This window comes from Pseudomonas sp. GW821-FHT09D08, assembly GCF_059416305.1.
On sequence record NZ_JBWKOX010000007.1, the window covers coordinates 1 to 57671 of the forward strand.

The 57671-nt window shown below is 59.1% G+C and carries 34 protein-coding genes, 1 tRNA gene and 2 pseudogenes (1 of these 37 running past the window's edge); 9 read left to right on the forward strand and 28 right to left on the reverse strand.

The window, feature by feature from the left end; translation table 11 throughout:
• Positions 1-1130: 1130 nt before the first annotated feature.
• The 12 genes and pseudogenes from imm45 to AC07OP_RS14470 form a co-directional block, all read right to left on the reverse strand.
• On the reverse strand, positions 1131-1466 hold the full coding sequence (gene imm45, locus AC07OP_RS14415; RefSeq protein ID WP_081744377.1) for an Imm45 family immunity protein: 336 nt from the start codon (positions 1464-1466) through the stop codon (positions 1131-1133).
• A gap of 598 nt (positions 1467-2064) precedes the next feature.
• Positions 2065-2592, reverse strand: coding sequence for a hypothetical protein (locus AC07OP_RS14420; protein ID WP_495102784.1), 528 nt, complete (start codon positions 2590-2592; stop codon positions 2065-2067).
• A gap of 456 nt (positions 2593-3048) precedes the next feature.
• Positions 3049-3339: a hypothetical protein gene (locus tag AC07OP_RS14425; RefSeq protein ID WP_495102785.1), complete on the reverse strand. Its 291-nt coding sequence runs from the start codon at positions 3337-3339 to the stop codon at positions 3049-3051.
• Complete coding sequence (locus tag AC07OP_RS14430; protein ID WP_495102786.1) at positions 3314-3697, reverse strand: cysteine peptidase family C39 domain-containing protein; 384 nt, start codon at positions 3695-3697, stop codon at positions 3314-3316. The genes AC07OP_RS14425 and AC07OP_RS14430 overlap by 26 nt, the downstream gene beginning before the upstream one ends.
• Positions 3698-3798: 101 nt before the next feature.
• Positions 3799-4008 (reverse strand): hypothetical protein, encoded by a 210-nt coding sequence (locus tag AC07OP_RS14435; protein ID WP_206691726.1) that lies wholly within the window; start codon positions 4006-4008, stop codon positions 3799-3801.
• A gap of 615 nt (positions 4009-4623) precedes the next feature.
• Positions 4624-4788: pseudogene (locus AC07OP_RS14440) on the reverse strand (IS4 family transposase); the annotation flags it as partial.
• A gap of 429 nt (positions 4789-5217) precedes the next feature.
• The gene (locus AC07OP_RS14445) at positions 5218-5640 is read right to left on the reverse strand and encodes a hypothetical protein (RefSeq protein ID WP_495102787.1); all 423 of its coding nucleotides are present in this window, start codon (positions 5638-5640) and stop codon (positions 5218-5220) included.
• Between the two features lie 6 nt (positions 5641-5646).
• On the reverse strand, positions 5647-21297 hold the full coding sequence (locus AC07OP_RS14450) for a hemagglutinin repeat-containing protein (RefSeq protein WP_495102788.1): 15651 nt from the start codon (positions 21295-21297) through the stop codon (positions 5647-5649).
• A 33-nt stretch (positions 21298-21330) separates the two neighbouring features.
• Positions 21331-23052 (reverse strand): ShlB/FhaC/HecB family hemolysin secretion/activation protein, encoded by a 1722-nt coding sequence (locus AC07OP_RS14455; RefSeq protein ID WP_495102789.1) that lies wholly within the window; start codon positions 23050-23052, stop codon positions 21331-21333.
• Positions 23053-23366: 314 nt separating this feature from the next.
• Positions 23367-23459 (reverse strand): annotated as a pseudogene (locus AC07OP_RS14460) (ParA family protein); the annotation flags it as partial.
• Positions 23460-23581: 122 nt separating this feature from the next.
• A tRNA-Asn gene (locus AC07OP_RS14465) sits at positions 23582-23657 on the reverse strand.
• A 60-nt stretch (positions 23658-23717) separates the two neighbouring features.
• On the reverse strand, positions 23718-24614 hold the full coding sequence (locus AC07OP_RS14470; protein ID WP_141155650.1) for a LysR family transcriptional regulator: 897 nt from the start codon (positions 24612-24614) through the stop codon (positions 23718-23720).
• A 100-nt stretch (positions 24615-24714) separates the two neighbouring features.
• On the opposite strand from AC07OP_RS14470, the gene lldD reads away from it, so the two are divergent.
• Positions 24715-25857, forward strand: a complete 1143-nt coding sequence (gene lldD / locus AC07OP_RS14475; RefSeq protein WP_495102790.1) for an FMN-dependent L-lactate dehydrogenase LldD — start codon at positions 24715-24717, stop codon at positions 25855-25857.
• Between the two features lie 282 nt (positions 25858-26139).
• Positions 26140-27066, forward strand: coding sequence for a GGDEF domain-containing protein (locus tag AC07OP_RS14480; protein WP_115486824.1), 927 nt, complete (start codon positions 26140-26142; stop codon positions 27064-27066).
• A 21-nt stretch (positions 27067-27087) separates the two neighbouring features.
• On the opposite strand, the gene AC07OP_RS14485 is transcribed toward AC07OP_RS14480, so the two are convergent.
• The 7 genes from AC07OP_RS14485 to AC07OP_RS14515 all read right to left on the reverse strand — a co-directional run bounded on the left by AC07OP_RS14485 (position 27088) and on the right by AC07OP_RS14515 (position 34786).
• Positions 27088-27858, reverse strand: a complete 771-nt coding sequence (locus AC07OP_RS14485) for an iron-containing redox enzyme family protein (protein WP_301294687.1) — start codon at positions 27856-27858, stop codon at positions 27088-27090.
• A 78-nt stretch (positions 27859-27936) separates the two neighbouring features.
• The gene (locus AC07OP_RS14490) at positions 27937-30399 is read right to left on the reverse strand and encodes an EAL domain-containing protein (protein ID WP_495102791.1); all 2463 of its coding nucleotides are present in this window, start codon (positions 30397-30399) and stop codon (positions 27937-27939) included.
• A gap of 71 nt (positions 30400-30470) precedes the next feature.
• Positions 30471-32273, reverse strand: coding sequence for an ABC transporter ATP-binding protein (locus AC07OP_RS14495; RefSeq protein ID WP_495102792.1), 1803 nt, complete (start codon positions 32271-32273; stop codon positions 30471-30473).
• Positions 32266-32868 (reverse strand): DsbA family protein, encoded by a 603-nt coding sequence (locus tag AC07OP_RS14500; protein WP_177414166.1) that lies wholly within the window; start codon positions 32866-32868, stop codon positions 32266-32268. The genes AC07OP_RS14495 and AC07OP_RS14500 overlap by 8 nt, the downstream gene beginning before the upstream one ends.
• A 36-nt stretch (positions 32869-32904) precedes the next feature.
• Positions 32905-33846, reverse strand: coding sequence for an oxygen-dependent tRNA uridine(34) hydroxylase TrhO (trhO, locus tag AC07OP_RS14505; RefSeq protein WP_065923916.1), 942 nt, complete (start codon positions 33844-33846; stop codon positions 32905-32907).
• 118 nt (positions 33847-33964) lie between these two features.
• Positions 33965-34261, reverse strand: coding sequence for a BolA family protein (locus AC07OP_RS14510; RefSeq protein WP_065923917.1), 297 nt, complete (start codon positions 34259-34261; stop codon positions 33965-33967).
• A 6-nt stretch (positions 34262-34267) separates the two neighbouring features.
• Positions 34268-34786 carry a DUF2059 domain-containing protein gene (locus AC07OP_RS14515; protein ID WP_003236690.1) on the reverse strand — a complete coding sequence of 173 codons (519 nt, stop codon included), beginning with the start codon at positions 34784-34786 and terminating at the stop codon, positions 34268-34270.
• Between the two features lie 192 nt (positions 34787-34978).
• On the opposite strand from AC07OP_RS14515, the gene AC07OP_RS14520 reads away from it, so the two are divergent.
• Positions 34979-36361, forward strand: coding sequence for a class II fumarate hydratase (locus AC07OP_RS14520; protein ID WP_027603957.1), 1383 nt, complete (start codon positions 34979-34981; stop codon positions 36359-36361).
• On the opposite strand, the gene AC07OP_RS14525 is transcribed toward AC07OP_RS14520, so the two are convergent.
• The 3 genes from AC07OP_RS14525 to pap all read right to left on the reverse strand — a co-directional run bounded on the left by AC07OP_RS14525 (position 36358) and on the right by pap (position 40655).
• Positions 36358-37314, reverse strand: coding sequence for a DMT family transporter (locus tag AC07OP_RS14525; RefSeq protein ID WP_115486819.1), 957 nt, complete (start codon positions 37312-37314; stop codon positions 36358-36360). The genes AC07OP_RS14520 and AC07OP_RS14525 overlap by 4 nt on opposite strands.
• Before the next feature lie 124 nt (positions 37315-37438).
• On the reverse strand, positions 37439-38623 hold the full coding sequence (locus AC07OP_RS14530; RefSeq protein WP_115486818.1) for a thiolase family protein: 1185 nt from the start codon (positions 38621-38623) through the stop codon (positions 37439-37441).
• Positions 38624-39140: 517 nt separating this feature from the next.
• Positions 39141-40655, reverse strand: a complete 1515-nt coding sequence (pap, locus tag AC07OP_RS14535) for a polyphosphate:AMP phosphotransferase (protein ID WP_115486817.1) — start codon at positions 40653-40655, stop codon at positions 39141-39143.
• Between the two features lie 141 nt (positions 40656-40796).
• On the opposite strand from pap, the gene mnmC reads away from it, so the two are divergent.
• On the forward strand, positions 40797-42791 hold the full coding sequence (mnmC, locus tag AC07OP_RS14540; protein ID WP_495102793.1) for a bifunctional tRNA (5-methylaminomethyl-2-thiouridine)(34)-methyltransferase MnmC2/FAD-dependent 5-carboxymethylaminomethyl-2-thiouridine(34) oxidoreductase MnmC1: 1995 nt from the start codon (positions 40797-40799) through the stop codon (positions 42789-42791).
• Between the two features lie 8 nt (positions 42792-42799).
• Here the strand turns inward: mnmC and AC07OP_RS14545 are convergent, their stop codons facing one another.
• Positions 42800-47620, reverse strand: coding sequence for an NEL-type E3 ubiquitin ligase domain-containing protein (locus tag AC07OP_RS14545; RefSeq protein WP_495102794.1), 4821 nt, complete (start codon positions 47618-47620; stop codon positions 42800-42802).
• A gap of 310 nt (positions 47621-47930) precedes the next feature.
• On the opposite strand from AC07OP_RS14545, the gene AC07OP_RS14550 reads away from it, so the two are divergent.
• The 4 genes from AC07OP_RS14550 (at position 47931) to AC07OP_RS14565 (ending at position 53018) form a co-directional block, all read left to right on the forward strand.
• A complete protein-coding gene (locus AC07OP_RS14550; RefSeq protein ID WP_495102795.1) occupies positions 47931-49703 on the forward strand; it encodes an N-acetylglutaminylglutamine amidotransferase in 1773 nt (590 codons plus the stop codon).
• A 3-nt stretch (positions 49704-49706) separates the two neighbouring features.
• Positions 49707-51443: an N-acetylglutaminylglutamine synthetase gene (gene ngg / locus AC07OP_RS14555; RefSeq protein ID WP_330215021.1), complete on the forward strand. Its 1737-nt coding sequence runs from the start codon at positions 49707-49709 to the stop codon at positions 51441-51443.
• Between the two features lie 103 nt (positions 51444-51546).
• Entirely contained in the window at positions 51547-52731 is a 1185-nt protein-coding gene (locus tag AC07OP_RS14560; RefSeq protein WP_065926627.1) for an osmoprotectant NAGGN system M42 family peptidase, read from the forward strand.
• 59 nt (positions 52732-52790) lie between these two features.
• Complete coding sequence (locus AC07OP_RS14565; RefSeq protein WP_003236706.1) at positions 52791-53018, forward strand: YheU family protein; 228 nt, start codon at positions 52791-52793, stop codon at positions 53016-53018.
• Position 53019: 1 nt separating this feature from the next.
• Here the strand turns inward: AC07OP_RS14565 and csrA are convergent, their stop codons facing one another.
• Positions 53020-53217: a carbon storage regulator CsrA gene (gene csrA, locus AC07OP_RS14570; protein ID WP_495102796.1), complete on the reverse strand. Its 198-nt coding sequence runs from the start codon at positions 53215-53217 to the stop codon at positions 53020-53022.
• Positions 53218-53344: 127 nt separating this feature from the next.
• Positions 53345-54160 carry an SDR family oxidoreductase gene (locus AC07OP_RS14575; protein WP_065940493.1) on the reverse strand — a complete coding sequence of 272 codons (816 nt, stop codon included), beginning with the start codon at positions 54158-54160 and terminating at the stop codon, positions 53345-53347.
• A gap of 329 nt (positions 54161-54489) precedes the next feature.
• On the opposite strand from AC07OP_RS14575, the gene AC07OP_RS14580 reads away from it, so the two are divergent.
• Positions 54490-54642, forward strand: coding sequence for a DUF3309 family protein (locus AC07OP_RS14580; RefSeq protein WP_015885095.1), 153 nt, complete (start codon positions 54490-54492; stop codon positions 54640-54642).
• Between the two features lie 69 nt (positions 54643-54711).
• Here the strand turns inward: AC07OP_RS14580 and AC07OP_RS14585 are convergent, their stop codons facing one another.
• The 3 genes from AC07OP_RS14585 to AC07OP_RS14595 form a co-directional block, all read right to left on the reverse strand.
• A complete protein-coding gene (locus AC07OP_RS14585; RefSeq protein ID WP_098478982.1) occupies positions 54712-56799 on the reverse strand; it encodes an LTA synthase family protein in 2088 nt (695 codons plus the stop codon).
• A gap of 303 nt (positions 56800-57102) precedes the next feature.
• Positions 57103-57294: a PLDc N-terminal domain-containing protein gene (locus AC07OP_RS14590; RefSeq protein WP_003172956.1), complete on the reverse strand. Its 192-nt coding sequence runs from the start codon at positions 57292-57294 to the stop codon at positions 57103-57105.
• Between the two features lie 67 nt (positions 57295-57361).
• A protein-coding gene (locus AC07OP_RS14595) for a hypothetical protein (protein ID WP_495102797.1) crosses the window boundary here: on the reverse strand, positions 57362-57671 show its 3' portion. It continues 221 nt past the right edge of the window; 310 of the gene's 531 nt are visible here — the last part of the coding sequence; its start codon lies off the right edge, out of view; it ends in the stop codon at positions 57362-57364.

Sequence of the window (57671 nt, forward strand, 5' to 3'; positions counted from 1 at the left end):
CCGGAAAGGAATCGGGAGCACAGCATCGGGGATCAGATGGTGACTTTGAATGTGGGGTTCATGGAGCGCTTACAGAATATCTACATCATCAGACCCCAACGCATCCGTGCTACACCAAGGTATTGCTACCCCAGTTGATTCTTCCAAAAAAAATATTCCCCTTACCTCTTACGGGCATACGGTCCACTACGAGATCCCCCCACCTCATTTTGATTTCACTAAAACCGGCTATAACTCAAAAATGCATGATCATTTTCTTGAACTTTAATCACAGTAGGCCGCGTACCAGCTGCACACTGAAAATAAATCTGCTTTCCTTAGCAAGTTTTCAAAGCTCGTACTTACATATCAACTTTTGTAGATCACCAGCTCTTTCAGGGTATTCATTCCCTAGAGCAAGCATAGATTCCCTCATGGCCTCCTTAACCACCTGAACACTATAAACACGGGAATTTGAAAAAATACCACTCATATGCTGATCAGCTGAGAAAAAAATAGTGCCCAGAACATGTATCCTGCTCGTATTCAAACTCCCAACCCAAGTCACCAGAAAGTCCTTCGCAACGTATAAACATCCTCTGCAAAAGCCGTTCTAAGTCACCCTCTGAAAACGCATCGATAGCAAACCAAAGAATCCAATATAACAGATTCTCACTATTTCCGGACAACTCACCCCACTTCATTTATCAACTCCAATTGGAAATACAGTTGAAACATATATCCCAACATTTTTTATATTAATCGGGACCTGAAACCTCTACTTACCAACAACAACTTCCTGCAGTCTCTCACCCGTCGCCTGATACTGAATGAGCGCTCTACGCAAGAAAATAGAGGTCAGACCAACATTCTTATTTTTAAAGAGCAATTTTTCTGGCCTTTATAAAAACATGGTCTGACCCCGATTTCTATGGGCTCGCGAGCAGGCAAATCGTTTGGATCCTCTTCAGCAGGAACTGGGCGAGGTCACCGAGCTTGCGGTTGAGCTGGAGAGTTGGTTCAGCGAGTCAAGCTTTGGGCGTAAGGAAAACAATTGGTGGGGATGAAGCACCATTCGAAGACATCTACCCCCAAGCCCTCCACCGTAGCAAAGCGAAACCAAAAGCCGTCCACACATACAAGCACTACTTTCAAGCGGTGCTTACCCAACTAGGAGCAGCCGACCTCTCATATAAGAAAACATCGTTCACATCACACTCCGGGTACACCCATTTACTCCAGTTATCAATCAGCCACCTTGTCGAAATCCCGTGACCAGGAGCACGACTTTCGATAGGGAGCTGAATGAGCATCAACCCTGACTTATTTCCAGACGCAACGACCAAAGAGTGCCCAAATTTCTCATCCGGGAGATCAACAACCATGAAGTCCACAACACTTTCATACGGCCAACTTGCTGGCAGTCTAAATATATAGCCGCGCGAAATCAGCTCACCTGCATACTCAACCAGCTTAACACATGCCATTACTTTACCCTCAGATCATGAGCACCAGAAGAGTCTTTTGAGTTATCTACAGGACTAAGATCGAACTTAACCTCTCCCATATGCGCTCCGCTCCTACCATTTAACTGCTCGAATCTACCATGCTGGGTATCAACCGAGTAGTTCCATCATCAACGGCTGATGATGCCTCATATATTGCTTCGGTCGCTGCCATAAGCGAATCCTCTCCACCAGCTAAGGACAGCGCCGATACAGCGCGAGCTTGGCTAAACAGCTGAAGGTCAGCTACATTTAAGCTTTGCTCTTCGTCCAGGCTGTCTTGCAAGCAAATACTTCTCATCTAACTGTGCAGCTAAAGCATCTAGCCCAAAAACCTGATCAGTCGTGAGTTTATTACCAGATTGTAGCTACCTAAGAGACTCGGCAAAAATAAAAACTTCTACTGGGCAGTCCTGAAAGCAAGTTCGCAAGCCAATTTTACAGCACCTCTTCGTTATTCCTCACTGACTACCTTAAGTTTTTCTACAAAGCTTTTCTCAACTATTTCTAAACGCATAATTATTATTTAGGCTCTGGCAGTGGTTTTAATGACGCGGACACATCCTGTGCGCTCTTTAAACTACGACTGCCAAAATGTTAGACAGACGCCATATTCATCGAGAAGATCATCAGCAATTTCAAACTGAAATACCTTCTCTGGAAAGGCATCGGATAAAGCGCGCTTCCAATATCTAGTGATCTGTTCAGCAAATAAATGACAAAGACGATAATCTTCTTCCGACAGACCCACTTTAAATACGGGTCTGCCCGGTGCATCCTCCCACTTTGAAAAGAACTGGTTTATTGAAAAAATATTTCTGTATCGTTCAACGTCTCTACGCGATGTACTTTGTTCCAACACACTAGATGCGGTCTCAACCAGCCCGTTCAAATGAAATTTTTGTGGATCGTATTGCTGAGCGTTAGGCAGCCAGAAAATGTGACCATTGACCTCAATAAAATCAGGAGAGAGCAAACCCAAAACAGAAATTGCCTGTTCTAATGAAACCAAGTGCCCTACATATGAAAAAAACTCTCCGGAGCCAATATCTGAAACAAACAGACTCAACGACTCTTTAGAAATATTACCCTGATAAACCTTCATCATTTCAACCCCAAGCTATCAAGAACCGACTGAGGAACATTTCCCTCAAAAAAATTTTGTGTCACTTCTCTTCTTGGGGAAATATGTTCCATTCGGGGCTTGGTTCCATTCGACCACCTTAATCCGAGAGCTAGACACATCATATAGTGCACGCCCCTCAGGACCGTAGACAACAACATGCCCATTTCCAAGATTCGCATAAGAATCGGAAGTTTGCCCTTGCAACGGATACTGAACACCACCACGCGTTCCCGTGACCGTCACATTCGTTTGCCTGAGCCCCTTGGTATAATCTAAATCAATAGAGGAAAATAGGGGTCAGACCACTATTCTCATTTTTTAAAGAGCAATTTTTCTGGCCTTTATAAAAACGTGGCCTGCCCCCGATTTCTGCAAATAAACAACGGTGGGTTTCCCACCAGAACTAGCTAATTCTCCCATCGCTTTTGCACCAACTAATTACGGCGAAATCAAAACCACTGGAAAATTTAAAATTTTTCCTTCAACATAATCCCAAGATAGGGCATGCAACTTCTTTGATACGCGCGAATCTATTGACATAAGTAACATCAAGAAAGTCTCCAGTTCGTCACTATACTCTATTCCTTTTATACCTAAATTATCGTACAGCCTTCCAGAATACTCACTTTCAACTCCATCATTCGAAAAGACATAAATTATCTCAGAGGTAATATCTGAGTAAACAATTGACTGAACAAAAACCTTACTGTTTATAGACGGAATGACCATTCCACACATCCTTAAACTCTTTAACGCCCATTTTGTACTGCGTACCATTAAAAGGATCTTTAATCAACACCCTGCCAACGTCATCCACTCCATCAACCACGACCCAGTGCCCTACTTTATTTCCAGAATCCCACATCATTGCACTCCAAGAGCCAGTTTTATTGAGTGCATTGAAGCTAGATACATCGACTGCATTCCCAAACCAACCAGAATCAGCTGTATTTGATTTACTCGCCAAGGAGTTCATGGAAGTAAGCTCGGTTCCAAGATCAACCTGAGAAGTAAGAACACCTCGATCCTTCAACAGCATCTCACCACAGGCAGCACCGCAAGCTGTAGGAGTGGATTGCTTTACCACGTTAGGGCTAGCAATCCGTCCAAAACATTCCAAGTCCCACCAGTCCCAGCCTTTATTTCTTTTGTACCGACGGCCAAATAAAAGCCATGCTAATTAACTTACTAAACTATCCACTCCACCTCAAAATCAACTAGCTGAGCCTGAAGCCCTGCCTCATGCTCGAACCAGTAGTCAAACCCTTCAAGATCACTTTTCTTCAAGTAAAGATAATACCCGCCAGTGTCGCCATCACGGTCATCAGCAACAACAATTTCCCAGCCAGAATATTCGCCAGTGATAACAATACCCTTCCGAACGATAGACATATCCATATCCTAGTCCGCATAGGGAACATGATTGTTAGAAATATATTTTCCAGTCACAGGATCTTTAACTCCGAAAGAACATTCAGGTAAACACCACTCGGCCCAGCGTTAATGACGCGACTTGCAGCTTACAACTGAAAATCCCCGAGCGAGCACTTCAAACCCTGTGCCTCCATAGTCTTTCAGACTGTATTTAACGCACTCAAGCTGATCAGCTGAGACATCCTCCATTTCAAGTTCGCTTAAGTAAAAACTTCCACACACATCAGGAACGCTTAAGCGACCACCCCCCGTAAACTCTAAAACAACTTCAAACTCCGACTGCTTAGACGCATAAAGCATCTCGAGACTAACCTTGTAAGTTTCAACCGCCCCCGCGTATTTTCACGCTGCAAGGTGAGCCCCTTTATTAAATTTAGATTATAAAAATCAAAATCGGAAATAATGGAAAGCTTTTCAACGCCCTCACAAACCCTTTCAACTGCCCGCATATTTTCTCCTAGTCATCAGGACGCATATCAGGCCTGATCCCTTAGCATTCTAATATCTCTCCAAACCTGAAGAGAAGAGGAAAGATTCACTTGAAAAATTGGGGTCGGCCCCTGAGGAATCCCCACAAACCTACTCCAGTCTCTGAGCTTGCCGGTGCACTTCATCGCGCAGCAATAGCTCCATATCCGCCAATTTCGAGCAGGACAATCCGATGGTGGAGCATCTCAAGTATTCGAGGCCGAGACGCCAGAGTGAGAGCACCGGTTTCTGCCTGATGCTGTTGCTCTGGAAGTGAAGTGAGCATTTTCCAGTAGAACGGCGGACGTTCATGTTGCAGCTGAACGTGACCGAGCACGCGATCCAAACGTTTGATCGAATGCTTGGTGTAAGCTCTGCTGGGCATGAATCTGCCCAGATCAGTCAGCGTTAGACGGGCCGGTACATCAAAGCGCTGACGCATCTCATTAGGGCGTTCAGACGCTTGCGGTGCAGAGTGGGGAGTGCTTGGAAAAATGCCTTGTGTAAGAATCGTACGACCTGCATGAGTCTCGGGTATTGGTTTGCCTAGCGACTACCAAACTGCCCGACTCATGCAGGCCACTCAAGATATCTAACTGACCTGCAAGGAAGTTTTGTGGGGATTCCTCAGGATCTGTCCCACTTCCCGCAAAATCAAATAATCGCCCCCCAATATTCCTTTATCATAGTGCAGCTTTACGTCAACTACTGCCAACTCTTAAAATCAACATAAACTGACTTAATCAACGCATCAACCTCGTAATCACCAATATCTGGAACATAAAAACTCAATCCAAGTTCGCGTATCTTGAAGCCGGATGTACTAACATCAATTCGTACATTTTCTTTAATCAATAACTCACTCAAAAAAGAGTAACGCTCCCCTACAACCTTTATATTATTGAAATAAAACTCACTACCTCTCAAAAACTCGGCACCTTCCAAGCGGTCATCAGCATCATAATAGACATGAACTCGATGCACACTATAGTCTTCCGTTTCATTTTCATCATCCGCTGTTTTTTTGAAAGCAGAAAAATCACCTCCCAACACCTCGCGCACCTTTTCACGGCTCATCCCTGATTGAAGAGGACCAACACAGCCGACTGAAATAAATTTGAAGAGCATAATTTGTTACCTCTTAAAATCGTTGGGATCCAGTTTTGATGCGTATTCAAGCATCTGCTTGATGCCCTCATCATACTTATTATCAAACTGACGTCTAATATCATCAATATCCATTTGCATAGCCTCTTTGAGCTTCCCCTGACTAAGCAGCTCTTCTTGCTTGGCTCGATAAGCTTCAGCTTGCTTTGAGCCACCGTAGCTTGCAGTTTTTTCGTGATCCGCTGGGTCCATTTTTATTGCAGGACCATCTTTTGTGCTGATGGGAGCTCCCTTGTAGCAGCTCTGAGCAGGACAGTGATGAGAGTCCAATTTATCGTTAACCGGCTTGCTCGTGTCTCTGTGAGCCCCACCCAACACCGTTTCGGGGTCTTTTTTATCATTAAAATGACCGCTAGGTCGATCCTTCACGGTGACGACAGTGCCACCCTTATTTTTTGCCCTCCCAGGCATGGCCCCAGTCAAAATACTCGACAGCAGATCACCGCCACCAATCAGGTATTTATCACTTTCAAACTCAGGATTTAAGGTAGTGCCTTCTATGATTTGAGCAACCTTCTGTCCTAGGAAGGTGTTTAATTTGTCCACATTTTTTGATATCGCCTGACCTGCCGCTGTGCCTTCAACGGCCTTCATCACAATAAACTGAGCAACACCTTTCGGCCCTTGCGCCGCAGCCAGTACGTAGGCGATGGCCTCCGCACTCTCAGGGTGTGTGTTTTTATAAGCCTGTATCGCACCAAGTTGACGAATTACACCTTGAAGCTCATCAATCCCTGACGGATTGACTTCCTGATCCTCCAACACTATTGCCTGAGAGTCAGGCGTGTAGCTGCTCGATTCAACTAGCTTTTTCGCATCCGCAAGAACATGAGGTTCGATCCCATTTAACGACGCCACACTTCCGAGAACACTGTCGATAAATTCGGGGTCAGCCATCTTCGTCATGGCCGATTGAGGACTCATGCCAGAAAGAATGAGCGCTTCTAGCGTGCTTTCCGCTAAGTCTTTACCGGCCATGGCTTCTGCGCGAGCATCCATGGGACGGCCAAGCATGATATCCACTCGATTGACTACAGCGTTCAACGCCCCAGCGACCTTATTAAAGTTGTCCAAGGCTTTTTTGTCGTAGTTCAGTAATCCGTCAGACCATTGCTTAAGCGTTTCCCCCGGTTTGAGTACAGCATCAATTGAGGAACTGCTTGCATAAAGGTCCGTGCGCTTTTCCTCGTCCTTAGTAACCTCATAGGCCTTGCTCACATCCCGGTTCAAACCAGACGTGGAGTCAGCACCCGTTTCGGCATCCTTGCGTACGACAATGTCACCTGCGCCTACTGTGGCACGGACAATCTGCTCACGGTCTTTTTCATAGTTCCAGCCTTCAACACTCCATCCCGTCTGACCCTCCTTGCCTTTACCCACCTGGCTACCGTCTTGTGCGGTACTACCTTTACTGTCACTGCCACCCGCTTTGTAGGTTCCTCCCACGTTCAGGTAATAACCGTGCTCTTTGTCCTGCCCTGCAATATCGCTGAAACCCAGAGTACCGGTGTCTAATTTAAGGTTGCCGTTATCGGCGGCGATGACAGCACCGTCGACTTGAGTATGGTTTTCGGTTCGGATATCGACTTTGGTTTTACCGGTGATGCTGGTTTGCTCTTCGACCCAGTCAGTCTTGCCTGTGGTTTGGCCGTAGCCGACCGAGCCACTGACTCCTGCTCCCGGGCCGATGGTAGCCGTAACACTGATGTCGAACTCTTTGCCCTTGACCTTACCGGTATCGGCCACCGACGAAACGTTGAAGTCGCCACCGACACGGCCCACAACTTCATCACCCCGTAGGCTAGCGCCGCCGATATTGGTGTCCTTACCACTGGTAAAGCCCAGTCGGTCGCCTGCGTAGAGGTACGCCTCTTGTTGGCGTTGACCCTCTCTCTCCAAATTCCCCTTGCCCACACTCACACTGACGTAAACGCCAATGCCATCGGAGCCAAAAGTGAGACCGGCCTCTCCACCACCACTGTGGCGATTGTTTTCGCTGTTGCTATCGTTATGCGCCGAACGGATATTCAAATCGTTACCGGCGTTCAAATCGATGTCTCGCTGCGCCTGGACATGTGTACCGATCAGGTTCAGGTCATTGCTCGCCTTTATGTTGATATCGCGACCAGCATCGAGTTGAGTCGCCGTAGAGGAACCTTGAATACTCTCGCCGGTGGCGGTGCCATAGCTGCCGCCAACACCAACTTTGATCCCGCCACTGGTGCCGCCATGAATTCCCCCCCAACTCTGGGTGTTGTTGGTTTCCTCGCTGACACTGCCCCTGGCGACATCGAGGGTGACATCGCGACCTTTGATGTTGATGTCGCGGCCGGCATCCAATTGGCTGCCCTTCACAGCAACGTCGTTACCCGCGTTAAGGTTGAGATCTCTACCGGCATTGAGCGTCGAGGGCCTGTTTGTCTCCTCGATAATTTTTTGACTGTTGCTTTGCTTACTGTTGCCGAACTTCCCGTCTAATGTCGGGCCGCTGACGAACTGGCTTACCGAATCCACCGCCTTAAGTGTGCTCGACCCCTTACTGACATTATCCTCCCCCTTGCCAGCGCCACTCACCGCGTCCTTAGTATTGGCATAGTTGTGATTGATCGAAGCCCCAAGGCCATTGCTCTCTTTCTGCCGCAATTGCTCTTTGAGCTGGCTTTCACGAGCAGCATCGATGTTGATGTTTCTTCCTGCAGTCAGATCGATATCATTGGAGGCGTTGAGATCGGAACCTAGCTGGTTGATATCGCGCTTGGCGTTTATCGCTACGTCCTGGCCCGCACTGATCTGGCTGCCTGCAGCAGTTTCTCGTTCCACCCGGTCTTTTTTCGTAGTGCCCTCAGTGCCCGCAAAGACACTGAAGCCGTTGCCATTACTGGAAATACTTGAACCGGTATGCTTCTTTTTCTCCCAACTGCTCTCGCTGCTGGTGTTCTGGGCCGCGACCACATTGACATCACGCCCTGCATCCAGGCTGGCATTGCGCCCGGCTCTGATGCCACTGCCCACAAGATTGATGTCGCGCTCAGCCTGCAATGTGGCATCACGGTCGGCGTTGACCTGGCTACCCACGCTGGTGCTGCTCTGCGCTTCACGCCCGGCCTTTTTAGCCGACGAGATCGCCACCGAGGTGGGCCTTTCCGTATAGCCAAATTTCTTTTTATATTCCTCGCTACGGCTGTAAGCCGTATCATTCGCGGAAACTAGGTTGATGTCACCCGTACTGTTTACCAACCCGGCACGCAGTTCGGTGTCGTTCTCCGCACTGATTTCACTGGCACGTAAACGCACGTCATTACCGGCTGCCAGTACCACGTCATTCCCAGCCCCTAACTCACTACCGACCTGACTGGCCGTGGTTTTCAGCTGACTCTTGCCACTCTTGGAAAGCCCCAGGAACCCGGACTTGGTCTTCTTGCTGTAGGAGCCGTGCTCTTCAATACCCGACAACACCGCGATGTCGCCCGTAGCGCCGAGCAGCATGTCGCCACCGGCTTTCAACTGGCTGCCGATCACGGTGACGTCACGACCACCTTCGATGTTCATGCCTCCGTCAGCTTTCTTGCTGGCGTTGACTGTCAGGTCTTTACCCGCCTCTACGACGGACGCCACGTTGGTACTGTCGTAGCTTTCACGCTGCTCGCTTTTGCTGCGGCCGAACGAGCCTTTGCTCTTCTTGGAATAGAACGAAGCGTCTTCGTCCAGTGCCGAAAGAATACTCAGGTCACGCTGCGCCTCCAGGGCCACGTTACCGCCGCCGCTTACTCGACTTGCGGTCAGTTCAAGATCCTTTCCAGCATTGAGTGACACGTCACCGCCCGCGGTCAGCACACTGGAAACCTGGTTGATGTGGTCTTCCGAGCGGCTGACTTTTTTGGACTTGCTGGATGAATGCTGCTCATCGGCTGCCGACGAGATACTCAGGTCTCCGGTCGCAGCAATGGCCAAGTCGCGCTTAACATCGATCCGGCTGGCTACAACGCTTACATCGCGCCCGGCGGTCATGCGCAGGTTTTCGCCGACATCAATAGCCGAACCACTTTGAGTAACCGATGAGGAGCGCGCCCCCATCCCACTGTTCCCGGAATCACGCGTTTCAGTGGAAACAATGTTGATATCCCGTCCTGCACTGATAATCGTGTCGGCACCGCTCTTAAGCACACTGCCGCTGTTATTCACATCACGCCCGGCCGTGATGCTCAGTGCATTTACAGCTTCAATACGTGCCGAATCGCCGTAGTAGTTACGATTGCTTGTGCCGAGTCCGGTAAGACTGCGCTCATTTATCACATCGCCCTTTGTCGCAGAAAGCGTCACATCCCGCCCAGCAATCACGCCGCCGGATTGGTTAACGATGCTATTACCTGCAAGCAAATCCAGACGGTTGCCCGCCTCGATCCGGCCGTTGTTGACGAGGTCATTACCCGCCGCTGCCGAAAGATTGTTGCTGGCACGCAAAGTCCCGGCGTTTACCAGGTCCTTGCCGGCGATCAAGTTGACGTCCTTGCCGGCGATCAACGCCCCGTTCGATGCAAGACGTTGATCGGCATTAGCCAAATAAAGCACCGGAACCAAAACCTTCTCACCGGCTACTTCATGCTCTTCCAGCCATACGATGTCGTGGGTCAGTGCCGCAACTTGTTCGCCTGTCAGCGACACGCCAACCGTCAGGTCCAGGCTTTGCTTGCTGTGGATGGCGTTGTCCATCAGATAACGGAACAGGGCGTCGTCCGAGGCCTGGCCGTCAAGGAAGCGTTGACCGGTACGGGCGACTACGGCTTGCTGGATAAGGCGTTGTTCGTAGAGACCGTCACCAAGGCGCTTGGCGCTGTCGTCGGGGTTGTAGCCGAGGCCGGTGAGCAGGTAGTCCGAACTCATGAATTGTTTGAGGTCGGTAAGCACCGGATTCGTTTCAATCAGGTACTTATGCGGTTGTGAAACGACGCTGAGGTTAGCCCCCCCCTTCACGCTATCGACGGGTTGCGCAGCGTCAGTTTGATGACTGCGCTGAGCCAACGGTGTCACGCCCGGAACACTGATCACCGCGCCGGTGCTGGTTGCAACTGGCGTTTCGCGGGTAGCACTGGATAGACCAGGCACACTCAAACCGGGCGGGGTAGAGCTACCGGGCGAAGTGGTCAAGACTAGGCCATCACGTGCGTCAGGGGTTAACCCGGGCAGGTCAAGAACTGGACCTGGAACCTGGGTATTGAGTCCATCTGCGTGGCTCATTTCGACACCTGGGTTACGACCAGACGGCAATACACCACTGTCGGCGTTGCCAACGACGTTCACGGTACGGGCATTGCCATTGATGCCACCGGCGTCGCGAGCTGTCGGGGCCACCTGATGAACACCGACGGCAGTTTGCACCGCCTCAGTTACCTGAATGGTACGGCTCGAGGTGCCAGGCAATGTTTGCTGGCGCTGCGCCAGCGCGACATTGGCACCACTCAATGTCCAGTTCTGCGAACCGGTACTGCCACGGCTCACCTGGCTGTCATTCGCTGCCTGGCCGCTCAGGCGGAACAGTCCGTTCTTCCCGCTAGGCAAGCTGAAACCTGGCAGTGCCACCGGATTGACCTGTTGCAGGGCAAGCCCCGGAGGCAGTTCGCGGTTGATCGTAACCATCACCGCAGTGTTTCCGGCGACCTGGGTTGCACCCACACGCGATCCGTTACCAGCTACAGCGACGTTCTGACGCACGATACTGTTAGTCAATGTTTGTGTTGCATTGATGCTGACTGCCCCACCCGCCTGAACGACGGCATTTGCCGCGCTCGAAGACCCAATGGTGGTGTTATTAAATGGCTGGGTGGTGAGCATCTCCCACGGACCATCTGCCGCACCAACTCCAGAGTCAACGCCTTTGTCAGAGTTCTTGAGAATTAAAGGTCCATAACTCGTTGAACCGCGGTCTTCCCGACCATTGCGCTGGTGGCCCACACGAACAATGGACTCTGTCCCATCGCTGGTCCAAACATGAATGTTCGGAGCGGGCGCGTTGTAGTAAGGGTCGTGACCACGGTTGTAGTTCATGACCGTCACCATGAAGCGCGACAGGTCGTAGGGATGCAAACCACCATAGGTGTATGAACGACGCAGGCTGTAGTCACCAACCGAGGCCCCCTCGTTGGTAAAGTTTTGCAAGGCAAAATTGATGTTGCCGCCCGCGCTGAGGGTTGAGTTCTTATTACTCATATCTCCCCCAGTGACGATAAAATCGCGCCCAGCCGTCATCGCGGCCGATGCCGAATCCTCGACTATTTGCGATTTGAAGTTTTGCACCCAGACCAGATAACTATCAGCTGAACGATTCGGAACGATCGAAGTACAGCTGGTGCACTGAACCCCGATGTAACTGGATACCAGGCCGCCCGTAGTCTTGAAGGCATCCTTGCGGTTCTCGATGTTCACAGCCGCCAGATTCAGGTTGCCGCCACTCTCTACCGTGGCCGAAATATTGCGGATCGACGTGCTCTGACCGTTGTTGTCATCTTTGGCAATGCTGACATTCCCCAGACCGTATACGTCCGCGAAGCGGTTGGTGAACGTATCAGTGCGCAGCGCCATATCGTCGCCGCTGAAGATCAGTCCATTCTGGTTCAACAGTGTGGACGTGGACAGGCGCAGGTTGCCGGTACTGCCCAGGGTGCCGTAGTTGTTGATAACGCCAGCAGTGACGTTCAGGTCCGCAGCCGAAGTGATTCGGCCTTCATTTGCCAGTGCACCGCCAACGGTTATGCGCGTATTGCCACCACCGGAGATCGTGCTGAGTTGCGCCAAGGTCAACTGGGCGGCAGTAAGGTCCAAGGTCCCCACACTACTGACCCGACCGCTGCCCTCATAGCCACCCGTTAAATCCAGCGCCAGGCTGCCATCACTGGCAATCAGACCATTGTTAATCCAGTGCCCGCCCTTGCCCTCAAGGCGTGAGGACGCCAATAACTGCCCGGTTTCAGTCTGAGTAAAGGTGCCGACGTTCACATTCAGGCGTCCGGCCTCAATGACGCTGCTGTTAGTCCAGGTATCGGCGTTCAGGGTCAGGCCGCCACGGGTGACAATGCTGCCGCCGGCGCCGGTGACATTGGGCAGGGAGATATCAAAATCACCCTCCCCGGCGTGCAGGAGTTGGCCGCCGGTGTTCTGGAAGGTAGTGGCTACCAGGGCAAGATCAGTGTTGGCGGTTTCAACGATGCCATTGCGGTTATCAAACAGATTGCCGATCTGAAACTGGGTCTTGCCCGTGCGCGCCAAGGCACGCAGTTTGCCGCTGTAGTTGACCAGGTCTCTGGCCTGCAGCGTCAGCGTCTCATCGCTTTCAATAATCCCCGAATGGTTGCTCAGTTGCCCACTGAGGCCGAGGTCAATGCGCTTGGCGGAGATTTGTCCGAAGCTGTTATCCAGCGAAGTGCCGCGGGTTTGCAAGGCGCCTTTGGCGTACACCCCACCGTAGGCGTTGAGGAATTGATTGGCGGTGATGACGGCATCGCCGTCCTGAGCGGCGATGCGACCATGCTGGTTGTCGACGGTGAGCGCAGCCACGTTGACGCGCTGGCCTTGAATTACCCCACCTTTGTTTTGCGCAACGCCGTTGAGCAAGCTGTCATTCAGAGTGGCGTCCACCCACCCGGTCAGGCTGGCCACGCTGCCGCCCTGGTTGTCCAGGGTATTTGCCCTGACGATTGTGTCACCGGTGTGCGCCAGGAGCTTCCCGCCGTGGTTGTCGATATCGCCATCGATGTCGAGGCCCAGGCCGCTTTGGCCTTGCACTGCACCGCCGGCATTGGTGAGGCCTGAGGCCTTGATTTGCAGGTCAGCCTCCTGGCTGTAGATCAGGCCATCGGTGTCGTTTTGCAGGACGCCGGTGCTGGTGATCGCCACACGATTCTTACCGGCGATGGTGCCTCGCTGACGGTTGTCGAGGCCACCGGTCAGCAATGTCAGTTGCCCTTGGCTGGCGATCTGGCCGCCCTGGTTGTTGACCTGCACCGCACGCTGGAGCAACAGCGGGCCTGCGCTGGCCAACTTTCCGTTTGTGTTGATCAGAGAACCCAGCAGGTTCAGGGTCAAACGGTCGTTACCGGCGACGGTGCCGCCGGTGTTGTTGAGGTCAGTGGCGGTGATGGCCAGCGCTTTTTGCGCGTTGATCGTACCCGTCTGGTTGCCCAGGGTGAGCGCTTGCAGGTCGAGTTCAGCGCCGCTGTCGATCAGGCCACCGTTGGCGTTGTTCAACTGGCCGGTGACCGACAGGCTTTGTCCCGCACCGCTGGAGAGTATGCCACCGCTGTTTTCGAGACTGGCGGCGCTGAGGTCAAGCCGGCCCTGGCTGACCACCGCGCCTGCGCCGGTATTGAGCAAAGCGCCAGCGAGTCGTACATCCACTGCGCCATTGCGGCTGGACAACGTACCGTTGTTGCGATTGTCGAGGCTATCGCCACTGACGTTCAAACCTTGCCAGCCGGATAGCAGGCCGTTCTGGTTGAGCAACTGAGCTGCGTTGACCGACAGCACCTGGCTGCTGATCAACTTGCCACCAGTGTTGTCCAGGCCACTCAGGTTCAGTGTCAGGCTTTCCTGAGTGGACAGCTCACCGTTCTGATTATTGATCGCCCGCACGCGGTTCAGGGCCAACGCCCCCTTGGCAGCAATCAGCCCGTTGCGGTTATCCAAGTCTGCATTGTTCAAATCCAGGGTCACGTCCTGCCCGCCCATGATTTGACCGCCGGCCAGCGTCAAGCCACCCAACTGCAAGTCCATCGCACCCTTGGCGGACACTTCACCGCCACTACCGGTAGCGAGGTTGCCTGCCGCGATGTCGAGGTTACCTTGGCTGTTGATCAAACCATTTGCGGTGTTATCCAGGGCCGTTGCGCTGAGCGTCGCGCGGCTGCCGCCCAATAGGTTGCCACCCTGGTTGTTCAGCAGGCCGTCGCTGCTCAGTTGCAGTTCGCCTCGACCGGTCAGCGTACCGCCTTGGTTGTCCACCGACCCGGCGTGCAGGTTGAGGTTAGCGGCGCCGATCAGGCCCTTAATGTTGGCTAGAGCCTGATTGATTCGCAGCGCCAGATCCTGATTGCTCAGCAGCTTGCCGTTGCTGTTATCAAAGCGTTGTGCGGCCAGGGTGAAGGCTTGGTCGCTGGAGATTTCACCGCTCTGGTTATCGACGGTGTTGAGGTTTTTCAGTAGTAACGGGCCGCTGGCATTGATCAAACCACCGCGGTTATTCAACTGGCCGTTATTCAGGTCAAGGCTCAATCCGGCCTGACTGAACAGCTTGCCTGCCTGCTGGTCGAGGCCAGTCACCGTGGCGTTCATTGCCTGGGCACTACCGATACTGCCACCGTTGTTCAACTGTGCGGTCACCAGGGTCAAGGTGTCTCCGCTGTTTAGGCGCCCCGCCTGGTTGTTCAGCGCTCCGGTGGTAACAGAGACCGGACCTTTGCCGCTGAGAGTGCCTTGCTGGTTACCCAGGCTGGCGCTGCGCAGTATCAAGTTGGCGTCGGTGAGCAGTTCACCGCCCTGGTTGTTCAGGTTATCGCTGACAACAACGCTCAGACCTTGCGCGCTGGAGAGACTGCCTTCGGTGTTGTCGAGGCTGCGCGCCTTGACGTCCAGCGTGCCTTCGCTGCTCAACAGGCCCTTGTTGTTGATGAGGTTACCTGCCAGATCGACCACTAATGGTTGCTGACTGAGCAGCTTGCCGCCGCTATTGTCCAGCGCAGTGCCTGTCAGCGTCAGGCGTTGAGCACTCAAGTGGCCGCGCGTGCGGTTGAGTACCTGATCCACGGCCAGGCTCAAGCCTGTGGCGGCGAACACCAGCCCGCCGTCGCTGTTATCCAGGCGCTGGCCGGTAATGCTCAGGTCGGCGTTGCTGGTCAGTTCACCGGCACGGTTATCAACATCGCCCACGTCCAGTTTCAGCACTTTTGCAGCGCCGACCAGGCCATCGCGGTTATCGAGATGGGCACTGGCCATCGCCAGGGTCTCGGTGCTGACCAACTGGCCTTTTTGGTTGTCGATCAGATTGGCGTTGACGGTGACCTTGGCCTTCCCCGCCAATTCGCCCGCACGGTTGTCCAGTTTTGCAGTGGTCAGTAGAACGGCACCATCGCCGATCAGGCTGCCACGCTGGTTGTCGATCAGGCTATCGGCGCTAACCTCCAGGCCGCCACGACTGCTGATCAGGCCGTCGGTATTGTCCAGGCTTGCACTGCGCACGTTGAGGCCGACAGCGCTGATGCTGCCTTTGGCGTTGGCCAAGGCCTGCTCGATGCGCAGATCCAGGGCATGATTGCTGATCAACTTGCCGTTGCCGTTATCCAGGCTACTTGCCGCTAGGGTGAAGGCGTTCTGGCTGGAGATCTCACCAGTGCGATTATTCACGTTGCCAAGATTTTTCAATACCAGGATGGGTGCATTGAGCACCCCGGCGTTGGTCACCTGCCCCTGATTCATATCTAGGTTCAACTGGCTGCTGCTGAACAACTCACTACCGCTTGCCTGGGTCAGGGCTGTAAGGTTCGCGGTCAGTACACCGCCGCTGGCAATGCGTCCGCCGTTGTTGAGCTCGGTGGCTCTAAGGTCAAGGCTGTTGGCACTGATCACGCGCCCGCCAAGGCCGTTGTTGAATCGCCCGGTGGTCAGGTGGGTGTCGCCCTGGCTTTTCAGCAAACCTTGCTGGTTGTTGTCCAGGCTTGCACTGGTGAGATTCAGCGCCTGAGCAGACTCCACCACGCCGCCCACATTGAGCAGTTCACCATCGCTGGCCAGGGTCAGGTTGCCTGCGCTGGAAACACTACCGCCGGAGTTGTCGACCCGCTGAGCGCGCAGCTGCAGGCCGCCTTCGCTGCTGATCTTGCCGCGTGTATTGTCCAATCCCGCCGACAGTTGCACCGCCAGCAAACGTTGGCCAGCCAGTGTGCCTTCAGTGTTGTCCAAGCTCGAACCACTGAGGTGTAGATCCTGGGCGAACACCAGGCCCTTGGTTCGGTTGATCAACTGGGCAATAGCCAGTTCCAGCGCAGTGCCGGCCAACACCTTGCCGCCACTGTTGTCCAGGCGCTGGCCGCTGATCTCGGTCTTGAGTTGGCCAGAGATTTCACCGACACGGTTATCCACGCGATCGACGTTGAGTTTCAGCGCTTTTGTCGCGCCGACCAGAGCGCCGTTGCGGTTATCCAGATCGTTACCACTGAGGCTCAGGTTGCCTTGAGCGACGAGCTCACCGCCCTGCTGTTTCAACACGCCAACTGTGGCGTCGAGATCGGCCTGGCTGGCGATACGGCCCTTGGTGTTATCCGCCGTGTCCCACGTCAGGCGCAGTGGCCCGGCGGCGCTGATCAGGCCGCCCTGGTTAATCATGGATTGCCCGGTGAGGGTCTGCGCCTGTTTGCTGTTCAGTACCCCAACACGGTTGTCCAGGTTGCCCGCCTGAACGGTCATGTTGCCCTTGGACAAGATACGGCCCTTGGCCTGGTTATCCAGTAGACCAGCGACCTGCACCGACAGGCTACCGTCGCTGACCAGGCTGCCGGACAAGCTATTGTCGAGGCTGGACGCGGTGACATGCAGGCGCTGCCCGGCACCCAGTGTGCCGCCCTGGTTGAGCAGTACGCCCTGGGTTGTAAGGTTGAGGCTGACGTCGCTCAAGATCTGCCCATTGCGGTTATTCAGGCTCATCGCGTCAATCACACTGAGGCCGGCACTTGACACTTCGCCGTCGGTGTTCAACCAGTCACCGGCCACCGCCAGGGTGAGGTCTTTTAAGCTGTTGAGGACGCCTTCAGTGTTATCCAACCGGGCGGCCTGAGCATTGAGACCCGCCGCCGCAATCACCCCCTTGATATTGACAAGGGTCTGGTCGATTTTCAGGCTCAGGGCTTGATCGCTGAGCAGTTTACCTTCGCTGTTGTCCAGTCTCTGCGCCGCCAGGGAGAAGCCGTGTTCGCTGGAGATTTCGCCTTTCTGGTTGGCAACTGTGGATAGGTTCTTGAGTAACAACACACCCGGGGTATTGATCAGACCTGCGGCGTTGTCGAGCGCTCCATGGTTCATATCCAGAGTCAGGCTGGCGTCACTGCGCAGTGTGCCTTGCTGGTTCAGCAGCGGACCATTAAGCACGATGCTCAGGTTGCGTTTTGCGTATACGTTGCCCTTGAGCTGGTTATCCAGTCGATCGACGTTCAATTGAATATCGCCGTTGGCGAGTAGCTTGCCGCCAGCGCTGTTATCCAGTTGACTGCCCTTGAGTGCCAAGTCCGTGACGCTGGACACTTCACCTGCGCGGTTGTCCAGACTGTCGACCTTCAAGGTCATGGTTTTGCCGGAGTTGAGCAATCCGCTGCGGTTATCGAGTTGGCCGATGGTCAGCGTCAGCTCGCTCTTGCCGGTGAGGCGGCCTTTGCTCTGGTTATCGAGCCTGGCAGCGGTCAATTGCAACTGGCCGGCGGAGGCAAGCAGCCCGGCTTGATTGAGCAACTGGCCACTAATCAACGCGCTCAGGGTGCCTTCGCTGGTAAATGTGCCGCCGGTGTTATCGAGGCTGGCGGCGTTTAGGTCCAGTGACTGCCCCGCGACCACACGGCCATTGCGGTTGCTGATCAAGCCCGTGTAGTTGAGGGTCAGACGCTTGTCCCCTTGGATCAATCCCTTGCTGTTATCCAGCGATACACCGGTCAGCAAAGTATTAGCTCCAAGGATCTCGCCCTGCCGGTTATCCAGGCCGGTAGCAATGCGTGCGGTCAGATCATCGCGCGCGCTGAGTTTACCTTCGGTGTTGATCAGGCTATTGGCCCGCAGATCCAACCCCGTAGCGGCTACCAGGCCCTTGGTGTTGTCCAGCGCCTGTGCGATTCGCACCAGCAGCCCTTGTTCACTGAGCAATTTGCCACTGCGATTGTCGAGGCTACCAGCGGTGAAATTCAGCGTCTGAGCAGTGGAGATTTCCCCACCCTGGTTATCCACGCTGGCCAGGTTGCTCAACAGCAATGCGCCTGGCGCGTGGATCAAGCCGCCCTGGTTATTCAAGTGGCCGTGGTTCAGGTCCAGGCTGACGCCCGCCTGGCTGTAGAGGCCACCTTTGTTGCTGTTGTCGAGGCTGGCAGCGCTGACTTGCAACTGACCGATCGCGTTCAACAAACCTGTCTGGTTCAGCAACTGTGCACTGATCAGCGCAGTGAGTCGTCCGTCACTGGTCAGCTTGCCGCCACTGTTATTCAGACTGCCGGATGCGACATCAACGTTTTGCTCGGCAAACAACGTGCCCTGGCGGTTGTCGAGCAAACCAACACTGTTGATGTTGAGCGTGGCATCGCCTTGCACCAAGCCCTGACGGTTATCCAGCGATGCGCTTTTCACGGACGCCGTACGTGCCAGCATTTTACCGCTGCGGTTATCCAGCGCGCCGTCTACCTGTGCGATCAGCGCTTCACCGGCACTGAGAGTACCGCCCCGGTTATCCAGACTGCTGGCTTCAACGTCCAGTTTTTTCGCCGAGACCAAGCCTTGAGTGTTGTCGAGAACACGGGCGATTCGCACGGTCAGCGCCTGCTCGCTTAGGAGCTTCGCGTTGCGGTTATCCAGCGTATTGGCGGTCAGGGTAAAGGCCTGGTTGCTGGAGATTTCACCTCCCTGGTTGTTGACGCTATTGAGGTTGCTCAACATCAAGCGGCCGGGAGCATTGATCACCCCGTCCTGGTTGTTCAGGTGCCCCCCATTCAGGTCGAGGCTGACGTCGCCCTGTCCGAAGAGTCGACCGTCCTTGTGCTGGTCCAGGCTGCTGACGCTGGCATTGAGCGACTGACCGCTGCTGATCCGGCCACCCTCGCTGTTATCGACCTGGCCTGCTTTCAGATCCAGGCGAGCCTCACCGCGCAAGGTGCCATGCTGGTTGTTCAGCAGGCCATCCAACTGCACATCGAGATTGTTGGCGACGACAGTGCCCTGACGGTTATCGAGGCTGCCCAAGTTCAGGCGTGCGTCACCCTTGGCGGCAAACAAGCCGGTTTGGTTGAGTAAGTGACCGGCGATGGCGGCGGTCAAGGAACCGTCAGAGGTCAGCTTGCCTTCGGTGTTGTCGAGAGTGGTGCTGGTTACGTCAAGGCGGGTACCTGCCGCTAGGCTGCCGCGCTGGTTGGTGAGCGTTTCACTCTTTACCAACAAGGAACGATCACCCTGAATCTGGCCGTCATTGTTGTCCAGGGAACCCACCGTCAAGGTGGCGTCAGTGGCTAGAAGTTGGCCTTTACGGTTTAGCAGTTGCTCGGCCTTTATATCCAGGCTTCCCGCACTCAAGATGCGTCCCTGATTCTGGTTATCCACACGCGTAGCGGTCAGTTGCGCATTGCGCTGAGCACTCAACGTGCCGCCCTGATTCGCCAGTTCACCGGTGCCGATGGTCAGGTCACGGCTGGCGATCACGGTCTTGCCGCTGTTATCGATAGCCTGTGCGGTCAAGCGCACGTCGCCTTGGGTATTGCGGCTGTTATCCGCGTTGACGCCCGCTTCGATAATCCCGTTATTGGTCAGCCGGCCAGCGGCGTCCAGGGTGATGCTGTCCTTGGCAGCGAGGGTTTGTTGGTTGGTCAGGGCACCTTGGGTTTTCACCGACAAATCGGTACCGGCGTAGACCGCGCCTTTGGCTTCCAGGTTGGCGGCCTTGACTGCCAACGCCGAACCGGCGGAGGTCCGGCCCATGACCACATTGCCCGCCGCATCAATCTGGATGTCACCGCCGGCGACCATGTCCCCGGACAGTTTCACCCCCACGCCCGCTTCGGTGCCCACCAGCTTGACCGCGCCTACGTACATGCCACCCAGCGCTGAAGAATCAATCGCCAAATCCGGCGCCTTGCTGCCGTCCGATGCACGCGCCGTGGCGTTCAAGGTGCGCGCGTCTACATCATTGCGACCCGCGACAATGGTGAGTTTTTTTGCCTGGATCTGCGCGTTGAGGGTGGTGGCGCGGGTGATGATTTCGAACTGGTCGACGTTGGTGGCATTCAAGCCGGTGCCGTCAATGGCGACGCTGCCTTGATCGACTTGATAGCGGCTGATCTGGCCGTTTTCGATCACCGCTTTACCGGTGGTCAACGTGGCTTGCGGCGTGTTGATAAAGCCGCAACCGTTGCAGCTGATGCCATAGGGGTTGGCCACAATTACATGGGCCGATTGCCCCGCCACTTCGGTGTAGCCGCGCAACTGACTCGGACTGCCGCCGTTGACCTCATTGAGAATCACGCTGGCTGCTGTACCGTTGAAGTTCTGGTTGCCGAGGATGATCCCGCCCAACTGGGTCGATTGGGTGCGGCTGGTGGCGTTGTTGAGGATGACGCCCTGCTGGCCGACGTTGTAATCCTGGAACTGGTTATGGGACAACCCGCTGCCATTGGGCGCCGCGATATTGACGATGGGTACGCCGTTACCCGCCTGGCCCAGCGTTGTGCCCGGTGCGCTCACCACAATCCCGTCCGCCTGCGCCAGCAACGGCTGCCAGAACATCGCGTTGGCCAGGATCAACGCCAAGCCGCGCTTGGGCAGTCCCAGGAAAGTGGAGCGCGTTTTCAAGGCCGCAGAAGGTTGGCGCGCAAGAAAGGCGAACTGACGAACGTCCATGTCAAATCCCGAGGCCCGAAGGCGGTAAACAATTTAAAGAAAGAAATCCATACGGAAATAAACCGGCGCTTCACGTTCAGTGATCGGCCCCGGGCGTTCCAAAGAGTGTGCAAAGGTCACCGAGGCGGCGACGTTCTGGCCACGCGCGAACAACTCCACGGAGTTGCTGCTCATGCGTCCGTGCTGTTCGGCGTTGTAGCGGCCATGGCTGATCACGCCTTGGTCATAACCAAGGCTGGTGCCGTATTCATTGAATACCGGCTGCAACCACGCGATGGTCACCGGGCGGCTCCAGCGCAGGTCGTTGCGCCAGTAGCCGCCGCTGTCGCCGGCCAGGCTTTGATCCTTGTAACCGCGAATCGACGACTGCCCGCCCAGGCTCATGCGCTGTGGGCTGAACAGCACGTCTTCACTGCGCTGGCCGGTCATCAGGCTGCTGAAACTGAATGACTCGCCCCATAGTTTGAAGGGGTACAGGTAGCTCACGGTCGCGGTGTATTTGCGGTAGCGTGCATCGGCCTGGCCGGGGCGCGGGTTGTGATTGGCCTGGGCGTCGAACGCGCCAATGCCGTCCTGCATACCCAGGTCGATGTTGAGGAATGAGCCGCCGATACGTCGTCCATGATTGATGCCGAACTGGGCTTCGCTGAGGCGGTTACTGCTCAACGCGAGCTTGCTGTCTTCGATGAAGTTGTTGGTGCGCAGGTAGGCCACGCCGGTGCTGAGTGAGGTTTTGCTCAGGGCGTCGCGATGGATTACCCGCTCCAGGCGCAGTTGATGGCTCTGACTGTCTCCGGACTGTTTGAAGTTGAAATTATTGGCTTGGGCCAGCGAGCGGTATTCGGTTTCGCTGTAGCTGTAATTGAGGTTCCACCAGCCAAAGGGCAGGCTGTAATTGAGCATCGAATTGCGTGAGGTTTTCTGGTGGTCGCTGACTGCATCATGACCACCGCGCAGCGACAATTGATCCGCCAGGCCCAGCGGATTGTCCCAATCCAGGCTGGCGCCCCATTGCTGTTCACCGGTGCTGCGCTGGCCGCCATTGTGACGAGACAGGCCGACGCGCCAGGGTTTCTGCAGGGTGTTCTTGACCAGCACATCGCTGCCGCCTACTTCTTTGCCAGGGGCCAATTCCATCTGCGCCTGGTTCGATGGCAGACGGTTCAGTTGGTCGACCATCTGCTCGATCTCGCGCAGGTTAAGCAACTCGCCCGTCTTGCCCGGAAAGCTCATGGCCAATTGTCGATCGGTAATGCCGCTGCCTTCAGCGCCCTTCAAGCTTTCCAGCTTGCCCTCGACGACTTGGATTTTGAGGACGCCGCTGGAGAGGTCTTGTTGTGGCAAGTACGCGCGGCTGGTGACCAAGCCTTTGGCCAGATAGCGGTCGGTGATGACCTTGAGCAGTTCATTGAGTTGGGGCACGCCAAGGCATTGGCCAATATAGGGTTTGATCAGACTGGCGCGCTCGCCTCCGGACAGGGCATCGGCGCCGGCAAGTTCGATGGTTTTGATCGTAAAGCAGCGCGTGTCGACGGGCGCTGTCGGCTTGGTAGGCGTAGCAGCTTTGCCGGGCAGGTCCTTGAGCTCTTCGAGGCGGCGTTGTTGCTCTTCGAGCAGGCGATCCTGGCGGTCACGGATCAGGTCAGTAACGCCCGGCGTGTTCTGCGGGGTAGCGCCTTGAGCTGTCCCAGCAAAGCCCAGGCAAAAAAAAGCGGACAGCAGACTGAGCCTGGTCCGGTGTGCCGAACGCCACATTTCTAGATCCCTCTACATGGCTTTGTGCCATCAATTGGCGGCGATCTTATGGTGGCGTTTTAGTGGCGTCAATTAAATGTACAACTTTGTTTCAGTGGTGACACACGATCACCTGTAGTCTGAAAAATTAAGGCCTTTAACATCAATTAGTTAACAGAAATCGCAAATATCTAATCCAGGTCGGTACCTGGCAAAGCAAGTAGGAGGTAAGTTCGCGCCTTTGGCATAGCCGACAGTTTTTTCATGGCAGAAAACCGCTCAATCGTGATGCTACTGTCTGATTGCCTTTTTTAGAGGAGTGCGCCAGTTAGGTATACCCCATCATCGGCGCAGAATGCGCCCAGATTGACGCCAACCGTGGTTTTACCCGGCCCGCCTTTGGTTGAAACGACCGCAGTGACTTTCATGATATTTACCTCTGAATCGTAGGATTTGAGATGCATTCATGCTGGCCACGCTGTGCGCTTTGATCACCCCGGAAAAATCCAAGGCAAAAAAAAGCCTGCATCGCTGCAGGCTTTTCCCTATCTGGCTCCACGACCTGGACTCGAACCAGGGACCCAATGATTAACAGTCATTTGCTCTACCAACTGAGCTATCGCGGAATGCGCCGTATGTTACTGATTGAAAAGGAGAAGTCAAGCTTTCCCTGAGTACCTGGACGATTAATCCGGATGACCGGTTGAAAGCTGCTGCTCCTTGGCCAGGTCGAGCCAGGCGCGCACGGCGGGGGGCAGGTGGGCGCTGGCGCGCCAGGCCAGGGCGATGTGCCAGTCGGTGTGGGGTTCGTCGAGGGGGATCAGGGCGATGCCTGCGTGTTGATGCTTGTGCGCCAGCATGCGGGGCAGGAAGGCGACGCCGAGGCCGGCGGCGACCAGGTCGACGATGAAGTCGATCTGCCCGCTGCGCGCCGCCACGCGGGGTATCACGCCTTTGCGCTCGCAGGCGGCGAGGATCTTGGCGTTCAGGGCGAAGCCGGCTTCGAACAGGATGAACGGCGAATCCGCCAGGTCGGCGAAGTCGATGCGTTGACGCTGGGCCAGGGCATGGCTTCTGGGCAGCACGGCCATCAGCGGTTCGTTGCGCACGGGCTGATAATCGAAGCCTGCATCCACCGGCAGCAGCAACGCAGCGAGGTCGACCTCCCCCGCTTCCAGGCACTCGCGCAATCTTTTGCTGCCGTATTCGGTGAGTTCGATGTCGATGTCCGGGTAACGACTGCGATAGGTGGCAAACATCGTCGCGAACAACACCCCACACCCCACCGGTGGCAGGCCGATGCGCAACACGCCGCGCTTAAGGCCGCGCAGGTCGTTGATCTCGGCGACCAGGTCATGGTGTTCGGCGAGCAGCACCAGGGCGCGACGGTAGGTGATTTCACCCGCGGCGGTGAGTTCATTGCGGTGGCCGAGGCGGTCGAGCAGCGGCATGCCAAGCTCTTCCTCCAGGGTCTTGACCGCCTTGCTCACCGTGGATTGGGTCAAGGCCACCACGTCGGCGGCCTGGGAGAATCCGCCCTGGCGCACCACTTCGACGAACGTGCGCAACGTTCTCAAGTTCATGGGTATTCCTTTAGCGACTGGTATCTAGCGATAAAAGTTGTTTTTATCATGACAGATAGTTGCCTATCCTGACCCGCCCAGCCTTGTGGAGACACGCTTAATGATCATCTCGTCCGCCTCCGACTACCGCGCAGCGGCCAAACGCAAGCTGCCGCGCTTCCTGTTCGACTACATCGACGGCGGTGCCTACGCCGAGCACACGATGCGCGCGAACAGCTCGGACCTGGCCGAGATCAGCCTGCGCCAACGCGTGCTGCGCAATGTCGATAGCCTAAGCCTCAAGACCACGCTGTTCGGCCAGGCCCTGGACATGCCGGTCATCCTCAGCCCTGTCGGCTTGACCGGCATGTATGCGCGGCGCGGCGAAGTACAGGCGGCAAAGGCGGCGGCGAACAAGGGCATCCCCTTCTGCCTGTCGACGGTGTCGGTGTGTTCGATTGAAGAAGTGGCGTCGCAGAGCCCGCAGTCAATCTGGTTCCAGCTGTATGTGCTCAAGGACCGGGGCTTTATGCGCAATGCCCTGGAGCGGGCCCAGGCGGCGGGGGTTACCACCCTGGTGTTCACCGTGGACATGCCCACACCGGGAGCGCGCTACCGCGATGCCCACTCGGGCATGTCCGGGCCGTTCGCGGCGCAGCGGCGCATGTTGCAGGCCGTCACCAAGCCGCAATGGGCGTTCGACGTAGGGCTCATGGGCCGCCCCCACGACCTGGGCAATATCTCCAGGTACCTCGGCAAACCCACTCACCTGGAAGATTACATCGGCTGGCTGGCCAATAACTTCGACCCCTCCATCAGTTGGAAAGACCTGGAGTGGATCCGCGACTTCTGGAAAGGCCCGATGATTATCAAGGGCATCCTCGATCCTCAGGATGCCAAGGACGCAGTGAGTTTCGGCGCCGATGGCATCGTGGTTTCCAACCATGGCGGCCGTCAGTTGGACGGCGTGCTGTCCACCGCCAAGGCCTTGCCACCGATTGCCGATGTCGTGGGCGATGACCTGACGGTGCTGGTGGACTCCGGCATTCGTTCCGGGCTGGATGTGGTGCGCATGCTCGCCCTGGGCGCCAAGGCGTGCCTGCTCGGACGCGCCACCGCCTATGCACTGGCCGCCGATGGGCAGCACGGGGTAGAGAACCTGCTGGAGATCTTCGCCAAGGAGATGCGCGTGGCCATGACGCTGACAGGGGTCACGTCCATTGACCAGATTGACCACAACACGCTGGTGCAATCAGCCAAATAACTGACGTCAGTACTGAAGGACCGTTTTTTTACTGTAAAAACGGTCCTTGATTTGTAAGGACTTTTATTTATTTAAACGAAATGGCACGAATCTCGCTCTAACACCTTCCAAGCAGGTCAAGCGATGACAAGACGTGCGGCAGTGCCCAGGGGTTATAACCCCTGGTAAAGCGGTCTAAACTGTTTCCAATGTTTTACGGAACTGAAGGAACGGTAAGACGCCTGGCATTCGCCACTCTCATCCAGCCTGTAAGACAGCTAAGTGCTTAGAGGCCGTTTGCTTATGAAAACACCAACCCAGACCAACGCAGTTGACTTCGACAGTGCCAAATTGCAACGCCTGGGCTTTGGTCAGCCATCACTCGTACCTCGACGCCCGACGACCGTCGCACAACTTCGCCAGCAGCTGGGGATGCAATTGCAGACCAGCCTGGAACCACAGCGTATCCTCGCGGTGTTTTTCCGTGAAATCCAACGCCTGGTCCCCCTGGACGCCCTGCAATATCGCCACGAAACCAGCGACCTGCGCCTGGAGTTCGGCCACCGCGGCCATCATTCGGTGAGCTACAGCCTGAGCCACGAAGGCGAGCACCTCGGCGAGCTGATCTTTCGCCGCAACCAGCGCCTGCTGGAAGAGGAACTGGGCCAGCTCGAATCACTGCTGTCGACCCTGCTCTACCCGATGCGCAACGCCCTGCTCTACCGCGCCGCCACCCGCAGCGCCTTGCGCGACCCGTTGACCGAAACGGGCAACCGCATTGCCATGGACCAGACCCTGCAACGGGAAATCGACATGGCGCGCCGGCACTTGAACCCGCTGTCCTTGCTGATGCTGGACATCGACCACTTCAAGATCATCAACGACACCCACGGCCATGCAGCCGGCGATAACGTATTGCGCGCCGTCGCCGGGGCGATCAAGAGCCAGTTGCGTAACGTGGACATGGTGTTTCGGTTTGGCGGGGAAGAGTTTCTGATCCTGCTGTCCAACACCAGCCGGGATGCAGCGGCCATGGTCGGTGAACGCCTGCGCCAGGCGGCACAGGCCCAGGATTATTGGGCGGACGGGACACGGATCGAATTGACGGTGAGCCTCGGTTGTTCGACCTTGCTGGCCGCCGAGTCGGCCGAGAGCCTGTTGCGTCGCGCCGACAGCGCCTTGTACGTGGCCAAGCGCGAAGGCCGCAATCGCCTGGCAATGGCGGGGTAAAACCCCGCCATCCCCGTTACATCACGCTTCGCTGGCGACGCGCAAAGGGCGCTCGCGCACGGCAGCGCTCGCGGGTTTGTCTTTCTCCAGGCGCATGCAACTTTCCAGGAACAGGTACATGTAGTCGTAGCTCTTGCACACGGCCTGGCGCAGCTCTGCCTGCAGTTCCCTGGTCGGGTTCATCCCGGCCAGGGTGCAGATGATTTCCAGGGCTTCCCAAGGATGGGCGTCGTCGTACTGGGCGTGCATCTTCAGCCACTTCATCGCACGCTTGCGGTCTTCCTCGGGAAAGGCTGCCGCATACACACCGGTGGAACATACCACCGCCGACCACTCCCCCGTCGCGCCCTCGATCGCATAGTTGGTCGCGGCAACGGCCACGATCAACGAATCGGACGAGCTGGTGTGCCAGCACCAGTGGCTCAGCGCATGCAACTCCGGCGGCACGTTCTGGGCCTGCAGCTCTTCAAGGCTGACGCCATGGGCGCGCGCCCAATGCACCCAATAGTCCGCGTGGTTCAGCTCCACACGGATATTGCGCATCAGCCAGCGGCGCGCCATGTCTTCTCCTGGATGGCGGGCAAACTTGGTCTTGGTGAGGTTCTGTGCCATGTACAAGGCAAACTGTTCCACCACGGGCCAGCCACCGATCAGGTAGTGACGCATGGTCTTGGCGCTGAGCGTGTTGTCACGCATGCGTTGGTACAGTTCGTGTTCGACAACCCGGCGCTTGCTCTCGCTGCAGTCCTGGATCAATTGCTGAGCCCAGGCGGGGTAACTTGAGGCTTCCATAAGCGGGCCGGTTCTGCTGAATGTGTCGATCACTATTAAGGCTCCTTTTTAAGTGTGATTTACAGACCGGCGAATGTTTCAGCGGAATGTGCCGGGCGCCCTGAATAACAGAGGCTGCGGCCGCACGGGTCGACGCAAGCTATCAAAGGTAAACAATTGCGGTCGTTCAATCAGGTAGCCCTGAGCGTAATCCACACCGATGTCGAGCAAAGCCTGCTCGATCTGCGGTGTTTCAACAAATTCGGCAATTGTGCGCTTTCCCATGACATGGCCGATGTGGTTGATCACTTCGACCATCGCGCGGTTAATCGGGTCGTCCAGCATATCCTTTACGAAACTTCCATCGATCTTCAGGAAGTCTACAGGTAAATGTTTCAGATACGCGAATGAGGACATTCCGGCGCAGAAGTCATCGAGGGAAAAGAAGCAACCTAAGGCTTTGAGTTCGTTAATAAAGCGAATGGCACTGCCCAGGTTCGCAATAGCGCTTGTTTCAGTTATTTCAAAACAAATCATTTCTGGCGGAATGCGGTAAGCCTCGAATTTCTCACGTAAAAAACCGAGGAAATCATCGTCGCCAATCGTAATGCCTGACAGATTGATCGCACACATCGCCATAGGCCGGCCCGGGTGCTCGTGCATGCAACGGGCAATGATCCTGAATACGTTCTCCACCACCCAACGGTCCAGGGAGGTTATCAAGCCGTAACGCTCGGCTGCCGGGATAAAACTGTCCGGCAGGATGATCCGACCCGCCTCGTCGTGCAGGCGCAGCAGGATTTCAATATGCCCACTGCCGCCGTCGACACTTCCCAAGGGCGAGATTTCCTGGGCGTACAGGCAAAACCGGTTCTCCTCCAGCGCCATGTGCAAACGCTGCACCCAGGCCATCTCGCCAAAGCGCAGGGACAGCTCCGAGTCATCGGCGTGGTACACCTGCACTCGGTTGCGGCCTTTTTCCTTGGCCATGTAGCAGGCCATGTCGGCGGCGCGCAACGAGGTTTCCAGGGTGGTCGGGGTTTGGGAGATCTGCACCAGGCCGATGCTCACGGTGGTCATGAACGGCCGCCCCTTCCACACAAAATGCAGGCTTTGCACGGTGTGGCGCAGGCTCTCGGCGACTTTTTCCGCCACCGCCGCCGGGCAGTTCTCCAGCAGGATGCCGAATTCATCGCCCCCCAGGCGCGCCAGGGTGTCACCTTCGCGCAAATCCGATTGCAGCAGCGCGCAGATATGCCGTAGCAACTCGTCGCCCGCCGCATGGCCGCAGGTGTCGTTGACCAGCTTGAACTGGTCGAGGTCGAGGAACATCAATGCATGTCGCCCGCCCTGGGGCTGCCCTGCCCTGTGCAGCACCTGCTCAAGGCGGTACTCGAACTCGCGACGGTTGGCCAGGCCGGTCAAGGCGTCGTGCGTGGCCTGCCACGACAGGTTGGCGATGTACTGACGCTCCTGGGTCATGTCGTGCAGGACCAGCACGGCACCGCTGACCTGGCCGCCGCTGAGGATCGGCGCTCCCACCAGGGTGACGGAGACCGTGCTGCCGTCCAGGCGCTGGATGGTTTTCGAATGCTCGCTGCCGCCCTTGAACCGGCCCTTGACGATGTGTTCGATCAGGGTAAAACCATCCGGCTGCGCATTGTCATCGAGCAGGTTGAACAGTGCCGCCAGGGGCAGGCCTTGGGCCTGCGCCGAGTTCCAGTGAGTCATCGCCTCGGCTGCCGGGTTCATATAGGTAATGGTCCCGTCCACAGTGGTGGTGATTACCCCGTCGCCAATCGACTCCAGGGTGATCTGCGCACGCTCCTTCTCGGCCTGCAGGGCATTGGCGAACGCATGACGCTGGGCCAGTAGCTTATGGGTACGCAACAGCGCCAGCACAATCAGGCCCAGGGCCGTCGCCAGGTTGGTGATCAGCAGCAACCGCAGAATCATCCGCGAGCCTTCGCCCAAAGCGTCGCTGAAGGCTTTGGCGGCGGGGGTCACGCCCTCATTGATCGCGGTGATACGGGCTTTCCACTGCCGGACTTCATTGGGGTTGACCTGCTCGTCGGCATTGATCGCTCGGTGCATCTCGCGGGCCAGCTCGTCCAACTCAACCAGGTAGCCATCGCCTACGGTCCACAGCTCAATGGCTTTTTCCAGGTAGCTGAAATGCCGAAAATTCAGGTACAGCCAGATCAGGCTGGACACATCGTCCGGGTGGTTGCCGCCCTTGAGGATGCCCAGGCGCGCTGCGGCCAGGTCAGGACTGGGACGGTCCAGGGCAATGCGCAACTCATGGCCACCCTGAGGCACGGCAATGGCCTGCTGATATTTGAGATAGGTGGTTTCGGCGCGGTTATCGGCATAAAGCGTCAGGTAATAGATCGCGTCCTTCTGGCCCTTGGACCACAGGCTCTCGCCGCCCACATAACCACGCACCGCTGAAAGCACGTAGAGACTGACGCAACCCAACAATGCCTGGAACAGCACGACGGCGATAAAGGGCCAGACAATGCCCAATAGCCGAGGCGTTCCGAAAGTCCGCTTTTGCTTCATGAAGTCCCTTGCATATGCACTGCTGGAAACGCACGCAAACACCCACTTCCGATAGCACAGCCTAGGCTAAATCAACGTATTTGCTGCAAGTGCCCATAGAGTTTGGCGTAAAGACCGCCATCGGCGATCAATTGCTGATGATCGCCATCCTCAGCAATATGACCACCGTCAAACACTAACACTCGATCAGCTTGTTTCACCGCCGACAGACGGTGGGCGATGATCAGTGTAGTACGGCCACTGAGGAACCGCGCCAGCGCCTGGTGCAGGTTGTATTCGGTGGCGGCGTCCAGGGCCGAAGTTGCTTCGTCGAGTATCACCACCTTGGGTTCTGCCAGGACCATGCGCGCAATCGCCAGGCGCTGGCGCTGGCCCCCGGAAAAGCGTACGCCGGAACGCCCGACCACACTGTCCAGGCCCTGGGGCAAGGCCTTGACCGTCGCCTCCAGCTGGGCGATTTCCAGCGCCTGCCAGCACGCCTGGTCACTGCGTTCACGGCCCATGGTCAAGTTGGCGCGCACGGTATCGTTGAACAGCGCCGGGTGTTGCAGCACCACCGCAACATGCTCGCGAAGCGTCTCCAGGCCAATCTCCTGCTGGGTGGCACCGCCAAACCGGATACTGCCCGCCTGGGGCGTGTAGAGCCCGAGCAACAGTTGCACCAGGGTGCTTTTGCCACCGCCACTGGCACCGACGATTGCCACCTTCTCACCGGGCGCGATGGCCAGGTTCAACTGGTCGAGTACCAGCTCTTCGCCGTAGCCGAAGTCCAGGCCGCGCACTTCGATGCCCACGGTGTCGTGCCCGGTGAACGGATCAGCACCACCGGCATATTGCGGCTCATCGGCACGCGCCAGCAGTTCGTTGATCCGCGTCAGCGCCCCGCCTGCCGCGTAGTAGGCGTATTGCAGGTTGAGCAGTTGCTCCACCGGGCCGATCATGAACCACAGGTAGCTGAACACCGCGAGCATCTGGCCGATGGACAGGTCGGAAAACAGCACGGTGAGCATCGCCGCCGCACGGAAGATGTCGATACCGAACTGGAACAGCAACCCACTGGCGCGGCTCGAAGCGTCGGTTTTCCATTGCGAGTGAATGGCGTAGTCACGCACTTCCTGGGCCCGCTGGCCGAGGCGCCCGAGGAAAAAGCCCTGGCGGTTGCCGGCGCGTACTTCCTGGATGGCATCCAGGGTTTCGGTCAGGGCCTGGGTAAAACGCGAGGTGCTGTCGTTTTCCAGCTTCTTCAGGTGCTTGACGCGCTTGCCCAACTGCACCGTGGCGTAGATCACCAACGGGTTGAACAGCAGGATCAGCAGCGCCAGCTGCCAATGCATCCACACCAGGATCGCCGAGGTACCCACCAGGGTCAGCATGGCCACCAGGAAACGGCTGAGGGTTTCACCGACAAACTTGTCCAGCGTATCCAGGTCGGTGACCAGGTGGGTGGTGACGGTCCCGCTGCCCAGGCTTTCGTACTCGCCCAGGGAGATGCGCTTGAGCCGCTCGATCAGGCGCACGCGGATGCGGTACACGATGTCCTTGGCCAAGCGCGCAAACAACCGCGCCTGCACCACGTTGAACAGCAGCGCGCCACAACGCAGAAACAGCGTCACCAGCAGCATCAGGCCGATATAGCCGGCCGCCTTCTGCCAACCCAGGGGCAGTGCGTGGTTCATCACCTTGAGCGCGGCATCGCCGTGTCCCAACAGCACTTCATCCACCAGCAACGGCAACAGCAAGGGAATCGGCACGCTGCACAAGGTCGCCAGCACGGCGACGCCATTGGCGATCCACAGGGACTTCTTGTGCCGCAGGGCCAGGCGGCGAATTTCCGCCCAGGTCAGTCGGTCGGAACGGGGTGACTGGTCATGCACAGGTCGCTCGCTCCAGCCATCGCCCCAACAACGGTGACAGCTCGGACAGCGGCTGGTAGCCGTTGGTCAGCAACGCCAACTGGCCGTTACGCTCGGCGAGCAAGGTCGGAAAGCCGGCGATCCCCAGGTCCTGGACCCAGGTGAAGTCAGCGGCGGTCGCGGCATGCTGCTCGGCACGGTCGAATGCGCCGGCAAACTCGATGCGCGGGATGCCTGCCTTTTCAGCCAGTTCCACCAGCACGCTGGCGAGGGTCACGTCGCGGCCTTCGACATAAAACGCGTGCTGGATCAGCCCCAACAGCTTCCACGCGCAATCCGGCGCCAGGCTGCGCGCGGTGACGATGGCACGGCAGGCAGGCTCGGTGTCATAGACAAAGCCATCAGGCAACGCGCCATCGCGCTTGAACGGCTGGCCGGTGGCGTCGGTGACCGCCTGCCAGTGCTCGAGGATGTAGCGCCGCGTGGTCGGTTCCAGTGCCGCGCCGCTGCCGGTGCGCAAGCCGCCCACCACCAGGTGCACGTCCACGCCGGCCGCCTGGGCCTGCTCGACCAGCGCCTGCGCCACCGGGGCAAAGCCCCAGCACCAGGAACACATCGGGTCCATCACATAGAGCAGGCGCGCGGGCATGGGTCAGGCCTCGGAAGGGGTTTGCTTGTAGTTGAAGCCAATCGGGTGCGGCATATTGCGGGCCTTGGCCAGCTCAATCTGCTTTTGCCGGTCGATCGCGCTGCGACGGGTTTTCTCCGGCAGCTTATCCCAGCAATGGGGGCAGCTGATGCCAGCCACATAGTGTTCGGATGCGCGGTCGGAGGCGCTCACCGGTGTGCGGCAGGCATGACATTGATCGTAGTCGCCTTCGCTCAGGTCGTGGCGCACAGTGACACGATTGTCGAACACAAAGCAGTCGCCCTGCCATTTGGTTTCTGCCTGCGGCACCTCTTCGAGGTACTTCAGAATGCCGCCCTTGAGGTGGTAGACCTCATCGAAACCTTCGCTGAGCATGTAGCTCGACGCCTTCTCGCAACGAATGCCGCCGGTGCAGAACATGGCGACCTTCTTGTGCTTGGCCGGGTCGAAGTTGGCTTTGATATAGTCGGGAAATTCGCGAAAACTGGTGGTTTTCGGGTCGATTGCGCCTTCGAAGGTGCCGATCGACACTTCGTAGTCGTTGCGGGTGTCGATCAACAGCACTTCGGGGTCGCTGATCAGCGCGTTCCAGTCCTGCGGGTCGACATAGGTGCCGACTTTCTTGTTCGGGTCGACGCCTTCGACGCCCAGGGTCACGATCTCTTTCTTGAGCTTGACCTTGGTGCGGTAGAACGGCTGCTCATCGCAGTACGACTCTTTATGGTCGATGTCGTCCATGCGCGGGTCGTTCTTCAGCCAGGCCATCAGGCCATCAATGCCTTCGCGGCTGCCGGAAACCGTGCCGTTGATGCCTTCTTCGGCGATCAGCAAGGTGCCTTTGATGCCGTTGTCGACCATCGCCTGCAGCAGTGGCTCGCGCAGGGCGACGTAATCTTCGAGGGTGACGAACTTATACAGTGCCGCCACGACAATCGGTTGAGTCATGGGTGTTCTCTCCAGGTGGCTACCCTCGTAAGGGGTGAACCGGATGCAAAAAAAACGCGCCGGCTGAGCGGCGCGCTGCGGATTCTAACAAATGCAGGGTGTCAGAGACACCCGCGTATCAGCTATGCCCGCCGGCGCAGGTCGGCGAGGCCGGGGCTGCGTCGATTTTCGCCCATTCTTCGGGCGTGTAGGTATGCAGCGCCAGCGCATGAAATTCGCTCATCAGGTCACCCAGGGTGGCGTAGACCTTCTGGTGGCGCTTGACGCGGTTAAGCCCCTCGAACTGCTGGCTGACCAGCACGGCCTTGAAGTGGGTCTGCAACCCACGGCTGTGCATATGGCTTTCATCCAGCACGCTCAAGTGCTCCGGGGCCAGGGCGGCGAGCGCCGTTTCGATACGCTGTTGCATGGTCATTCCTGCTTACTTCTTCTTGGCCGGTGCGGCAGCTTTTGGCGTCAGCTCGTTGGTCATGTCTTCCAACAGCTTGTTGACTACCGGCACGGCGCTTTCCAGCTTGGCCTGGGTCATCTGGGCCGATTGCTGGGTCAGTTGCGGCATTTTTTCCAGGACTTTCTTGCCCAGTGGCGACTGGTAGAAGGCAACCAGGTCCTTGAGCTCGGATTCGCTGAAGTTGGTGGTGTAGAGCTTGACCATGTCCGGCTTCAGCTTCGGCCAGCCGATGGCCTGGTCCAGGGCGGCGTTGGCCTTGGCCTGGTAGCTGTCCAGTACGGACTGCTTGGCGGCAGGCGCCTTGGTCTGTTCGAAACGCTGGGCGAACATTTGCTGCACTTGCATGTACACCGGGGTACCCAGCTTGTCGGCATGGGCCAGGGTAAGGAAGGCTTCGGCACTGGCGTTGTGGCTGGCGGTATCGGCAAAAACCTGGCCGCTGGCGCAAACCAGAGCAACCGCGGTACAGATGGCACGAAGACGAGTCATCGAGTTTCCTTTTCTAGCAGGCGAGGTAAGACCCCAAGGGCGCCCATTCTGCGCCTAAAAAACGCTGCGGCTCAACCCCGGGCCTTACCGGGCGCGGATTGCAGTGAATGAATCCGATGAAAAGTCTTTTAGGGAACCCCCCAGGCCGATCAGGGCCTAAACTGCGCAAACGAACCTGAAGGAGAGTGCCCGATGAGCCGTATCGAAACCGACAGCCTGGGAGACGTGGAAGTCCCGGATGACGCTTACTGGGGCGCCCAGACCCAACGTTCGCTGGTGAATTTCGCCATCGGCGAGCAGCGCATGCCCCTCGCGGTACTGCACGCACTGGCCCTGATCAAGAAGGCCGCCGCCCGGGTCAACGACCGCAACGGTGACCTGCCCGCCGACATTGCCCGCCTGATCGAACAGGCCGCCGACGAAGTGCTCGATGGCCAACATGATGACCAGTTCCCCCTGGTCGTCTGGCAAACCGGCAGCGGCACCCAGAGCAACATGAACGCCAACGAGGTCATCGCCGGCCGCGCCAACGAGCTGTCGGGCAAGCCCCGTGGCGGCAAGAGCCCGGTGCACCCCAACGATCATGTGAACCGCTCCCAAAGCTCCAACGACTGCTTCCCTACCGCCATGAGCATTGCGGCGGTGCAAGCGGTGCACCAGCAGTTGTTGCCGGCGATCAATACGCTGTCCGGCGGCCTCGCGGAACTGTCGGCGCGGCATGCAAAGCTGGTGAAGACGGGCCGCACCCACATGATGGACGCCACGCCGATCACCTTCGGCCAGGAACTCTCGGCGTTTATCGCCCAACTCGACTACGCCGAACGGGCGATCCGTAGCGCCCTGCCCCAGGTATGCGAGCTGGCCCAAGGTGGCACGGCGGTGGGCACCGGGCTCAATGCACCCCATGGCTTCAGCGAGGCGATTGCTTCGGAATTGGCCGCCTTGTCGGGCCTGCCCTTCGTCACCGCGCCGAACAAATTCGCCGCATTGGCCGGCCATGAACCGATCGTGACCCTGCACGGCGCCCTGAAAACCCTGGCCGTGGCCCTGATGAAAATCGCCAACGACCTGCGCCTGCTGGGCTCCGGCCCGCGTGCCGGCCTTGCGGAGGTGAAACTGCCGGCCAACGAGCCCGGCAGCTCGATCATGCCCGGCAAGGTCAACCCGACCCAGTGCGAGGCGCTGTCGATGCTGGCCTGCCAGGTGCTGGGCAATGACGTGACCATCGGCATCGCGGCGAGCCAGGGGCATTTGCAGTTGAACGTGTACAAGCCGGTGATCATCCACAACCTGCTGGAATCGATCCGCCTGCTGGCCGATGGCTGCAATAACTTCCAGGAGCACTGCATCGCCGGCCTCGAACCCGACGCAGGAAAAATGGCCGAGCACCTGGAGCGCGGGCTGATGCTGGTCACGGCGCTCAACCCGCACATCGGCTATGACAAATCGGCAGAGATCGCCAAGAAGGCCTACGCCGAAGGCTTGACCCTTCGGGAAGCGGCGTTGGACCTGGGCTACCTCACCGACGCAGAGTTCGACCAGTGGGTACGCCCGGAAAACATGCTGGGTGCCTAGGACGCCATGCGTAGCCGCCGGGCCTTGAGCCCGGCGAGCAACGACGGCGCCAGCGCCACCGCCGCCGACCCCAGCACCACCACCAACGCGCCGAAATAGCCCAGGGCATTGATCTCTTCGGCCTGCACATAGTCCGGCCACAGCCACGCCGCCAACGCCACCGCGACAAAGGTCACCAACGGCGTCAGGGCCAGGGTCGCGCTCACCCGCGAGGCTTCCCAGTGGGCCAGGGCTTCGGCAAATGCGCCATAGGCCACCAGGGTGTTCATGCAGCACGCCAGCAACAGCCAGCCTTGCAGCGGGCTCAGTTGCAGGGCCTCCAGCGGATGCGCCCACGGCGTCAGCAGCACGGCGCACGACAGGTAGATCACCATCATCACTTGCAGCGAATTCCACACGGTCAGCAACTGCTTCTGGCCCAGGGCATAGAACACCCAGACCGAAGTCGCCAGCAGGATGGTCAGCACGCCGGCGGTGTAGGCGCCAAGGGACGTCAACAACTCTTCCAGGCGTTGGTTGAAGAACAGCCCGAAGCCGATGATCAGCACCACCAGGCCCACACACTGCCCGACGCTGAAACGTTCCTTGAACACAAACACGCTGGCGATCATCAGGAAGATCGGGCCCATCTGCACCACCAGTTGCGCGGTGCCGGGGCTGAGCAGTTTCAGGCCCACCAGGTACAACACGTAGTTGCCCACCAGGCCGCACACCGCCATCGCCACCAGCCAGCCGCCCCTGGGGCCGAGCACTTTACGGCTGGGCAGGCGCCTGGTCGCGGCGAGGTACACGAACAGGCAACTGCCGGCCACCATCAGGCGAAACCAGGTGACCGTGATCGGGTCCATGACCTGCAACACTTGCTTGAGTTTGATCGGCAGAATGCCCCAGAGCAGCGCGGTCAGCAGGGTCAGGAGAAAACCGTAGACCCAGCGGCCGGAAGAAATGTGCATGAGTGCCCCAGAAGCCAGAGGAAGTGGAGCGGGCATTCTAGGGGGAAGTGAGCGAATTGGGATACGCCGCCGTTCAAATGTGGGAGGGGCAAGTCGAATCGTCGCACCGCCCCTCCCACACTTATCAGCGCACGGCTTCGAACAGTCCGGTGGCGCCCATGCCGCCGCCCACGCACATGGTGACGATGCCATAACGCACATTGCGTCGTTGCAGCTCACGCACCAGGTGTCCCACTTGCCGCGAGCCGGTCATGCCGAACGGGTGGCCGATGGAAATCGAGCCGCCGTTGACGTTGTACCTGGCGTTATCGATGCCCAGGCGATTGCGCGCATACAGGCACTGCGACGCAAAGGCCTCGTTGAGTTCCCACAGGTCGATGTCCGCCACCTGCAAGCCCCGCGCCTTGAGCAGCTTGGGCACCGAGAACACCGGGCCGATACCCATCTCATCCGGCTCGCAACCGGCCACGGTGAAACCGCGAAAAAACGCCTTGGGCTTGAGCCCCAGTGCCAGGGCTTTTTCCAGGCTCATCACCAGGGTCATCGAGGCACCGTCGGAGAGTTGCGAGGAGTTACCTGCCGTCACCGAGCCGTCTTCGGCAAATACGGGCTTCAACCCAGACAGGCTGGCCAACGTGGTGTCCGGACGGTTGCAGTCATCGCGATCAACCACGCCGTCGAGGATCTGCACGGCACCGGTGTTCTTGTCCTCGACCTTGTACTTGACCGCCATCGGCACGATTTCATCATCAAACAAGCCCTCCGCCTGGGCCTGGGCGGTGCGTTGCTGGCTTTGCAGGGCGTAGAGGTCCTGCTCTTCGCGGCTCACGTTGTAGCGGCGGGCGACGATTTCGGCGGTCTGGCCCATGGGAAAGTAGATGCCCGGCACCTGCTCCTTGAGCAGCGGGTTGATCAGGTTATCGGTGTTGACGCTTTTCATGGTCAGGCTGATGGACTCGACGCCGCCGGCGACGATGATGTCGCTGCAACCCGACGCGATCTGGTTGGCCGCAATCGCAATCGCCTGCAAGCCCGACGAGCAGAACCGATTGAGGGTCATGCCCGCCGTACCGGTGCCCAATTGCGACAGCACGGCCACGTTACGCCCGATGTTGTAGCCCTGGGCGCCTTCATTGGAACCGGCGCCGACAATGCAATCCTCGACGCTGGCCGGGTCGATGCCGTTGCGGGTCAGCAGTGCGTTGACGCAATGGGCCGCCATGTCATCCGGGCGGGTCTGGTTGAACTTGCCGCGAAAGGATTTGGCCAAGCCGGTTCGCACGCTGTCGACGATCACTACTTCACGCATGGGCTACCTCGATCTTGTCGTTGTGGAGAGATGGATCGAGGATAGATCCAGGCCTGCCCCACCGCGACGATCATTCACCCGGCGTATACAAAAGCATGGTGACGGACATAAACCTGTGGCTGGGCAGGCCTGTTGTGGCAAGCGGGCCGGTTGTGGTGAGCAGGCTTGTTGTAGTCAGCAGGCCTGTTGTGGTGAGTGGGCTTGTTGTGGTGAGTGGGCCTGTTGTGGCAAGCAGGCTTGTTGTGGTGAGCGGGCTTGCCCCGCGCTGGGGCGCGAAGCGGCCCCAAAACCAGCCAATAAGGTCTGCCTGAAATAACGCGGCGCCTTGATCAGGGCCGCTTCGCAGCCCAGCGCGGGGCAAGCCCGCTCACCACAACAAGCCTGCTTGCCACAACAGGCCCGCTCACTACAACAGGCCCACTCACCACAACAAGCCCGTTTGCCACAACAGGCCTGCTCACCACCACAGCCCCGCTCGCCACAGAGGGCGGCATCCTGAACAACACCAGGCCAGTGGTTATTTCTTTTTCTTCTTGTCGTGCTTGTCGGACTTGGCGAACGCTTCCTCCAAGGCCAGGTTGAGGGTGCGCAACACCTTGACCCGCGCCCAGCGCTTGTCGTTGGCCTCCACCAGCGTCCACGGCGAAACCTCGGTGCTGGTGCGGTCGACCATATCGCCCACGGCGGCGCGGTAGTCGTCCCATTTTTCGCGGTTGCGCCAGTCGTCTTCGGTGATCTTGAAGCGCTTGAAGGGGATTTCCTCGCGGGCCTGGAAGCGTTCCAGTTGGGTCTGCTTGTCGATGGCCAGCCAGAACTTGACCACAATCACACCGGCGTCGCGCAGTTGCTCTTCGAAGTCATTGATCTCGCCATAGGCGCGCATCCAGTCGGCCGTGGTGCAGAAGCCCTCGATACGCTCCACCAGCACGCGGCCGTACCACGAGCGGTCGAACACGGTGAACTTGCCCCGCGCCGGGATCTTCTGCCAGAACCGCCACAGGTACGGCTGGGCGCGTTCATCCTCGGTGGGCGCGGCAATCGGCACGATGTGGTACTGGCGCGGGTCGAGCGCGGCCGCCACCCGCCGGATCGCCCCGCCCTTGCCCGCCGCGTCGTTACCTTCGAAGACCGTCACCAGCGCGTGCTTGCGCATGCGTTTGTCGCGCATCAGGCCGGAGAAGCGCGCCTGCTCGGTAATCAGCTGTTCTTCGTAATCGTCCTTGTCCAGGCTCAAGGTCATGTCGAGGCTGTTGAGCAGGCTCATCTGGTCGATGGCCGAGGGCAACGGTGCCGGGTTCATGCCGCTGGCCTTGCCCTTGGGCAGCTTCAGGGCGTTCTGCAGGCCTTCGAGCAGGATCTTGCCCACGGTGAGGCTGCGGTAGTTGGCGTCGACGCCTTCAATCACATGCCAGGGTGCGTAATCGCGGCTGGTGCGACGCAGGATGCGCTCGCCGAAATGCACGAACTTGTCGTAGGTCTCGGACTGCTGCCAGTCCAGCGGGCTGATGCGCCAACTGTGCAACGGGTCGTCGGCCAGGGCCTTGAGCCGTGCCTTCATTTGCTTCTTGGACAGGTGGAACCAGAACTTGAAGATCAGCGCGCCTTCATCGCAGAGCATCTTCTCCAGGCGCTCGGCGCCGGCGATGGCCTGGTCGAGCCGCGCATCCTTGATCTCGCCGTGCACCCGGCCTTGCAGCATCTGGCTGTACCAGTTGCCGAAAAAAATGCCCATGCGGCCTTTGGCAGGCAGTTGGCGCCAGTAGCGCCAGGCCGGGGGGCGGGCCAGTTCTTCGTCGGTCTGCTGGTCGAAGGTGCGCACCTCGATCAGGCGCGGGTCCATCCATTCATTCAGCAGTTTGACCGTCTCACCTTTACCGGCGCCTTCGATGCCGTTGATCAGGATGATCACCGGGAAGCGCTTTTGCTGTTGCAACTCGTACTGCACCTCCAGCAAGGCCTCGCGCAGGGCGGGCACTTCGGCCTCAAAGGTGTCTTTGTCGATGGCGTGACCGATTTCGGCAGATTCGAACATGGGCGGCTCCGTTCCAGAAGTGAGCAAGACTAGCGGATTGGGCAACAACGCGCGGGAGGAAATTCCACCGGGGCTTGCCGTGGGTCAATTCAAAGCCTGTTGATCGGCTAGAATGGCCGCCTTGCCTTTACCGAGCCGCCCATGAACCCCGTAACCCACGCCCAGCTCGACTGGGATGATCAAGGTCGCCCGCACTCGCGGGTGTTCGACGACGTGTATTTCTCCGACCAATCGGGCCTGGACGAAACCCGCTATGTGTTCCTGCAACAGAACCGCTTGCAGGAGCGCTTTGCCGCACTGCCAGCGGGCGGGCGTCTGGTGATTGGCGAAACCGGCTTCGGCACCGGCCTGAATTTCCTCTGCGCCTGGCAGTTGTTCGAGCAACACGCCGTGGCCGGGGCGCGCCTGCATTTTGTCAGCGTGGAAAAGTACCCCCTGAGCCACGCCGACCTGCAACGCGCCCTCGCCCTCTGGCCGGAGCTGGCGCCGTTCGCCGAGCAATTGCTGGCGCACTACATCGCCATCCACCAAGGCTTCCAGCGCCTGGTGCTGGACAACGGCCGCGTCACCCTCACGCTGCTGATCGGCGATGCCCTGGAACAGTTACCGCAACTGGATGCGCAGATCGACGCGTGGTTTCTCGACGGCTTCGCCCCGGCGAAAAACCCCGAGATGTGGAGCGCCGAACTGTTTGCCGAGCTGGCACGCCTGGCGGCCCCGGGTTCGACTATCAGCACCTTCACCAGCACCGGCTGGGTGCGCCGGCTGATCAACGCCGCCGGCTTCAAGATGAAGCGTACGCCGGGCATCGGCCACAAGTGGGAAATCCTGCGCGGGGAGTTTCTCGGCTGGCCGGCCGAGACCCCGGCACCGGCCGCCGCCAAGCCCTGGTTCGCCCGCCCCTCGATGCCCAATGGCGAGCGCTGTGCCCTGGTGATCGGCGGCGGCCTGGCCGGCTGCGCCAGTGCGGCCAGCCTGGCGGCGCGGGGTTGGCAGGTCAGCCTGTTGGAGCGCCATGGCGGCCTCGCCCAGGAGGCCTCCGGCAATCCGCAAGGGGTGCTTTATCTCAAGCTGTCGGCACACGGCACGGCGTTGTCGCAGATGATCGTCAGCGGGTTCGGGTACACCCGGCGCCTGCTGGAGCACCTGCAACGCGGCGTGGAGTGGGACGGCTGCGGCGTGCTGCAACTGGCCTTTAATGCCAAGGAGGCCGAACGCCAGGCGCAACTGGCCCAGGCATTCGCACCGCAGTTATTGCATCTGCTGGACAAGGCTCAAGCCCAGGCTCGCGCCGGGGTGGGCCTGGAACAGGGCGGGCTGTTTTTCCCCGAAGGCGGCTGGGTACATCCCCCCGCGCTGTGCCAATGGCAGGCGCGCCAGCCAGGTATCGAGGTGCTGGCCCATCATGAGGTGCTGGACCTGCGCAAAGTCGACGGCCACTGGCAGGCCTGGGACGGTGATCGGCTGCTGGCCAGCGCCCCCGTGGTGGTACTGGCCGGGGCGGCTGAGGTCAAACGGTTTGCCGCCGGCGCCGAGTTGCCCCTCAAGCGGATTCGCGGGCAGATCACCCGGCTGCCCCAGACCGCCGCCAGCCAGGCCCTGGCCACGGTGGTGTGTGCCGAGGGCTACGTGGCGCCGGCTCGCCTGGGCGAACACACCCTGGGGGCCAGCTTTGATTTCAACAACGATGACCTCACCCCTACCGCCGCCGAGCACGCCGGTAACCTTGAGCTGCTGCAGGAGATTTCCCCGGACCTGGCCCAGCGCCTGCACGCCGCCGACCTTGCCGCAGAGACCCTGGAAGGCCGCGCCGCCTTCCGCTGCACCAGCCCGGACTACTTGCCGATTGTCGGGCCGCTGGCCGACAGCCTGGCGTTCGCCCAGGCCTACGACGCGCTGCGCAAAGACGCCCGCCACACGCCGCAGGCCGCCTGCCCGTGGCTGGACGGCCTGTACATCAACAGCGGCCACGGCTCCCGGGGCCTGATCACCGCGCCGCTGTCCGGCGAGTTGCTGGCGGCATGGCTGGACAACGAACCGCTGCCCCTGCCCCGCAGCGTGGCCGAGGCCTGTCACCCGAATCGCTTTGCAGTGCGCGGGTTGATTCGCAGCAACGCTGCAAAAACGGCCCCGTAGGCCGCGCTTCAACCTGCCGGTGGCAATTGGCAGGTGCCCAGCTCATCGAGCCTCAACGCCTCCTGGGTGAGGCGTTTGAGTTCGACGAGTTCGGCGCTTTCCCGCGCGCTCTGGATCGCGCCCATCTGGGTGTGATAGTCAGCGTCACCCAAGGTTTCCCTTTGCGCCCACACCGCCTCCATGCGATCGCCAAAAGGCTGGGTCAGGGTGTCAAACGAACCGCCATGGGTGCGCCTCAGGTAACTGCTCCAGAATGGCAGCTTCACCATATAGTTCAGCAGTTGCGGGGAAAGCTCGGCCTCTTTCAACTGCGCTTCGGCAACCTCCAGCATGTGCTCGGTCACCCCGGCCAGGCTGGCAAAGCGCATATGCCGGGGCTGCCCGGGCAAATGAAAGCGCTCCACCAGCCCGGTGCGATAAGCCAGGCTGACCTCCAGCGGATCGAGCATCGGATGCTCGGCGCTGTGTCGGCTGGCCATGGACTCCAGGCGGTCGAGACGAAACAAGCCCCTCGCCAACCTGAGCAGCGGCTTGGCCGTGACCCTGCCGCCCTCCACCCGCTGCGAGGCCTCGTGGATTTCAACCAGCACCTCCAGGTTACTGAAGCTCACGGCAGCGGCGTCATCACAGTTCAACGGCGTGGCCGCGCGCTCGAAGACCTCGGCACGCAGTCGGGTATCGGCAGCGGCCGCCTCCAGCACGCGCCAGATGCGGCGGTTCATGTCCTCGCGCACGTGGGTGGTGTCGGCGGCTCCGCCCAGGCCGGCCAATAATTTGAACAGGCCGTCGGAGCCGGGTTCGTCCTTGAGCCCCAGCCAGGTCTCGGCCTTTTCGGCGAAGTGTGTCGCGTATTCATCGCCCAGCCACAGCTCCCGGGCGGTCTGCTCGTTGAGTCGCGCAATGTCATCCTCCACGAAGCCCATGCCCACGCCGATAGTGTCCCGGTAACGGTTCAAGGCCTGACGAGTGCTGGCGTCCAGAGGGTTATGCCGCACGTTGATGACTTCGGTGCGCTCACGCGGCGCATTGAACAACCATGCCGGCAAACTGGCGATGTCATTGTCCCGCAGGTCGAGTTGCTCCAGGTACGGAACGCGGGTAAAGCCGGTGGGCAGACTGGTCAACCGGCAGTTGCGCAGCATCAGGTTGCGCAACTCGAACATCTTATTGACGACGGGCGGGTCCACCAGGGGATTGTTGCTCAGGTCGAGCACGACCAGGCTCTTCAGGTCCGCAAGTTTGGTGCGGGTGTACTCGGTCAGTTGCAGTTGGTTATCGGCCATGTACAGCTGCCTGAGCAACGGCATGTGCTGGAGCACTTCCGGCAGCCGCGTCAGCCGGTTACCGTTCAACGCCAGGCTGCGCAGCCCCTTGAAGTGCTTGAGGAAATACGCAACGTCATCGTTGAGTCCCATGCGTTTCAATGACAATTGCCGGACATGCTCGAACTGCACGTGCGCCGGCAAGGTCGGCAATGCCCCGATGGCCATGCCGTCCAGGGACAGGCTCGGCACTTGCTGATGGTATTCATCCGGCGCCAGCGACGCATATTGCCAACTGCGCTCGATGGCCCGTGCGGCCTGGTGTCGAGCCAGGCGGTAGTCTTGCAGCGCAATGTCCGAGTAGGGCTGCGCCGGTTTGTCCTTGGCCCACAGCCTCAACGCCCGCTGCAGTGCCTCATAGTGCTGCTCAAGGGTGCGCACGGCTTTGGCCCGGGACAGGTGATCGGTGCCCAAGTCCTGCAGGAAGGTCGACAGGCGCCGGTCATCGAATAACGGAAAGAGTTTGCGAGCCTTGCGCATCAAGCCCGCAGGCTGTGGAGGCAGCGCAGGCGGCGAGCCTTGCACACACGACAGGGCCGGCTCCTCGGGTATCGCGCGCTCGGGCCACAAATAACGGCCGATGCGATTGCGTTCGTCCTGGGCCTTGCCAATCAATGCATGCCGCAACTGGCTGGCCCTGCCGCTCGCGGTCAGGCGCAGCGTGTCGAGTTGGGCGGCAGACAAACTGTTGAGCAACGCCTCGTAGAAACCTTCCGGCCCGCCGGCCAGCGCGCCCAACGCCCCACCTTGCTGATCATGGGCGCGAAAACCCTTGGCCGACTGCACCACGATGCGCCTCATATCAGCGTCTGCGTGGCCCACCTGGCCCAGGACAGTGCCCTGTAGGCTTTCGCGGCGTACCTGCAAGAACAGATCCTCGGGCCAGCCCGGAACCCGTTGCAGCAACCCGGTGGCCACGCGCCGTGTCGCATCGGTGGCCAGCTCCGGCAAGTACAGGCCGGCCAGGGCGTCGTCTTCCTCCAGCGCTTCCAGGGCTTCCCGGGCCCATTGGCTGACCCGCAGCGGCACGCGCCCGGTATGGCGCAAGTGCCAGCGCTCCGCCGTGGAGGCCTGGGTCATGACCTCCCAGGCCACCCGGATCGGCAATTGCGGCAAGCGCTGCTTGAGCTGGCCGTGATCGGTCTGATCGATGAAATCGGCATCCATGCGCAGCCGCTCATAGACCGCCTGATGGGTGGTCTTGAGCGAGGCGGTGAGACGCCGCGCCAGGGCCGCTTGCGCTTCGTCGGCGTGGAAGGTGCCGCCGAGCAATTGCGCGGTTTCCTCGGGGTCGAGGGCGGCCAGCAAGGTGGGCAGAATCTGTCCGTTCCGCAGTTGTTGCGTGGTGAGGTGGATGCTCAAGTCCTCGTAATCGAACGGCGCGGTATCTGGATGGCGCTCAAGCAGGTAGCCCTCGTCGTCGAGCAGTTCGAAAAAACGCCCACGGGGCCATCCGTCCATCAGCGGCAGGGCCAGCATCTGTACCCGAGTGGTGGCTGCATTGAGCGGGGCTTGATGCTCCATTTGCCAGATCAGGTCGCGAACCCCCTGGTTCAGCTTGAACCGCAGCGCACAATCGCGCAGCCGCTCCGGCAGCGGCAGGTTCTGCCTGGCCAGTTGCTGCAAGCGCGGCAAGGTCGAGCCGGTAATAGCGGCGATATCCTTCAGGTGTCCGGCCGGGAAAACGCTGAGACTGGGGTCCAGCCGCCCCAGGATATAGTCAGGGCTGCGCCATTCATCCGCCTGCTCGAACGAGAACTGCCAGCCGCTCTGGTAGTTGTGGGTCAAGGGCGGCCGATAGGCCGAATCCCGCTGCGGATGCCGGGCTCGCCAGCGCCCGGTGCGGGCGTCAAAGACAATCGAATACAGCGCCCCGTCGACATTCACATAGGACTGGCCATTGAGCTGGTAGACCCCACGGGGGCTGGCCACTGTGCCTTCGAGCGAGACGGTGTGGCGATACGGTTCGGTACGACTGCGCCATAAGCGCGTGGTCTTGTCGGGCAGCCGCACGGCTTCGAGGCTGTCGTAGAACCCCGCCGCCGACGGCGTGGTTCGCCACAGCCGGCCCACCACTTTCGTACCCGCAGCGAACAACGCCATGGCAGCGAGGTTTTCCGCGATGTTCGTCAAGTGCCTGAGGGCGCCGAGCTTGTCATGGTGCAGCCAGTCATCCACCCCCTCGAACACCTCGCCAAGCAACTGCCCAACGGCCACGCCGGTCATCAGTTGGCCCACCACCGGTACCACGAACCCGGCGACGTTGAGCACCGTCAAGCCGACATCCAGGTAATCCTGGATACGCTTGCGACGCGCGTCGTCATCGGCCTGGGCATTGGGAACCGCCAATACCCGCGCATCCAGCTGGATCTTGCCGACGCAGGCATTGAAAAAGAACGTCGACAGCTTACCCGTGACCGGGAGCGGCGCCACCCGCACGAGGATTTTCTCCTGGTCAAAACGCTCGAAAAAACCGAACCGCTCGGACTCGTCCAGGTAACCCTTGAAGAAATCGCGATAGGTACTGACGTGAAGCTTGAGGGTGAGGTAGAGCTTGAAATGCTCCAGTGATTCATAGCGGTACCACGGCCGCACGGGTTCGTTGGGCATATACACCACGATCGGGCCGCTGGAGAACCCTTCGGCCGATGCACTGGAAAACACCAGTACCCCCCACAGGCAGGCGCCGTCGATGTTCAGGCCTTGCCAGGTCAGCGGCTGCTGGTTGAACCACAGTTGCCGGATGTCCCTGGCGGGCATATCCGCCTTGACCAGGCCCAGCAGCAACGCGCGGGTCGATGCATCGATATCGCCCTTGGCATGGGCCAGGTGCAGGTCGATCTGCATGTCCACGCAACGGGATTGGCCGACCTGCGTCACCGAAGGGTTGAAGTCCTGGTCGGGCGCTACCAGGTTGAACACTTCGCGCACATGGGTCTGATAGGCCTCTCCCAGGTTCAGCTCGCGGCAGTAGCCGATAAAGGCCTGGGCGCTGAGGGTTTGCGCAATGCGGCGCCTGGGGCCGATGCGCACCACGGCAGTAGTCGGCGAGCCGCCTGGCTCGGCAGCCGCCTGGGAGAAATTCTGCATGGCCGCTTGCAGCAGGCTGTGCTTCTCCAGGTTGACGGTCTCGATCATCTGGCCGCCCAGGTCCTGGCTGACACCGCTGAACGAGCGCCGGGGGATTTCCAGGGTGTCGTTTTCGATGTCCAGGCCCCCATGGCCCTTGTCGTCCAGGAATGCCCTGAGCCGTTCGGCACAGAATTTATCCAGCGGTTGCAGACGGTTCAGCACCCGATGCAGGGTTTCACGGGGGCGCTCGCTGTCGGCGTACGCCTGCTCGATGGCCTGCAGTACGTGAGAGTCGGCCTTGACCAACCAGGCCGGCAGCGTGTCGTGCAAGACCTGCGCTTTATCCAGGTCACCGGTGATATTCAGCAGCGCCGCCATCAATTGGTCCCCGGCCACAGGCGCGAGCGCCTGGGTCAAATCAGTGGTTTGCGTCATTCGCAATGTTCCTTTATCGCGTTGAACAATGACGCCAGACGATAAGCGCTGCGACCGCGCAAAAGGGTTCAAATAGCTGCAGGATCAGCCCTCGTAACCGTCGATTTTTTGCATCTCACCTCGACTTAAGTACCGCCCCTTTCACCCACGCCGCACAGCCTGCTGGGATGTTCCGAATGGGCGGCGGCGGTTTGCCATATAACTTATTGATCTAAAACTCCGCGTATAGCCTCGGGTCAGTCCCTAGGTACCCGCCCTTTTGGTGCGGGTCTTTCTATCCCTCCCCAACGGAAAAACCGGTAAGGAACCTATGTGCGGATTAGCTGGCGAGTTACGTTTCGATCACCAACCTGCGGACCTCGCAGCGGTGGAGCGAATTACCCATCACTTGGCACCACGCGGCCCTGACGCGTGGGGTTTCCATGCCCAAGGGCCGATTGCCCTGGGCCATCGACGCCTGAAAATCATGGACCTGTCGGACGGCTCCGCCCAGCCGATGGTCGACGCCCAGCTGGGCCTGTCCCTGGCGTTCAACGGCGCGATCTATAACTTTCCGGAATTGCGCCAGGAGCTTGAAGCCCTCGGCTACGCCTTCTATTCCGGCGGCGACACCGAAGTGCTGCTCAAGGGCTACCACGCCTGGGGCGAAGCGCTGCTGCCCAAACTCAACGGCATGTTTGCCTTTGCCGTCTGGGAGCGCGATGCCCAGCGCCTGTTCATCGCCCGTGACCGCCTCGGCGTCAAGCCGTTGTACCTGTCGCGCACCGGTCAGCGCCTGCGCTTTGCCTCGGCCTTGCCAGCGCTGCTCAAGGGCGGTGATATCAACCCGATCCTCGATCCGGTGGCGCTCAATCATTACTTGAATTTCCATGCCGTCGTGCCCGCTCCGCGCACCCTGCTGGCGGGCATTGAAAAACTGCCGCCGGCCTCCTGGATGCGCATCGATGCCGAAGGCAACACCGAGCAGAAAACCTGGTGGACCCTGCCCTACGGCCCCCATGAAGATGAAAAAAATCTGAGCCTGGAAGACTGGACCGATCGCGTGTTGGACAGCACCCGCGAAGCGGTGGCCATTCGTCAACGGGCCGCGGTGGATGTCGGCGTACTGCTCTCCGGCGGCGTCGACTCGAGCATGCTCGTCGGCCTGCTGCGTGAAGTCGGCGTACAGGACCTGTCGACCTTCTCCATCGGCTTTGAAGACGCCGGTGGCGAGCGTGGCGACGAGTTCCAGTATTCGGACCTGATCGCCAAGCATTACGGCACCCGTCACCACCAACTGCGCATTGCCGAACGCGAGATCATCGAACAACTGCCGGCGGCGTTCCGCGCCATGAGCGAACCGATGGTCAGCCATGACTGCATCGCCTTCTACCTGCTGTCGCGGGAAGTGGCCAAGCATTGCAAGGTGGTGCAGAGCGGCCAGGGCGCCGATGAGTTGTTCGCCGGTTACCACTGGTACCCGCAGGTAGATGGCGCCAGCGACCCGTATGCCGCCTACCGCGAGGCGTTCTTCGACCGCAGCTACGATGACTACGCCGCCACCGTCGCGCCGAAATGGCTGACCGCCAACGACGCCGCCGGCGACTTCGTACGCGAGCATTTTGCGATGCCCGGCGCGGACGCCGCCGTGGACAAGGCCCTGCGCCTGGACAGCACGGTGATGCTGGTGGATGACCCGGTCAAACGCGTCGACAACATGACCATGGCCTGGGGCCTGGAAGCGCGCACGCCCTTCCTCGACTACCGCCTGGTGGAACTGTCGGCCCGTGTACCGGGTAAATTCAAATTGCCCGACGGTGGCAAGCAAGTGTTGAAAGAGGCCGCGCGCCGGGTCATCCCGAGCGAAGTCATCGACCGCAAGAAAGGCTACTTCCCGGTGCCGGGCCTCAAGCATTTGCAGGGCGACACCCTGAATTGGGTGCGCGAGCTGCTGCTGGACCCAAGCCAGAATCGCGGCCTGTTCAACCCGGCCATGCTCGACCGCCTGCTCACTGACCCGCAGGGTCAATTGACCCCGTTGCGCGGCTCGAAGCTGTGGCAACTGGCCGCGCTGAACCTGTGGCTCAGCGAACAAGGAATCTGATTGATGAAACCCCATGCAGCGGCTTACAGCCAACGCTTGTTGAAGGGCCAGGCGCCGACCTACGAGCGCCTGCAAGCGCGTCTGGCCGAAGATGGCAGCCCGCTGGCCGCCGAGCCGATCGCCGTGCATTGCGGCTGGGGCCGGTTGTTGATCGGCCATACCTTCCCGGACCCGGCCAGCCTGGCCCAGGAACTGCTCAACGAACAGCCTGGCGAGCGCGATATCGCGCTGTATGTGGCTGCGCCCCAGCAGATCCTCGGGATTGATCCGCAGCAGTTGTTCCTCGACCCATCCGACACCCTGCGCCTGTGGTTCAGCGACTATCGCCCGTCCACCCGCGTGTTTCGCGGTTTCCGCATTCGCCGGGTGCAGAGCGAGGCCGATTGGCTGGCGGTCAACCAGTTGTATCAAGGCCGCGGGATGTTGCCGGTCGACGCCGAACGCCTGACACCGCGCCACGAAGGCGGCCCGGTGTATTGGCTGGCCGAGGACGAAGACAGTGGCGCGGTGATCGGCAGCGTGATGGGCCTCAATCACCAGAAAGCTTTCCACGACCCGGAAAACGGCTGCAGCCTGTGGTGCCTGGCGGTCGACCCGCTGTGCACACGCCCCGGCGTGGGCGAAGTGTTGGTGCGCCACCTGGTGGAGCACTTTATGAGCCGTGGCCTGAGCTATCTGGACCTGTCGGTGCTGCACGATAACCGCCAGGCCAAGAACCTCTACGCCAAGCTCGGCTTCCGTGCCCTGACCACCTTTGCGATCAAGCGCAAGAACGGTATCAACCAACCGCTGTTCCTCGGCCCCGGCCCCCAGGCGGGGTTCAACCCGTATGCGCGGATCATTGTCGAAGAGGCCCATCGACGCGGCATCGATGTGCAGGTGGATGACGCCGATGCCGGTTTGTTCACCCTCAGCCATGGTGGCCGCCGCGTGCGCTGCCGCGAGTCGCTGAGCGACCTGACCAGCGCGATCAGCATGACCCTGTGCCAGGACAAGAGCCTCACCCACAAGGTGTTGAAAGCGGCGGGCTTGAAACTGCCTGCGCAACAACTGGCAGGCAGCGCCGATGACAACCTGGAGTTCCTCGACGAACACCAGCGCGTCGTGGTCAAGCCCCTGGATGGCGAGCAAGGCCAGGGCGTGGCGGTGGATCTGCAGAGTATTGAAGAGGTGCAGCAGGCAATCGAAGCCGCGCGCCAATTCGACAGCCGCGTGTTGCTGGAGAGCTTCCACCAAGGCCTGGACCTGCGCATTTTGGTGATCGGCTTCGAGGTGGTCGCCGCTGCGATTCGCCGCCCTGCCGAAGTGACCGGTGACGGCCAGCATTCCATTGGTGCGCTGATCGAGGCCCAGAGCCGACGCCGGCAGGCGGCCACCGACGGCGAAAGCAAAATCCCCGTGGATGCAGAAACCGAACGCACCCTGCACGCCGCCGGCTACGACTACAGCAGCATCCTGCCCCGTGGCCAGACCCTGGCCGTGCGCCGCACCGCCAACCTGCACACCGGCGGCTGCCTGGAGGACGTCACCGCGATCCTCCATCCGACCCTGGTGGACGCCGCCGTGCGCGCCGCCCGCGCCCTGGATATCCCCATGGTGGGCCTGGACCTGATGGTGGCTGCGGCCGATCAACCCGAGTACGTCTTTATCGAAGCCAACGAACGGGCCGGCCTGGCCAACCATGAACCGCAGCCGACGGCGGAGAAGTTTGTGGACCTGCTATTCCCCCACAGTGGATAGCCTCAAGTTACAAGCTGCAAGCCTAGCGCAATGCCGAAAAGCCTCAGATACCGCTTTTAACTTGAAGCTTGCAGCTCAAAGCTTGCAACTAAAGGAAACCTTTATGACCCGAACCATCCCCGAACCGGATCTCAACTACCTGCAAAAAGTCCTGCTGGAAATGCTCGCCATTCCCAGCCCCACCGGGTTTACCGACACCATCGTGCGCTACGTCGCCGAGCGCCTGGAAGAGCTGGGCATCCCGTTTGAAATGACCCGGCGCGGCACGATTCGCGCCACCCTCAAGGGCCAGAAAAACAGCCCCGACCGTGCGGTGTCCGCGCACCTGGACACCATCGGCGCCGCCGTACGCGCGATCAAGGACAACGGCCGCCTGACCCTCGCGCCCGTCGGCTGCTGGTCGAGCCGCTTTGCCGAGGGCAGCCGCGTCAGCCTGTTTACCGACAACGGTGTGATCCGTGGCAGCGTGTTGCCGTTGATGGCCTCCGGGCACGCGTTCAACACCGCCGTGGATGAAATGCCGGTGAGCTGGGACCATGTGGAATTGCGCCTGGATGCCTACTGCGCCACCCGCGCCGATTGCGATTCCCTGGGGATCGGCATCGGTGACTACGTGGCGTTCGACCCCTTGCCCGAGTTCACCGAGAGCGGGCATATCAGTGCCCGCCACCTGGACGATAAAGCTGGCGTCGCCGCGCTGTTGGCTGCGCTCAAGGCCATCGTCGACAGCGGCGAACCGTTGTTGATCGACTGCCACCCGCTGTTCACCATCACCGAGGAAACCGGCAGCGGCGCCGCGGCGGCTTTGCCCTGGGATGTGAGTGAGTTTGTCGGTATCGATATCGCCCCGGTCGCCCCCGGCCAGCACTCCAGCGAGCACGCGGTCAGTGTGGCCATGCAGGATTCCGGCGGGCCGTATGACTATCACCTCTCCCGCCACCTGCTGCGCCTGGCCTCGGATAACGACTTGCCCGTGCGCCGCGACCTGTTCCGCTATTACTTCAGCGATGCCCACTCGGCGGTGACGGCCGGCCACGACATCCGCACCGCGCTGCTGGCGTTCGGTTGCGATGCGACCCATGGTTATGAGCGCACCCATATCGACAGCCTGGCGGCGCTGAGCCGGCTGTTGGGCGCGTATATCCTCAGCCCGCCGGTGTTCGCCAGTGACGCACAACCGGCCCAGGGCTCACTGGACCGGTTCAGCCATCAGATCGAGCACGAAACGCAGATGGAGAGCGACACGCGCGTGCCATCGGTGGACAGCCTGGTCGGCCAGAAGTCCTGACGCTGGCAACTGCGGTCCCGGCGCAGTAGGATCGCCGGGATCCATCATCTGAGGCTTGTATGCTGATTCCCTACGACGCACTTGAAGTCGACACCCTGACCCGCCTTATCGAAGACTTCGTGACCCGTGACGGCACCGACAATGGTGACGACACGCCCCTGGAAACCCGCGTGCTGCGGGTGCGCCAGGCGCTGACCAAGGGCCAGGCGCTGATTGTGTTCGACCCGGACAGCGAGCAATGCCAGTTGATGCTCAAGCACGATGTGCCCAAGCATCTGTTCGACTGACTCAGGGGTGGGTGGTGGGCTGGGATTGGGAGATTTGACGCTTGAGGATCTTTTGGTAGACCTCGGCGCGATGGACATGCACCCCGACGGGCGCAACAACACCAAATTTCACCTGATTACCGTTCAGCTCAAGAATGCGCACGGTGATGTCATCACCGATGGCGATGATTTCGCCTACGGCGCGGCTTAAGACCAGCATGGCGGTTGTCCTTATTGAATGACAGGACCCCGACCATGCGCGCTGGGTGTGGGCGCAGCAATGCCTCGCGGCAAAATCAGGCAACACCTACATATGCAGGTAAATTGCCTGACAGACTACTGCCTGATCAGCCCTTAACAGCCTGTGCCTTGGCGCGCATCTTGTCGGCCATGGTGGTCATTTCGTCATAGAGCAACTGCGGGTTCTTCTGCTTCAAGGCCCACGCCATCCGCCCCTGCTCATGGGGCAGGATCATGAATTCGCCCTGCGCCACACGCTGGTAGATGTAGTCGGCAATGTCCGCCGCCGAGATCGGCGAACTCTCCAACAACTTGCCGACCTGCGCCTTCATCGCCGGTGTGGGCCCACGGAACGAGTCCAACAGGTTGGTCTGGAAGAACGACGGGCACACCACGTGCACGCCGACTTCCTGCTGCTTGAGCTCCACCAGCAAACTCTCCGACAGCGCCACCACACCGGCCTTGGCCACGTTGTAGTTGCTCATGGCCGGCCCCTGCATCAAAGCCGCCATCGAGGCGATGTTGATGATGCGGCCCTTGCTCTTTTCCAGCAGCGGCAGGAACGCCTTGCAGCCCTTGACCACGCCCATCAGGTTGATTGCGATCTGCCAGTCCCAGTCCTCCAGGGACAGTTCGGCAAAGAAACCGCCCGAGGCCACGCCGGCATTGTTGACGATCACATCGATGCCGCCCAGCTTCACTTCGCAGGCCTGGGCAAACGCCGTGAGCTGGCTGTAGTCGCGCACGTCGCAGCGCTGGATAAAGCCATCGCCACCGGCTTCACGCACGCGCTTCAGGGTGTCCTGCAAGCCTGGCTCGCTGACGTCCGACAAGGCCAACTGCCAACCCTCGCGGGCCCAGCGCAGAGCGATTTCACGACCCAGGCCGGACCCGGCGCCAGTGATCATCATGCGATTTTGCATAGGAAGTAGCCTTGTGGTTCACAGAAGAAGTGATCGGCAGTGTAGCGAAGGTTTTTCCTGCACCCACGCACCATCAGAGTGATGAATGCCCCAGGCAAACCGTGGGCCGGGTCGGATACCTGCCGTCCGCCTAAGTTCAATGTTTTTCAACTAATAAGTGCTGGATGAGCGCGAATTAAAAGAAATAAGCGACTGACCGAAATGCTTTAAAAAAACATGGAATTTTCTGCGAAGCACCAGAGTCGGAGTAGTTAAGGCGTCTGTAATTAACTCTGCAGGCCTATCGTTAAACAACCGGTCTTTGCAGAAAGACAATAAGGAAAAAAACCATGAGCCTCATTCTGATCATTATCTTGATCCTCCTGCTGGTCGGCGGCCTGCCGGTATTCCCGCATTCGCGTAATTGGGGTTATGGCCCGTCGGGTATCCTCGGTGTGGTGCTGGTGGTGCTGCTGGTCCTGTTGTTACTGGGCCGGATATAACCGCCCCGCGGTAATAACGAAGCAAAAAAAAGAGGCCTTGAAAAAGGCCTCTTTTTTATTGCCGGTTAATTAGTCCGGCTTACCGTTTACAACGCCTGCGGTGTTATCCAGCAAACTCTTGGTCGCGGTTTGCAGGAACGCTTCGAGTTTCTGCTTGAGTGCAGCCTCGTCCGGCGATTCGGCAATCACTTTACCGCTCGGGTTGGCGCCCAGTTCGTATTGCCACAGCTTCGGTGGCATTTCCTTGGGCAGTACCAGAATGCGGTCTGCGGTGACCAGGGCCACGGTCTGGTCGCTGCCCGATGGCTTGATCACGCCAAAGCCCTTGTCGCCTTCCGGCAGGTTCAGCAGGTCGCGGCCCCAGCATTGGTGCAGGGTGTCACCACCCAGGCGGCCCATGATGGTCGGCACGATGTCGATCTGGGTGCCCACGGTGTGGTCACGCTCGCCGAACTTCTCCTGCACGCCCGGTGCAATCATCAGCATCGGTACGTTGAAGCGACCCAGGTCCATCTCGGTGATCTGCTGTTCGTTGCCGAAGCCATGGTCGCCCACGATCACGAACAGGGTTTCCTTGAAGTACGGCTCCTTGCGGGCCTTTTCAAAGAACTGTCCCAGGGCCCAGTCGGAGTAACGCATGGCCGTCAAATGCTCGTTGAGGCTGCCACGGTCGGTGACTTTCTCCACCGGCAATGGCGTCGGCAACGCGTACGGCGTGTGGTTGGACAGGGTTTGCAGGAGTGCGTAGAACGGCTTGCCGCCTTCACGGGCCTTCAACTCTTCCAGGCCACGGTTGAACATGTCCTGGTCGGACACGCCCCATGTCGGGTCGGAGAACACCGGGTCGACGAAGTCGTTGCGGCCGATGAAGTTGGTCATGCCCTGGTTGCTGAAGAAGCCCGACTGGTTGTCCCAGGCGAAGTCGCCGTTATAGACATACACGTCGTTGAAATCACGGGCGCTGAGCAACTGCGGCAGGCCCGACAGCTTGTGGCTGCCTTCCGGGGTCTGCATCAGGTATTCAAAGCCTGGCAGGTTCGGGAAGCAGGCCATGGTGGCGAACATACCCTGGTGGGTATGGGTGCCGTTGGAGAAGAAACGGTCGAACAGCAGGCCTTCCTTGGACAGTTTGTCGAAGGATGGCGTGATGTTGCCGGGACGCCCCAAGGCGCCGACCGAGTGACCGGCGAAGCTTTCCATCAGGATCACGACCACGTTCTTGATCGGCAGGGTCTTCTCGGCCGGTGGCGTGTAGTCGCGGCGCACGGCGGCGATGTCGGTATCGACCAGTTTTTCCTGTGGCAGCACCAGCATGTCCCGCACGGTCTGGGTGGCCAGCGGCTGGTCCAGGGTCGCCTTCCAGATGTTGGAGCGGTCCTCACCGAACCGGGCCTTGGCCGCCGCGATCAGCGACAAGGTGCCATTGAGGCCCAACTGGTTGGCGAAGTTCGAATCGGTGGTGTACACATCGCCCCAACGCAGCGGCGGGCCCTGGCGCAGGGTGCCACGGGCGGCAACCACGGCGATCAGCAGGCACACGACGAACACCGCGATGCGGCTATACCACGGCGCCACCTGGCGCGTGCCGATGCTGCCACCACTGAACGGGCCACGTGGGCGCGTCGCGCGGTCGGCGCCTTTGAACGCGATGCTCAGGATCAGCGTGCCCACGGCCCAGGCCAGCAGGTAGCGCACCACCGGGAAACCGTACCAGAGCATGCTCATCACGGTTTTCGGGTCTTCCTTCACATACTGGAAGACCAGGCCGTTGAGGCGCTGGTGGAACTCGCGGTAGAAGTCCATCTCCATCAAGCCCAGGAACAGGGCGATGCTGGACGCAAGGGTCAGCCAGAAGCGAAATAACCCACGCGCAGCCATGGCCCGTACGCTGAACAGTGCCAGCAGCAGCGGGATCAGCAGGTAGACCACCAGGCGGATGTCAAAACGCAGGCCGTTGGCGAACGCTTCAAGGAAGGTCGAGGCCGGCGTGTCGAGGATCATCTCGCGGTTGTAGACCAGCAGCGCCAGGCGCAGCAGGGAGAACATCACCATCATGACCAGTGCGCAGAGCAGCGTGTACGCCAGATGGGATTTGACGGTCGGTTGCAGCAGGCGATTAGAAGCTCGCTGCTGACTCAGGGCGTCCGGGTTTGCCATGTCGTTTCAGGACCCATTGGAAGTTTAAGTGACGAAGTAATGCAGTGGCGCGAATGGTGCCCGATCAACGGCATCAAGGCTATTAATTACTGAACGAGCACCGCTGCGCCGCCTTTAAAAGCACCTGAGGCAGGGCCTTGGCGGGGAGATAGAGCCGGCGGATTGTCTTGGATAAGATGTGAAAATTGTGTGCAGCGAATATTTCGATACACAAATCTCTGGAGCGCGCTGAAGACCAATGTGGGAGGGGCTTGCTCCCTCCCACATTTACTGTGCCCACTCCAAATTGAGTGCGGGGGGGGGTCAGATCCGCACGTTGCCGCGCGGCCCGGCGATAGCCCAGATGATCAGGCCCAGTACCGGCAGCAGCAGGATCAACAGGATCCACAACACCTTGGCCCCGGTGCTTGCGCCGCTTTTGAACACATTGATGATCGCCCAGATATCCAGCGCCAGGATAATCAGCCCGATCAGACCGTTGAAAGTGGAACCCATGGTGTCGCTCCTAAGTGAGGGCATGCCCTTGTAGGATAGCCAGCCCTGGCCGGGGTTCCGTTTTATTTCAGACGTGCACGGCGACCTTCAGCGCTTCCAGGGATGGCTCGGCCTGGATGCCGACTTCGGCACACAACGCCAGCACGCGCGGCAGGTCATTGCCGAACACCAGCACCGCCTGGATCTCGTCGTCCAGCAACTGGCTGAAGTTGAGCAGCACATAACCGCCGTCTTCCGGACTCAGGGCGCTCATCTGGATCTGGATACGGTTCAGGGCGGTGAGGCCGTCAGTCTTGGCCAATTGCTTGGGCTTGAGGTTGAACGCCACACCCGGGCCGAACGAGGCAACGATCTGCGCAAACAGGTCGCCATAGGTG

Bases quoted from the DNA above. Each gene is read 5' to 3' on its own strand.
- imm45 (WP_081744377.1), bottom strand. From the start codon at position 1,466: ATGGCATGTGTTAAGCTGGTTGAGTATGCAGGTGAGCTGATTTCGCGC.
- AC07OP_RS14420 (WP_495102784.1), bottom strand. From the start codon at position 2,592: ATGATGAAGGTTTATCAGGGTAATATTTCTAAAGAGTCGTTGAGTCTG.
- AC07OP_RS14425 (WP_495102785.1), bottom strand. From the start codon at position 3,339: ATGGTCATTCCGTCTATAAACAGTAAGGTTTTTGTTCAGTCAATTGTT.
- AC07OP_RS14435 (WP_206691726.1), bottom strand. From the start codon at position 4,008: ATGGATATGTCTATCGTTCGGAAGGGTATTGTTATCACTGGCGAATAT.
- AC07OP_RS14445 (WP_495102787.1), bottom strand. From the start codon at position 5,640: ATGCTCTTCAAATTTATTTCAGTCGGCTGTGTTGGTCCTCTTCAATCA.
- AC07OP_RS14450 (WP_495102788.1), bottom strand. From the start codon at position 21,297: ATGGACGTTCGTCAGTTCGCCTTTCTTGCGCGCCAACCTTCTGCGGCC.
- AC07OP_RS14455 (WP_495102789.1), bottom strand. From the start codon at position 23,052: ATGTGGCGTTCGGCACACCGGACCAGGCTCAGTCTGCTGTCCGCTTTT.
- AC07OP_RS14470 (WP_141155650.1), bottom strand. From the start codon at position 24,614: ATGAACTTGAGAACGTTGCGCACGTTCGTCGAAGTGGTGCGCCAGGGC.
- lldD (WP_495102790.1), top strand. From the start codon at position 24,715: ATGATCATCTCGTCCGCCTCCGACTACCGCGCAGCGGCCAAACGCAAG.
- AC07OP_RS14480 (WP_115486824.1), top strand. From the start codon at position 26,140: ATGAAAACACCAACCCAGACCAACGCAGTTGACTTCGACAGTGCCAAA.
- AC07OP_RS14485 (WP_301294687.1), bottom strand. From the start codon at position 27,858: ATGGAAGCCTCAAGTTACCCCGCCTGGGCTCAGCAATTGATCCAGGAC.
- AC07OP_RS14490 (WP_495102791.1), bottom strand. From the start codon at position 30,399: ATGAAGCAAAAGCGGACTTTCGGAACGCCTCGGCTATTGGGCATTGTC.
- AC07OP_RS14500 (WP_177414166.1), bottom strand. From the start codon at position 32,868: ATGTGTTCCTGGTGCTGGGGCTTTGCCCCGGTGGCGCAGGCGCTGGTC.
- trhO (WP_065923916.1), bottom strand. From the start codon at position 33,846: ATGACTCAACCGATTGTCGTGGCGGCACTGTATAAGTTCGTCACCCTC.
- AC07OP_RS14510 (WP_065923917.1), bottom strand. From the start codon at position 34,261: ATGACCATGCAACAGCGTATCGAAACGGCGCTCGCCGCCCTGGCCCCG.
- AC07OP_RS14515 (WP_003236690.1), bottom strand. From the start codon at position 34,786: ATGACTCGTCTTCGTGCCATCTGTACCGCGGTTGCTCTGGTTTGCGCC.
- AC07OP_RS14520 (WP_027603957.1), top strand. From the start codon at position 34,979: ATGAGCCGTATCGAAACCGACAGCCTGGGAGACGTGGAAGTCCCGGAT.
- AC07OP_RS14525 (WP_115486819.1), bottom strand. From the start codon at position 37,314: ATGCACATTTCTTCCGGCCGCTGGGTCTACGGTTTTCTCCTGACCCTG.
- AC07OP_RS14530 (WP_115486818.1), bottom strand. From the start codon at position 38,623: ATGCGTGAAGTAGTGATCGTCGACAGCGTGCGAACCGGCTTGGCCAAA.
- pap (WP_115486817.1), bottom strand. From the start codon at position 40,655: ATGTTCGAATCTGCCGAAATCGGTCACGCCATCGACAAAGACACCTTT.
- mnmC (WP_495102793.1), top strand. From the start codon at position 40,797: ATGAACCCCGTAACCCACGCCCAGCTCGACTGGGATGATCAAGGTCGC.
- AC07OP_RS14545 (WP_495102794.1), bottom strand. From the start codon at position 47,620: ATGACGCAAACCACTGATTTGACCCAGGCGCTCGCGCCTGTGGCCGGG.
- AC07OP_RS14550 (WP_495102795.1), top strand. From the start codon at position 47,931: ATGTGCGGATTAGCTGGCGAGTTACGTTTCGATCACCAACCTGCGGAC.
- ngg (WP_330215021.1), top strand. From the start codon at position 49,707: ATGAAACCCCATGCAGCGGCTTACAGCCAACGCTTGTTGAAGGGCCAG.
- AC07OP_RS14560 (WP_065926627.1), top strand. From the start codon at position 51,547: ATGACCCGAACCATCCCCGAACCGGATCTCAACTACCTGCAAAAAGTC.
- AC07OP_RS14565 (WP_003236706.1), top strand. From the start codon at position 52,791: ATGCTGATTCCCTACGACGCACTTGAAGTCGACACCCTGACCCGCCTT.
- csrA (WP_495102796.1), bottom strand. From the start codon at position 53,217: ATGCTGGTCTTAAGCCGCGCCGTAGGCGAAATCATCGCCATCGGTGAT.
- AC07OP_RS14575 (WP_065940493.1), bottom strand. From the start codon at position 54,160: ATGCAAAATCGCATGATGATCACTGGCGCCGGGTCCGGCCTGGGTCGT.
- AC07OP_RS14580 (WP_015885095.1), top strand. From the start codon at position 54,490: ATGAGCCTCATTCTGATCATTATCTTGATCCTCCTGCTGGTCGGCGGC.
- AC07OP_RS14585 (WP_098478982.1), bottom strand. From the start codon at position 56,799: ATGGCAAACCCGGACGCCCTGAGTCAGCAGCGAGCTTCTAATCGCCTG.
- AC07OP_RS14590 (WP_003172956.1), bottom strand. From the start codon at position 57,294: ATGGGTTCCACTTTCAACGGTCTGATCGGGCTGATTATCCTGGCGCTG.